Annotated in this window: 54 protein-coding genes and 6 tRNA genes (1 of these 60 running past the window's edge); 6 read left to right on the plus strand and 54 right to left on the minus strand. The window is 29.3% G+C overall.

The genetic code is table 11. The features are described 5' to 3' along the window. Positions 1–57 precede the first annotated feature (57 nt). From E5347_RS14570 to E5347_RS14595, 6 genes are all read right to left on the minus strand, one after another. Positions 58–133: transfer RNA gene (locus E5347_RS14570), tRNA-Val, on the minus strand. Positions 134–153: 20 nt separating this feature from the next. Beyond that, positions 154–238: transfer RNA gene (locus E5347_RS14575), tRNA-Tyr, on the minus strand. A 6-nt stretch (positions 239–244) separates the two neighbouring features. Then, positions 245–319 (minus strand) — tRNA-Thr (locus E5347_RS14580). A 20-nt stretch (positions 320–339) separates the two neighbouring features. Next, positions 340–424 (minus strand) — tRNA-Tyr (locus E5347_RS14585). A gap of 6 nt (positions 425–430) precedes the next feature. Beyond that, positions 431–505: transfer RNA gene (locus tag E5347_RS14590), tRNA-Thr, on the minus strand. 20 nt (positions 506–525) lie between these two features. Then, positions 526–610 (minus strand) — tRNA-Tyr (locus E5347_RS14595). Positions 611–908: 298 nt separating this feature from the next. Here E5347_RS14595 and yyaC point away from each other — a divergent pair. Further along, a complete protein-coding gene (gene yyaC, locus E5347_RS14600; protein WP_207670497.1) occupies positions 909–1,436 on the plus strand; it encodes a spore protease YyaC in 528 nt (175 codons plus the stop codon). Between the two features lie 139 nt (positions 1,437–1,575). Here the strand turns inward: yyaC and mreB are convergent, their stop codons facing one another. The 28 genes from mreB to E5347_RS14740 form a co-directional block, all read right to left on the minus strand. Then, entirely contained in the window at positions 1,576–2,610 is a 1,035-nt protein-coding gene (gene mreB, locus E5347_RS14605) for a rod shape-determining protein MreB (RefSeq protein ID WP_136007969.1), read from the minus strand. A gap of 151 nt (positions 2,611–2,761) precedes the next feature. Further along, complete coding sequence (gene spoIIID / locus E5347_RS14610) at positions 2,762–3,013, minus strand: sporulation transcriptional regulator SpoIIID (RefSeq protein WP_136007970.1); 252 nt, start codon at positions 3,011–3,013, stop codon at positions 2,762–2,764. A 76-nt stretch (positions 3,014–3,089) separates the two neighbouring features. Then, on the minus strand, positions 3,090–3,818 hold the full coding sequence (locus tag E5347_RS14615; protein ID WP_136007971.1) for a M23 family metallopeptidase: 729 nt from the start codon (positions 3,816–3,818) through the stop codon (positions 3,090–3,092). A 495-nt stretch (positions 3,819–4,313) separates the two neighbouring features. After that, positions 4,314–5,336 (minus strand): stage II sporulation protein D, encoded by a 1,023-nt coding sequence (spoIID, locus tag E5347_RS14620; RefSeq protein WP_243109793.1) that lies wholly within the window; start codon positions 5,334–5,336, stop codon positions 4,314–4,316. A gap of 170 nt (positions 5,337–5,506) precedes the next feature. Beyond that, a complete protein-coding gene (gene murA, locus E5347_RS14625) occupies positions 5,507–6,766 on the minus strand; it encodes a UDP-N-acetylglucosamine 1-carboxyvinyltransferase (RefSeq protein ID WP_136007972.1) in 1,260 nt (419 codons plus the stop codon). Positions 6,767–6,787: 21 nt separating this feature from the next. Further along, complete coding sequence (locus tag E5347_RS14630) at positions 6,788–7,282, minus strand: hypothetical protein (protein ID WP_243109794.1); 495 nt, start codon at positions 7,280–7,282, stop codon at positions 6,788–6,790. A gap of 541 nt (positions 7,283–7,823) precedes the next feature. Further along, entirely contained in the window at positions 7,824–9,806 is a 1,983-nt protein-coding gene (locus tag E5347_RS14635) for an ABC transporter permease (protein ID WP_136007974.1), read from the minus strand. Further along, complete coding sequence (locus E5347_RS14640) at positions 9,799–10,566, minus strand: ABC transporter ATP-binding protein (RefSeq protein WP_136007975.1); 768 nt, start codon at positions 10,564–10,566, stop codon at positions 9,799–9,801. Before E5347_RS14640 ends, E5347_RS14635 begins: the two co-directional genes overlap by 8 nt. Positions 10,567–10,675: 109 nt before the next feature. Next, positions 10,676–11,683, minus strand: a complete 1,008-nt coding sequence (locus E5347_RS14645) for a sensor histidine kinase (RefSeq protein ID WP_243109795.1) — start codon at positions 11,681–11,683, stop codon at positions 10,676–10,678. A gap of 21 nt (positions 11,684–11,704) precedes the next feature. Then, positions 11,705–12,376 (minus strand): response regulator transcription factor, encoded by a 672-nt coding sequence (locus tag E5347_RS14650; RefSeq protein WP_136007976.1) that lies wholly within the window; start codon positions 12,374–12,376, stop codon positions 11,705–11,707. Positions 12,377–12,543: 167 nt separating this feature from the next. Next, the gene (locus E5347_RS14655; protein WP_136007977.1) at positions 12,544–12,948 is read right to left on the minus strand and encodes an ATP synthase delta/epsilon chain alpha-helix domain-containing protein; all 405 of its coding nucleotides are present in this window, start codon (positions 12,946–12,948) and stop codon (positions 12,544–12,546) included. Between the two features lie 11 nt (positions 12,949–12,959). Continuing rightward, positions 12,960–14,351, minus strand: coding sequence for a F0F1 ATP synthase subunit beta (atpD, locus tag E5347_RS14660; RefSeq protein ID WP_136007978.1), 1,392 nt, complete (start codon positions 14,349–14,351; stop codon positions 12,960–12,962). Positions 14,352–14,366: 15 nt separating this feature from the next. After that, the gene (gene atpG, locus E5347_RS14665; protein ID WP_136007979.1) at positions 14,367–15,218 is read right to left on the minus strand and encodes an ATP synthase F1 subunit gamma; all 852 of its coding nucleotides are present in this window, start codon (positions 15,216–15,218) and stop codon (positions 14,367–14,369) included. Positions 15,219–15,401: 183 nt separating this feature from the next. Further along, a complete protein-coding gene (gene atpA / locus E5347_RS14670; RefSeq protein ID WP_136007980.1) occupies positions 15,402–16,925 on the minus strand; it encodes a F0F1 ATP synthase subunit alpha in 1,524 nt (507 codons plus the stop codon). Positions 16,926–16,935: 10 nt separating this feature from the next. Next, on the minus strand, positions 16,936–17,475 hold the full coding sequence (locus tag E5347_RS14675) for a F0F1 ATP synthase subunit delta (protein WP_136007981.1): 540 nt from the start codon (positions 17,473–17,475) through the stop codon (positions 16,936–16,938). Next, complete coding sequence (locus tag E5347_RS14680; RefSeq protein ID WP_136008033.1) at positions 17,475–17,957, minus strand: F0F1 ATP synthase subunit B; 483 nt, start codon at positions 17,955–17,957, stop codon at positions 17,475–17,477. The genes E5347_RS14675 and E5347_RS14680 overlap by 1 nt, the downstream gene beginning before the upstream one ends. A gap of 38 nt (positions 17,958–17,995) precedes the next feature. After that, the gene (gene atpE / locus E5347_RS14685; protein WP_136007982.1) at positions 17,996–18,226 is read right to left on the minus strand and encodes an ATP synthase F0 subunit C; all 231 of its coding nucleotides are present in this window, start codon (positions 18,224–18,226) and stop codon (positions 17,996–17,998) included. Positions 18,227–18,288: 62 nt separating this feature from the next. Further along, the gene (locus tag E5347_RS14690) at positions 18,289–18,987 is read right to left on the minus strand and encodes a F0F1 ATP synthase subunit A (protein WP_136007983.1); all 699 of its coding nucleotides are present in this window, start codon (positions 18,985–18,987) and stop codon (positions 18,289–18,291) included. Continuing rightward, positions 18,988–19,350 (minus strand): ATP synthase subunit I, encoded by a 363-nt coding sequence (locus E5347_RS14695; RefSeq protein ID WP_136007984.1) that lies wholly within the window; start codon positions 19,348–19,350, stop codon positions 18,988–18,990. Between the two features lie 774 nt (positions 19,351–20,124). Continuing rightward, entirely contained in the window at positions 20,125–21,306 is a 1,182-nt protein-coding gene (locus tag E5347_RS14700) for an acetyl-CoA C-acetyltransferase (RefSeq protein WP_136007985.1), read from the minus strand. Between the two features lie 117 nt (positions 21,307–21,423). Then, entirely contained in the window at positions 21,424–22,575 is a 1,152-nt protein-coding gene (gene wecB / locus E5347_RS14705) for a non-hydrolyzing UDP-N-acetylglucosamine 2-epimerase (protein ID WP_136007986.1), read from the minus strand. 242 nt (positions 22,576–22,817) lie between these two features. Then, positions 22,818–23,447 carry a uracil phosphoribosyltransferase gene (gene upp, locus E5347_RS14710; protein WP_136007987.1) on the minus strand — a complete coding sequence of 210 codons (630 nt, stop codon included), beginning with the start codon at positions 23,445–23,447 and terminating at the stop codon, positions 22,818–22,820. Positions 23,448–23,472: 25 nt separating this feature from the next. Continuing rightward, a complete protein-coding gene (gene rpiB, locus E5347_RS14715) occupies positions 23,473–23,922 on the minus strand; it encodes a ribose 5-phosphate isomerase B (protein ID WP_136008034.1) in 450 nt (149 codons plus the stop codon). Between the two features lie 75 nt (positions 23,923–23,997). Further along, a complete protein-coding gene (locus E5347_RS14720; RefSeq protein WP_136007988.1) occupies positions 23,998–25,047 on the minus strand; it encodes an L-threonylcarbamoyladenylate synthase in 1,050 nt (349 codons plus the stop codon). A gap of 111 nt (positions 25,048–25,158) precedes the next feature. Continuing rightward, positions 25,159–25,746: a hypothetical protein gene (locus E5347_RS14725; RefSeq protein ID WP_136007989.1), complete on the minus strand. Its 588-nt coding sequence runs from the start codon at positions 25,744–25,746 to the stop codon at positions 25,159–25,161. A 49-nt stretch (positions 25,747–25,795) separates the two neighbouring features. After that, positions 25,796–26,881 (minus strand): peptide chain release factor 1, encoded by a 1,086-nt coding sequence (gene prfA, locus E5347_RS14730; RefSeq protein ID WP_136007990.1) that lies wholly within the window; start codon positions 26,879–26,881, stop codon positions 25,796–25,798. A 63-nt stretch (positions 26,882–26,944) separates the two neighbouring features. Next, complete coding sequence (prmC, locus tag E5347_RS14735) at positions 26,945–28,705, minus strand: peptide chain release factor N(5)-glutamine methyltransferase (RefSeq protein ID WP_136007991.1); 1,761 nt, start codon at positions 28,703–28,705, stop codon at positions 26,945–26,947. A 17-nt stretch (positions 28,706–28,722) separates the two neighbouring features. Then, positions 28,723–29,310 (minus strand): thymidine kinase, encoded by a 588-nt coding sequence (locus E5347_RS14740; RefSeq protein ID WP_136007992.1) that lies wholly within the window; start codon positions 29,308–29,310, stop codon positions 28,723–28,725. A gap of 282 nt (positions 29,311–29,592) precedes the next feature. Here E5347_RS14740 and rpmE point away from each other — a divergent pair, with 282 nt between their 5' ends. Continuing rightward, positions 29,593–29,799: a 50S ribosomal protein L31 gene (rpmE, locus tag E5347_RS14745; RefSeq protein WP_066676590.1), complete on the plus strand. Its 207-nt coding sequence runs from the start codon at positions 29,593–29,595 to the stop codon at positions 29,797–29,799. 398 nt (positions 29,800–30,197) lie between these two features. Next, the gene (locus E5347_RS14750) at positions 30,198–31,301 is read left to right on the plus strand and encodes an MGDG synthase family glycosyltransferase (RefSeq protein WP_136007993.1); all 1,104 of its coding nucleotides are present in this window, start codon (positions 30,198–30,200) and stop codon (positions 31,299–31,301) included. Positions 31,302–31,525: 224 nt separating this feature from the next. On the opposite strand, the gene rho is transcribed toward E5347_RS14750, so the two are convergent. The 13 genes from rho to E5347_RS14815 all read right to left on the minus strand — a co-directional run bounded on the left by rho (position 31,526) and on the right by E5347_RS14815 (position 47,538). Next, positions 31,526–32,926 carry a transcription termination factor Rho gene (gene rho, locus E5347_RS14755; RefSeq protein ID WP_136007994.1) on the minus strand — a complete coding sequence of 467 codons (1,401 nt, stop codon included), beginning with the start codon at positions 32,924–32,926 and terminating at the stop codon, positions 31,526–31,528. A 328-nt stretch (positions 32,927–33,254) separates the two neighbouring features. After that, the gene (locus E5347_RS14760; protein ID WP_136007995.1) at positions 33,255–34,340 is read right to left on the minus strand and encodes a BMP family lipoprotein; all 1,086 of its coding nucleotides are present in this window, start codon (positions 34,338–34,340) and stop codon (positions 33,255–33,257) included. 354 nt (positions 34,341–34,694) lie between these two features. Next, positions 34,695–36,302, minus strand: a complete 1,608-nt coding sequence (locus E5347_RS14765) for a CTP synthase (protein WP_207670498.1) — start codon at positions 36,300–36,302, stop codon at positions 34,695–34,697. A gap of 173 nt (positions 36,303–36,475) precedes the next feature. Beyond that, positions 36,476–36,778 (minus strand): hypothetical protein, encoded by a 303-nt coding sequence (locus E5347_RS14770; protein ID WP_136007997.1) that lies wholly within the window; start codon positions 36,776–36,778, stop codon positions 36,476–36,478. A gap of 210 nt (positions 36,779–36,988) precedes the next feature. After that, a complete protein-coding gene (locus E5347_RS14775; RefSeq protein WP_136007998.1) occupies positions 36,989–37,405 on the minus strand; it encodes a DUF1934 domain-containing protein in 417 nt (138 codons plus the stop codon). A gap of 110 nt (positions 37,406–37,515) precedes the next feature. After that, the gene (gene spoIIR / locus E5347_RS14780; RefSeq protein ID WP_136007999.1) at positions 37,516–38,211 is read right to left on the minus strand and encodes a stage II sporulation protein R; all 696 of its coding nucleotides are present in this window, start codon (positions 38,209–38,211) and stop codon (positions 37,516–37,518) included. A 57-nt stretch (positions 38,212–38,268) separates the two neighbouring features. Then, complete coding sequence (gene ispE, locus E5347_RS14785) at positions 38,269–39,111, minus strand: 4-(cytidine 5'-diphospho)-2-C-methyl-D-erythritol kinase (RefSeq protein WP_136008000.1); 843 nt, start codon at positions 39,109–39,111, stop codon at positions 38,269–38,271. 109 nt (positions 39,112–39,220) lie between these two features. Beyond that, entirely contained in the window at positions 39,221–41,845 is a 2,625-nt protein-coding gene (gene cphA / locus E5347_RS14790; protein WP_136008001.1) for a cyanophycin synthetase, read from the minus strand. Further along, positions 41,826–42,662 (minus strand): cyanophycinase, encoded by an 837-nt coding sequence (locus E5347_RS14795; RefSeq protein ID WP_136008002.1) that lies wholly within the window; start codon positions 42,660–42,662, stop codon positions 41,826–41,828. Before E5347_RS14795 ends, cphA begins: the two co-directional genes overlap by 20 nt. Before the next feature lie 452 nt (positions 42,663–43,114). Further along, a complete protein-coding gene (locus E5347_RS14800) occupies positions 43,115–44,698 on the minus strand; it encodes a DUF3794 and LysM peptidoglycan-binding domain-containing protein (protein WP_136008003.1) in 1,584 nt (527 codons plus the stop codon). A gap of 394 nt (positions 44,699–45,092) precedes the next feature. Beyond that, a complete protein-coding gene (locus tag E5347_RS14805; RefSeq protein ID WP_136008004.1) occupies positions 45,093–45,329 on the minus strand; it encodes a Veg family protein in 237 nt (78 codons plus the stop codon). Positions 45,330–45,512: 183 nt separating this feature from the next. Further along, entirely contained in the window at positions 45,513–46,397 is an 885-nt protein-coding gene (yabG, locus tag E5347_RS14810) for a sporulation peptidase YabG (RefSeq protein ID WP_136008005.1), read from the minus strand. A gap of 139 nt (positions 46,398–46,536) precedes the next feature. Then, a complete protein-coding gene (locus E5347_RS14815) occupies positions 46,537–47,538 on the minus strand; it encodes a CotS family spore coat protein (RefSeq protein WP_136008006.1) in 1,002 nt (333 codons plus the stop codon). Between the two features lie 105 nt (positions 47,539–47,643). Between E5347_RS14815 and E5347_RS14820 the strand changes: the two genes are divergently transcribed. Then, complete coding sequence (locus E5347_RS14820) at positions 47,644–48,759, plus strand: glycosyltransferase family 4 protein (RefSeq protein ID WP_136008007.1); 1,116 nt, start codon at positions 47,644–47,646, stop codon at positions 48,757–48,759. Between the two features lie 552 nt (positions 48,760–49,311). On the opposite strand, the gene E5347_RS14825 is transcribed toward E5347_RS14820, so the two are convergent. Genes E5347_RS14825 through E5347_RS14835 form a run of 3 tightly spaced genes read right to left on the minus strand, consistent with a single transcriptional unit; the run spans position 49,312 to position 52,123 of the window. After that, a complete protein-coding gene (locus tag E5347_RS14825) occupies positions 49,312–50,358 on the minus strand; it encodes a CotS family spore coat protein (protein WP_136008008.1) in 1,047 nt (348 codons plus the stop codon). A 12-nt stretch (positions 50,359–50,370) separates the two neighbouring features. Next, positions 50,371–51,117, minus strand: a complete 747-nt coding sequence (locus E5347_RS14830) for a hypothetical protein (protein ID WP_136008009.1) — start codon at positions 51,115–51,117, stop codon at positions 50,371–50,373. 4 nt (positions 51,118–51,121) lie between these two features. Next, positions 51,122–52,123, minus strand: coding sequence for a CotS family spore coat protein (locus E5347_RS14835; protein ID WP_136008010.1), 1,002 nt, complete (start codon positions 52,121–52,123; stop codon positions 51,122–51,124). 232 nt (positions 52,124–52,355) lie between these two features. Here E5347_RS14835 and E5347_RS14840 point away from each other — a divergent pair, with 232 nt between their 5' ends. Further along, positions 52,356–53,477: a glycosyltransferase family 4 protein gene (locus tag E5347_RS14840; protein WP_136008011.1), complete on the plus strand. Its 1,122-nt coding sequence runs from the start codon at positions 52,356–52,358 to the stop codon at positions 53,475–53,477. Here E5347_RS14840 and E5347_RS14845 read toward each other — a convergent pair. Further along, positions 53,465–54,574 (minus strand): ABC transporter substrate-binding protein, encoded by a 1,110-nt coding sequence (locus tag E5347_RS14845; protein ID WP_136008012.1) that lies wholly within the window; start codon positions 54,572–54,574, stop codon positions 53,465–53,467. The two genes, E5347_RS14840 and E5347_RS14845, sit on opposite strands and share 13 nt — an antisense overlap. A 321-nt stretch (positions 54,575–54,895) precedes the next feature. On the opposite strand from E5347_RS14845, the gene E5347_RS14850 reads away from it, so the two are divergent. Further along, a complete protein-coding gene (locus E5347_RS14850) occupies positions 54,896–55,783 on the plus strand; it encodes a LysR family transcriptional regulator (protein WP_136008013.1) in 888 nt (295 codons plus the stop codon). A 9-nt stretch (positions 55,784–55,792) separates the two neighbouring features. Here the strand turns inward: E5347_RS14850 and E5347_RS14855 are convergent, their stop codons facing one another. The 3 genes from E5347_RS14855 to E5347_RS14865 all read right to left on the minus strand — a co-directional run. Then, on the minus strand, positions 55,793–56,758 hold the full coding sequence (locus E5347_RS14855) for a polyprenyl synthetase family protein (protein ID WP_136008014.1): 966 nt from the start codon (positions 56,756–56,758) through the stop codon (positions 55,793–55,795). Between the two features lie 64 nt (positions 56,759–56,822). Continuing rightward, positions 56,823–57,344 carry a Gx transporter family protein gene (locus E5347_RS14860; RefSeq protein ID WP_136008015.1) on the minus strand — a complete coding sequence of 174 codons (522 nt, stop codon included), beginning with the start codon at positions 57,342–57,344 and terminating at the stop codon, positions 56,823–56,825. A 9-nt stretch (positions 57,345–57,353) separates the two neighbouring features. After that, positions 57,354–57,671: the 3' portion of a NusG domain II-containing protein gene (locus E5347_RS14865; RefSeq protein WP_136008016.1), read on the minus strand. 63 nt of this gene lie beyond the right edge of the window; only the last 318 of its 381 coding nucleotides appear in the window; its start codon lies off the right edge, out of view; its stop codon occupies positions 57,354–57,356.

The raw sequence follows: 57,671 nt of genomic DNA on the forward strand, positions 1-57,671 counted from the left end.
TACAACCTGCTGATTACAAGTCAGCTGCTCTACCGTTGAGCCATGCCAGCATATTATTGGTGGAAACAACAGGGATCGAACCTGTGACCCTCTGCTTGTAAGGCAGATGCTCTCCCAGCTGAGCTATGCTTCCATATTGTTAAAAAATTAAAATGGTGGGGGAGGACGGATTCGAACCATCGAAACGAAACGTAACAGATTTACAGTCTGCCCCCTTTGGCCACTCGGGAACTCCCCCATTTTATGGAGCTGGCAATAGGAATCGAACCTACAACCTGCTGATTACAAGTCAGCTGCTCTACCGTTGAGCCATGCCAGCATATTGTTAAATAAATTTAATGGTGGGGGAGGACGGATTCGAACCATCGAAACGAAACGTAACAGATTTACAGTCTGCCCCCTTTGGCCACTCGGGAACTCCCCCATTTTATGGAGCTGGCAATAGGAATCGAACCTACAACCTGCTGATTACAAGTCAGCTGCTCTACCGTTGAGCCATGCCAGCATATTGTTAAATAAATTTAATGGTGGGGGAGGACGGATTCGAACCATCGAAACGAAACGTAACAGATTTACAGTCTGCCCCCTTTGGCCACTCGGGAACTCCCCCATGTCAATTTATTTAATTAAATTTCAGTTTTTAAGCTTACCGCCTCAACTGACAATGATTAGTATATATTTATTGTTTCCTAATTTCAAGTGCGTTTTTCAAGGGTTTAGCTTAATTATTCTAATTTTATTCTTAAATGCTCTCTCTTTCTTTCATTTAATACTAATATCTTATTTTATAAAAATATATAACCCTTTTTAACCTTTTCTTAACTTTTATCTAAAATATTCTTTTTTATACATTTAATTATATTTTTTATAAAAACCTCATATATTGATACAATGAGGGGGTGTTTACTATAAAAAATACAATTCACTATAATATTCCTGATGCTCATATTGAAATTTCTAATCATTTAAAAAAATATATTAATGAAAATACAATTATCGTTTGTATAGGAACTGATAAGTTTATAGGGGATTGTTTAGGTCCTTTAGTGGGAACCTATTTGAAAGACCAAAAATGTTCCCTACCTATATATGGCACAATTGAATCTCCTATTCATGCATTAAATATTCATAAAGAATTGGATAAAATTAAAGCTCTTCACCCTAACTCAAATAATAATATTTTAGGTGTAGATGCTTCACTTGGACATGGAGAGTCTATTGGTACAATATGTATTAGAAATGAACCCATATATCCAGGTAGAGGCGTAGGTAAAGTTCTTCCTAAAGTAGGTAAAGCTTCTATAGTAGGTATTATAGATGATAGTGAGGACACTACCTTTTTTTCAAATAGATCCATTAGACTACACTTTGTTATGGAAATGGCTAAGGTTATTGCTTCCTCCATAATATATTCCATTGACTTTGATAGTAAATAAAAGGGAGCCTTACGCTCCCAAGTAAGGCTGTCTAAAAGACAGCCTAATTAACATTATAATGTATACTAAACTATGTTCTATAAGAAATCACTAATAATTTAAAATTAAAATTCTAAATTTTTATATAAATCTATGAATTTTAATCTACTAATGCAATTTCATTATCTGATAAGTCTCCATCTAACTTATCTATATATCTTAAAACCTTTCCTGTTCCTTCTGCAACAGCTTCTATAGAATTATTAGCTACTTCAACACTAACTCCTGTTTCATGTTCAATTAGCTTATCTAATCCATTAAGTAATGAACCTCCGCCAGTCATTAATATACCTTTTTCTATTATATCTGAAGCAAGCTCAGGTGGTGTTTTTTCCAATACTGTTTTAACACTTTCAACTATTAGCGTTACAGATTCCTTTAAAGCTTCATTAATTTCTTTAGAGCTTATAACTACGTCATCTGGAAGCCCTGTAATTAGGTTTCTTCCTCTTACATTGCTAGTTGCATCTATTGAACCTTTAAAAGCTGATCCTATACTTATTTTTAATTCTTCTGCCGTCTTCTCACCAATTAATATTTTATACTTATTTCTCACAAACCTAATTATAGCATCATCAAAAGTATCTCCTGCTACTTTTATAGATGCCCTAACTACAACTCCACCTAAAGATATTACAGCAATATCAGTAGTTCCTCCACCAATATCAATTACCATTGAACCATTTGGTCTAGTTATATCTAAACCGGCTCCAATAGCAGCTGCTAAAGGTTCTTCTATTAGATGAACTTTCTTTGCTCCAGAGTTTCTAGCTGCATCTATAACAGCTCTTTTTTCAACTTCTGTTGCTTGTGATGGAACACATACCATTACCTTAGGAGCTTTTATTTTACTTTTGCCATATGCTTTTCTAATAAATGCCTTTAACATCTTCTCAGTAATATCATAGTCAGAAATAACACCATCTTTTAGTGGCCTAACAGCTACTATATTACCTGGTGTTCTTCCTATCATTTTTCTGGCATCTTCTCCAACAGCTAGTACCTTATTTGTATTTTTGTTTATCGCTACTACTGAAGGCTCTTTTAATATAACTCCCTTACCTTCTGAATAAACTAATACTGTTGCTGTACCTAAGTCTATTCCTAAATCGCCCCTATTTCTCAAAAACCACATTCCGTTCACTCCTAATCTTTAAAACGCTAATAATAAATATTTAAAATGATTACTTTACAATATTTGCCCTATTTCTTATTATATATGGAATATGGTTATCCTTCAATATATTTCACCTTTTTAATTACAAAATCTGCTATAATGCTAGCAATTAATCTGCTGCCTTATATTTCATCTTTGTGGCTTTTCCACCTCTAATATGTCTCTCTGCTTTATTTAGTTCTAATATTGAATGAGTTTCTTTAGCTATTGTTGGATTGATCTTAGGTAATCTTTCAGTCATATCTTTATGAATAGTACTTTTGCTTACTCCAAATACTTTTGCAGTTTTTCTAATTGTATCTTTTGATTCTATTATATACTTTGCTACTTCTAAGACTCTCTCTTCTATATAATCTTTCAAAAAAATTACCTCCCTTTTATACTCGATTTATTTTTGTACTCATCAGCTCAATAAAGAGCTGATGAATTAAAATTTATTATTCTTCATTAAAAGTAAAATATGCTGTTGGATCTAAGTCTTTTCCGTCTGAATCATATACTTGAAGGTTTAAATGCTCTCCAAAATCTTCATTAGTGAATATCTTAGAGCTTTCTCCTACAGTCCCAATAACAGTCTCTTCTGTTACCTTATCCCCAACATTTACTTTTATATCTTTAGATAAATTTGAGTACTTTGTATATAATCCATTAGCATGTGCTATTACTACATAATCTCCATCTTCAGTTTTACTAGAAACTTCTTTAACTTCTCCTATAGCCGCAGCCTTTACTTCTGTTCCAATTGCAGCTTGGATATTTACCCCTCTAATATTTCTACTAGTACCATCACTCATTGCTTGAGGCTTTGGATATGTATATCCTCTTGATACTAATCCTTCCACGGGATTTGTGAACAACACCTCAGTATTAGTGCCTGCTGATACATTAACGCCCTCTCCTAAGGAATCAGCATTTCCCTCAGCTAATTCATCGTCACTAGTACCTTCAACTCTGTCAGCATTTTGCTTTTTAACTTCAGAAGACTCATTTTTATCAACATTTAAAGTAAATTCACTTTGAGTATTGTTACCTTCTTCTAAAGCTTTATTCCTCTTAGTAGTTATAACTGCTACTGTTGCAATTACGCATAAACAAAGGAATAATATTAAATAAAAGCCCTCCTTCCTAAAAAAGTCTTTTACCTTATCTTTATTGTTAATCTGCATATTAACACCTCCTTTTTTTATTCTTGCCTGATATAATAAATTAATACAATTTAGTTAATATTTGTTTTCATCAAATTTCTACAACTTCTGCTAATTTAACTGCTTATATTTACACTCTATTTTCAAGCTATTTATGTTATAATTCTTGACTATTTCTTAGGTTTTAATACCTTATAAAAAGAAAAAAAGAAGCTGCCTCAAGCAACCTCCTTTAGTATTTAGTAATTTATAATTATGGATGTAATTCTTCCATAATTACTAGAAATAATTTAAATATAGAAAAACCCCCTATTTTTTTTAATAGAGGGTTTTCAACAATCTATAAACTCTTTAGGAGTTTTTTCATGATTTATGCATAATAAATTTTTCATTAATCATTGTTCCACCAAACTCTTTTGTAAAACTGTAAAACTCCGTAGGAGTTTTCTCCTTAATTATGCATTATCCATTATTTATTATTCATATTTACTATTCATATTTACTATTCATTGTTTACTATTCATTAAACTTAAGTTCTTTTAATTCAATACCTGTATAATAATGCTTTAATATTGAGCTATAATCAGAACCATCCTTAGCCATAACATTAGCTCCCCACTGACTCATTCCTACTCCATGTCCATAACCCTTAGTCTCAAATATAATGTTATCATTACTTATTGTATATTGAAAATTAGTTGAATTTAATCCTATAGCTAATCTAAAATCTAATCCCCTTACAGTAGACTCCCCTACCTTAATTTCTTTTACACCACCAGCATCACTTCTACTAATTATATTTATTTGTTCACTTAAATTATTAACTGTTACCTTTGCATCCTGAAACTTTGTATTAATCGTTTCTACAAACTTGTTAATATCTAATTTAACTTCACCATTAAATCTAGGAGCTACCTCTTCTTCCCCAGTACTTTCTGTAGAAACTAAATAAGGAAGATCACTTGAAAATACATCCTTTGCATTTTCTGTCATGCCAGAGCTAGTTGAAAAGAATTGAGGATATTGAACTAATTCCTTGTTATAAGCTAATACTTTTCCCTTAGTTTCATCCACAGCCTTAGAGATTTTATCCCAATACTCTTGTCCTTTATCTTCCCATTTTGTTATTCTTTCTTCTTTCCCTATATAGACTTGACAATGAGTTGTATCGCAAACATCTCCTCCTTTTGCTATATCACAATGTCTGCCTCTTTTTGCTGCTACATAAGTCCTAGCTGCAACTGATTGAGCTTTTAAAGCTTCAACTTCAAAACCAGCTGGCATTTCACCAGAAACTACACTTTTAACATACTCTTCTATAGGCACCTCAACAACTTTATCTTCTTTAGTAATATAAACCTTTATAGTATCTGCACCAGATAAGCTAATATAATTATTCTCCTGAACCTCTATCCCTTCATTCTCCTTTTCCTCTGTAGCCCTTACAGGTATTGCTTTTATAATAAAACTAGGAACTACAATCATAAATATAAGTATTATTACACTTAAGATAGCTGCTGATTGAAAATCTTTCCTCAAATAAATATCACTCCTTCCAAGTAGCTATAATTTAATATATGTTGCAATTTATAAAATATAATTCCTTTTTATTGAAAATTTAAATAAAAAGAACTATAAAATACTTTCCTAATTGAAAGTTTTATAGTTCTTTTTATAGGTTAATAAATTAATTACCACTTAAAATTCCTTTATTTATCTACTCTATAAATATTTGCTCCAAGACCTCTAAACTTTTCTTCTATATCAACATAACCTCTATCTATGTGATATAAATCACTTATTTCAGTTCTTCCATGAGCTACTAAACCTGCTAAAATCATAGCTGCACCTGCTCTTAAATCTGTTGCCTTTACATCACAGCCTGTTAAGGAATCAACACCTTCAATAATTGCAGTCCTACCATCTATTTTTATATTAGCTCCCATTCTAACTAGTTCAGCTACATGCATGAATCTATTTTCGAAAACTGTTTCTGTTATTATACTTGAGCCTTTACAAATTGATAGTAAGGCCATCATTTGCGCCTGCATATCAGTTGGAAATCCAGGATAAGGTAGTGTTTTAATATCTACTGGACTTTTTTCTCCTGTTCCATCTACTAAAATAGTATCTTCACCTAAGCTTTCAAATTTAACACCACACTCTTTTAACTTTTCAATAGTTGGTCTTAAATGATCCTCAATTGCTCCGTTAATAGTTATCTTACTCTTAGTAATTGCAGCAGCTACCATAAAAGTTCCTGCCTCTACTCTATCGTATATTGGCTTATACTCTATTCCTTTTAGTGAATCAACACCCTCTATAGTTATTTTACCTACTCCAGCTCCATGAATCTTAGCTCCCATTGAATTAAGGAAATTAGCTAAATCCCATATTTCTGGTTCTTCTGCAGCATTTTCTATAATAGTTGTTCCCTCTGCTAAAACTGATGCCATCAAAATATTTTCTGTTGCACCTACAGAAGGAAAATCTAGATATATTCTATTACCTTTTAGCTTTTTAGCTTTTGCTTCCACAAAACCATGTCCAATTTCAATATCTGCTCCTAATAATTTAAATCCTTTTAAATGTAGATCTATAGGTCTACTACCAATATTACATCCTCCTGGCATAGAAATTTTACATTTTCCAAACCTTGAAAGCATTGGACCCATTATTAAAAAAGAAGCTCTCATTTTTCTTATTAAATCACTATTCATACTTGTTTCTTTTAAATTCGAGGTGTTTATCTTTAAATCTCTATTATTAATAGTTTCAATGCTACAATCCATTTCTAATAATAAGTCATTTAATACAATAACATCTTCAAGCATAGGAGCATTTTTTATAACTACATCATTTGGACTTAATATGCTTGCAACTATTATAGGCAAAACAGAATTTTTAGCTAAACTAATATTCACTTCACCCTTTAGTTTATTACCACCTTCAACTATAATTTTTTCCATATTATCCTCCATTATAAATTGTTAGTATGTTACGAATATCACTGGTGTTCCAAGAATTAAATACTCATTGGAATTATGACGGGTGAATGCAAAATTAATTTTTTCTCCATCCTTTAATATAGCTTTTGCGCTAATTCCATTATTAATATCTAACTCCTCTAAGGTATCTTTATCCATCCTACTTCTTAGTACATCTAAAATATTCTGCTTCTGTTCTTCTACTATTTTTACCTTTACAAATTTAAAATATTTTATATTTTTAGCTGCAATGTTTTGTATTTGTTCTATTTCCTTCTTAAGCTGAATTGTATTAGCTTTTCTTCTATTATTTACATAGGTAATTTGAACCTTAGTATCAATTTTATCCTTCCATACTATCGCTGTTATTTCCTTATCTTTATCTTTATAACTTATAATGTTATCTTCAATTTTTATATTTTCACCTAAGTATCCCGTTAGATTATCTTTAATTATTAGTAATTCATCTTGAATTTCTTCTTTTGATATGTAATTCATTCTTATCCCATTACTTACAAATTGAGAATTATTTAATGTATTTTCCTCTAAATAATAAAAGTCGGTATTTTTTTCATTATTATTAATTCCATACGCACCTATGATTAATAAAAAAAATGCCATTACAGGCAGTATTTTTATATATTTTTTAAAATTTAAAATATTTATTTCGACCCCCTACCTTTCCTTTAAATTATTGTCCAAAAGAAAGGTTTTTATTCAAGATAAATATCCATAATATAATATATAAAATAAGTTGAAAATTGTGATTAATTGTCAATACTTAAAACTTTATAATTCAAATTTACTAAATAACTAATAAAATAAAAATCCACTTCATTAACATATGCTTCTCCTAACATTAATGTTATCCACAATTTATTCTAAATACGTTTGAATAAACAATCTAAATTTTTAATATTTATGTTATTTAAAATAGAAAATAGTTCTTAAAAAATAAAAAAAGCTGCCCAAAAGGCAGCTAAAAAAACTATTTTTTCATCAATTCTTCATTCTACATTATTCATTCTTAATTTTTCTTCTATTCTCTTCTAACTATCTTATAATAAGCCCTTGCTGTTAAAATATAAATAACGCTATATATTAAAGCAAATATAATAAATGATACGACAGTACATAATATAAATAACTTAGTATTAGTTAGATTTAACATAGAAAGTATCTTTACTATAAATGGGAAGGCAAAAGAAATATGAATTCCTGCTGTTATTAATGGTAAAAAGAATACAGTTAAGACTTGAGATCTTATAGAGCCTTGAACCTCTTCATTACTCATACCTACCTTTTGCATTATTTCAAATCTTTCTTTATCATCATATCCTTCAGATATTTGCTTATAGTAAATTATTAAAATTGTTGCCATAATAAATAATACTCCTAGGAAAATTCCAATAAAGAATAAACCACCATAAAGTGAAACAAAACTACTTCTAGATCCAACTTTAGTTTCACCTATAAAATCGAATCCCTTATTGTTTAAGGTATCTATAATGTTATTATATATAGCTTCCTTTTCATTATCATCTACCTTTAAATCAATACCATACATAAAATCTATTTCAGAAGCATTTTCTCCAAAGGTCTCCTTTTGAGCTCTATAAAGATCATCTAGCTCCCCCATATCTTTCACTACTATAAATTGACTACTAGCTACATTAGCTGAAATAATTCCATTTCCTAAAAAGTCATCTACCCTTTCAGCAATCTTATAACTTTTATCAAAAACATTTATTGTATCATACTCATATTTATCACGATTCGAATATAATAATACTTCTCCATCTTCTAAAGCTTTACTTTCTAAAGCCACCTTATTATAATCTTCAAGGGTTATAAATATTAAATTATTAATATCATTAACAACTACTGAATTAGAGTTTCTATTAGTAAGAAACTTATCTTTATCTTTTATACCTGCAAAATTTAAATATGCATAGGATACTTCTTTTTCAACATTTTCCCTTGAAATAATATTATCTATTTCTTCTACTAATAAGTTGTTTTTATTAGTATCACTTCCATCAGAATAAATAGAAATATCATATGGGTATCTTGTATTAATTATATCTTCCATTCCCATCATCATAGATGAAGTTGATGATATCATAACTAATACCATTGTAGAAAGGATACATATATTAGCAAGGCCAACTGCATTTTGCTTCATACGATAAATCATTCCAGCAACACTAGTAAAGTGTTTAAAATTATAGTAATATTTTTTATTTTTTCTAAGGACCTTTAGAAAAGCTATACTTCCAGCTGTAAATACTAAATATGTTCCTACTATAACTAATATAACTGCTACAAAAAATAAAGATATAGCTGCCACTGGATCTTTAGTAGTTAATGCTATATAGTATCCAAGTCCTAAACAAACAAAGCCTAAGATAGCCATAGCCCACTTAGTCTTAGGTTCCTTTTCTCCAAAATTACTACTTTTTAATAATTCAATAGGATTTGATAAGTGCACTTGACGAAGTGAATTGATGAATATTATAAAAAATATAATTGAGAATAGAATTATAGTTGATAAAATTGATGACCAGGAAATATAAAAACCTAGTGAAATTTCTATTCCCATTAACTTTAAAACACTAAGATACATTAGCTTATCAAATAAAATACCAATAGCTATTCCTAAGGTAAGACTTATTAATGCTATATATAAAGTTTCATATCCTATAACCCTTAATAAATGCTTTTTTTCCATTCCAAGAATATTAAATAATCCGAACTCTTTCTTCCTTCTCTTAATTAAAAAGCTATTAGTATAAAAGAGAAATATTATAGCAAAAATTGCTGTTATATTATTTCCTAAGCCTAAAGTTATAGAAATTGTGTCACTTCCAATCAAAGTACTAATTCCTTCATTATTTGAAAGTGAATGAATAATATAATACATTGCTGCAGTAAAGATACAAGTAAGTATATATGGAATATATGTTTTACTATTCTTCTTTATATTATTTGCTGCCAGCTTTGGATAAAACACATTATTCATTTTTCATTCCCCCTGTTGCTATTAACGTAAGGGTATCAGAAATTTTTTGGTACATTTCCTCATTAGAATTTTTGCCTCTATATAATTGATGGAATACCTCCCCGTCTTTAATAAACAAAACTCTACTAGCATGACTTGCAGCCTTAGTAGAATGAGTTACCATTAAAATAGTTTGACCTTCTTTATTAATTTCCTTAAAAAGCTTAAGTAGACCATCTGTTGCACGAGAATCTAAGGCCCCAGTTGGCTCATCTGCTAAAATAAGCTTAGGTTTAGTTATTAAAGCTCTAGCTACAGCTGCTCTTTGCTTTTGTCCCCCTGAAACTTCATATGGATATTTCTCAAGAATATCTGATATACCTAACTTCTTAGCTATAGGATGTAGACGTTCCTTCATTTCACCATATTCTTTTCTAGCTAAAACTAAAGGCAAAAATATATTATCCTTTATAGAAAAAGTATCTAATAAATTAAAATCCTGAAATACAAATCCTAAGTTATCTCTACGGAATGCAGAAATCTCCTTCTCCTTAATATTATTAATGCTCTTACCATCTAGCACTACTTCCCCATTAGTTGGCTTATCTAAGGCTGCTAAAATATTTAAAAGAGTTGTTTTTCCTGAACCCGATTCCCCCATTATTGCTACATATTCCCCTTCTTCAACAGAAAAAGAAACATTTGATAATGCTTGAACTTGATTTCCTCCAAAACGTGTAGTATATATTTTTTTCACACTATTAACTTCTAATATTGACATGTTATTTCCCCTTTCATCTTATAGCATAAGTATAATAAAATGACCAAAATGCCTCCATTCATTTCTGTGACATTTTAGCCTTATGTCCTTACATTTTTGTAAGGTCTTTTTATTCTACTTGGAGATCTATAGTCTTTAAATCTATAAAAAATGTACTTCCTTTTCCCACTTCTGATTCTACATAAATTTTATGAGAAATCTTATTGGCTGCTCTTTTACATAGGTATAATCCTAAACCCGTTGATTTTTTATCAGCCCTACCATTATATCCAGTAAAGCCTTTTTCAAATATCCTATGTATATCCTCTTCTGCAATTCCTATTCCAGTATCAGAAATAGATAGAATCTTATCCTTATCAACAGAAATAGTTATAACTCCCTTATCTGTATATTTAATAGCATTAGATAAAATTTGTTCTATAATGAAAGATAACCATTTTTCATCTGTTAATATTATTTTGTCAGTGCCCTTATAATTTAAAGAAATTTTCTTTCTTATAAATTGTGAAGCATATTTTCTTATAGATTTCTTAATAATGTCATCTAACTTATATTCCTTAAAAACAAAATCACTGGAACTACTATCTAATCTAAAATAGCATAAAACCATTTCTACATACTCTTCAACTTTAAAGAGCTCAGATAATAATTCCTTATTTTCATTAGTGTCTTCCCCCTGAAGGATTAATTTCATAACTGATATTGGGACTTTAATTTGATGAACCCAAGTTGTATAGTAATCAATGCTCTCCTTTCGTTGTTTAACTAATTCTGTTAAGTTCTTATTATTAATATCAATTAGAGAAAAAATCATCTTATGATAATCTTCCTCTATACCCTTCCTAGGAGGTGGCAATTCATTAGCTATTAAAGAAATATTTTTTTCAATCCTTATAAGCTCAGTGTGTTTTTTATAATAATTCAAAAATTTAAATATAAAGTAAATTAATGCTAAAACTATACAAAGTATTGAAGCGTATATCACAGCCTCAATCTCTAAATTATATAAAGAAAAAATCCCCATAAATATACCTACAAAAGCAACAAATAATATAATTATAGAAACATTTCCCAAAATATACTTATATAAACTTTTAAAAATATTATCTTCTTCCAAAGCAATCACCTCCCTATAAATCTATTCAATAATATATCCTGAACCTATTTTAGTCTTAATAAACTCAATTAACCCTATTCCTTCTAGCTTCTTTCTTAGTCTTGTTATGTTAACTGTAAGAGTATTCTCCTCTACATATGAGTCAATTTCCCAAAGTCTAATCATAAGAGTATCTCTACTTACAACCTTCTTTTTATTTTCCATTAAGGTCTGTAAAATCCTAAATTCATTTCTTGTTAATTCAGCCTTATTTCCTTCATAAATTATAGTATTATCATTTAAATTTAATATAGCTCCCCTATATTCTAAAAATGGAACCTTGCCACCTAAGTCATACGTTCTACGTAATATAGCTTGTATCTTAGCCATAAGTACGTTTAAATCAAAGGGCTTAGATATAAAGTCATCTCCTCCCATATTCATGGCCATTATAATATTCATATTATCTGATGCTGAAGAAATAAATATAATAGGTATATTAGATATTTTTCTTATTTCAGTACACCAGTAATAACCATTATAAAATGGAAGCATAATATCTAATAAAATAAGATGTGGATTAAAATCAGTAAACTCAGAAAGTATATCTTGAAAATCCCTTACATACCTTACCTCATTTCCCCATGCCTCAATTTGATTTTTCATTAATTCTGCCATAGTCATATCATCCTCGACTATTAATATCCTATGCAAATAATCTCCTCCCCTATATACTTATTAATCCTATATTTAAACTCTTTCTCTTTCTTTGTGCAATGATCAATAACTATATTATACAGAAATATTTGTATTCATAGAATATTTATTTAAATATGCAAAAAAGCCACAGGGTTATTCCTGTAGCTTTTAATCTTATAACGTTAATCGTTTATACTTATAGTGTTTATTCTAGCGTTTGCTCTAGCTAAAGCTCTCTTAGCTCTTTCTACATCAACATCTTTACCTTGTTCTAATCTCTTTTCCGCTCTTTCTTTTGCACTTACTGCTCTAGCTTCATCTATATCTAATGATTTCTCTGCTGCATCACAACAGAATTTTAACTCATTATTATTTATATAAACTATTCCTGAGGATGTAAATAAAATTTCATTTCCATTCTCAGTTGATATAGTAGTTGTTGCTGGAACTGTGCTTATAATTATAGGAGCATGGTTAGATTTAAACTCTATCCTACCATCTGTTGTAGATGTAATAAGTCCAGTGCCTTCAAATACTAAAGGCTGACTACCTGGAGTAACTATAGTTATTTTTAATTTATTATCCATAGCTTCATCCCCTAACTTAAGGTCTTAGCTTTTTCTACAGCTTCTTCTACACTTCCAACGAAAAGGAAAGCAGATTCTGGTAAATCATCATACTTACCTTCTAGTATTTCCTTAAATCCTCTAACTGTTTCCTTTACTGGAACATATCTACCTTGCATTCCTGTAAATTGTTCAGCTACAGTAAATGGTTGAGATAAGAATCTTTGAACTCTTCTTGCTCTAGCAACTACCTTCTTATCTTCATCAGATAATTCATCAACACCTAAGATAGCTATTATATCTTGTAATTCTTTATATCTTTCTAGTATATTCTTAACTTCAGTAGCTACATCATAATGATCTCTACCTACTATTCTTGGATCTAATATTCTTGAGCTTGATTCTAATGGATCAACTGCTGGATATATTCCAAGTTCTGTAATACTTCTTGATAAAACTGTTGTAGCATCAAGGTGAGTAAATGTTGTAGCTGGTGCTGGGTCAGTTAAGTCATCTGCAGGAACATAAACTGCTTGAACAGAAGTAATAGAACCATTCTTTGTTGAAGTGATTCTTTCTTGAAGGGCACCCATTTCAGTTGCAAGTGTTGGTTGGTAACCAACTGCTGATGGTATTCTTCCAAGTAATGCTGATACTTCAGAACCAGCTTGAGTAAATCTAAATATATTATCTATAAATAGCAATACATCTTGACCTTGATCTCTAAAATATTCTGCCATAGTAAGACCTGTTAATGAAACTCTCATTCTAGCCCCTGGTGATTCATTCATTTGACCGAATACTAATGCAGTCTTATCTATAACTCCAGATTCCTTCATTTCATAATATAGATCATTACCTTCTCTTGATCTTTCTCCAACTCCTGTAAATACAGAAAGACCACCATGTTCTTTTGCTATATTGTTAATAAGTTCTTGTATTAAAACTGTCTTACCAACTCCAGCTCCACCAAATAGTCCAATCTTACCACCTTTTTGATATGGTGCTAAAAGGTCTATTACCTTTATACCTGTTTCAAACATTTGTGGTTCTAATGATTGCTCTTTAAAGCTTGGTGCTGGTCTATGAATTGGATATACTTCTTTTATATCTACTTCTCCAGCATTATCTATAGGATGACCAAGTACATTAAATACTCTTCCTAATACTTCTCTACCAACAGGTACAGAAATACATCTTCCCATATCAACTGCCTTCATTCCTCTTTTTAGTCCATCTGTAGACTCCATAGCTATAGTTCTAACTATATCATCTCCCATATGTTGCTCTACTTCAACAACTAAAATCTTATCTCCCATATCTATTCTGATTTCATTATAGATATTTGGTAGATCATCTGATTTAAACTTTATATCTACTACAGGTCCAATAACTTGAACTACCTTTCCTACTTTTTCAGGCACAGTAATCCCTCCTCATTATTTTTGAGCTTCTGCCCCTCCTACAATTTCTGATATCTCTTGAGTTATCATTCCTTGTCTTATCCTATTATACTTAAGATTTAATGATTGTAGGATATCATTTGCATTTTGTGTAGCCCCATCCATAGCTGTCATTCTAGCATTTTGCTCACTTACTTTTGAATGAAGCATAGCTCTTCTTATTTTACATTTAAAATATATATCTAAACTTGAATTTAAAACCTCTTCTAAACTAGGTTCTACTAAGAATTGCTCTGAAACTTCGCTATTTATTTCTATTGGAAATAATCTTTCTACTTTAACTTCTTGTTTTATTGCAGACTTAAATTCTGTATATACTATATTTACTTCTCCTACTTCACCGCTCTTGAACATATATATAGCATCATCATAGATAGCTCTTACTTCCTTAACAGTAGGTATGTCATGTATATCTACATATTCTCTTATGGTATCAAATCCATGTTTCTTAATATAAGATATTCCCTTACTTCCTACTACTACAATTCTAGCAGTGCTTTTATTATCTATAACTTCATTTAATGAACTTGCAACATTTCCATTAAAGCCTCCACAAAGACCAGTATCAGAAGCCATAACAATGTATAGCTTATCTAAATCATTAGAATTAGTGTTAAAGAAAGGACTTTCAAAATCTTCTGGTAATGTAGCTACTAAATTATGAACTATCTCTTCGCATAAATTATAGTAGTCTTCATTGTCATTTAATTCCTTCCTTGCTTTTCTAAGCTTAGAAGTGGCTACAAGATTCATAGCTTTTGTTATCTTTCTTGTACTTTCAACTGACTTTATTCTTCTTTTTATATCTATAAGTCCTGCTGATCCCAAGTTTCCACCTCCTAAAGAATGGGAGCTGCCTTAAAGCAGCCCTTTTACAATTGACAATTAACAGTTGACAATTAACAATTATTGATGTAATTCCGTAGGAATTACTTATAATAAATATATTTCAAAAACTCCTTGGGAGTTTTATCCTTAATTGTTCATTATTAATTAATAATTATTAATTAACTAGTTGTTTCCATTGTCTTGTAAGAATATTTTCTTAAACTCAACTATTGAATTTTCTAATTCTGTCTTTATATCATCAGTTATTTTCTGAACTTCTACTATCTTCTTTAATAGATCTCTGTTATGAGTATCCATATACTCTAGTAATTCTCTTTCAAATCTTCTTACATCACTAACTTTTATATCAGATAAGAAATCATTTACTGTTGCAAATAATATTACAATTTGATTTTCAACTGGCATAGGTGAGTATTGGTCTTGCTTTAATACCTCAACTAATCTCTTCCCCTTATCAAGTCTCTTCTTAGAATCTTTATCTAAGTCTGATCCAAACTGTGCAAAGGATTCTAATTCTCTATATTGAGCTAGCTCTAATCTTAGTGTACCAGAAACTTGCTTCATTGCTTTAGTTTGTGCATTACCACCAACTCTTGATACAGATATACCTGCATTAACTGCTGGTCTTTGACCTGAGTGGAAAAGATCTGATTCTAAGAATATTTGACCATCTGTAATAGAAATTACGTTAGTTGGTATATAAGCAGTAACATCTCCTGCTAAAGTTTCTATTATTGGTAGAGCTGTTAATGATCCACCACCATTTTCTTTAGATAGCTTTGCAGCTCTTTCTAATAATCTTGAATGTATATAGAATACATCTCCTGGATATGCTTCTCTGCCTGGCGGTCTCCTAAGTAGTAATGACATTGTTCTATAAGCCACTGCATGCTTAGATAAATCATCATAAATTATAAGTACATCTTTTCCTTTATGCATGAAATATTCACCCATACTACATCCAGCATATGGAGCTAAATATTGTAATGGAGCTGATTCTGAAGCAGTACCACTTACAATTATTGAATAATCTAAGGCACCAAATTCTTCTAAAGTATTAACTATATTAGCAACTGTTGATTGTTTTTGACCAATTGCAACATATATACAAATTACATCTTTACCTTTTTGATTTAAGATAGTATCTACAGCAATAGCTGTTTTTCCTGTTTGTCTATCTCCGATAATAAGCTCTCTTTGTCCCTTACCTATTGGAATCATAGAATCTATTGCCTTAATACCTGTTTGTAAGGGTTCATTAACTGAACTTCTATCTATAATACTAGGTGCTGGAACTTCAATAGGTCTATATCCTGAATTATTGATAGGTCCTTTTCCATCTATAGGTTCTCCAAGAGAATCTACAACTCTACCTAATAAAGCTTCTCCAACTGGAACTTCAACTATTTTATTAGTTCTTTTAACTATATCCCCTTCTCTAATGCCTTCTTCCGGTCCTAATAGAACACAACCAACATTATCTTGTTCTAGGTTTAAAGCCATTCCGAAAACTTTATTTGGGAATTCAAGTAATTCACCTTGCATACAGTCATCTAAGCCATATACTCTAGCTATACCATCACCTATTTGAATAATAGTACCCGAATCTATAGTCTTTATCTCTTTTTCGTATCTTTCAATTTCCTTCTTAATTATGGAAGTTATTTCTTCAGGCTTAATATTCATACCTTCACCTCTATTCTGTTTTAAGCATTAAATCTTTTAGTTCACTTAACTTTGATCTAATGGTTCCATCAATAACATCGTTATTAATTCTTACATAAATTCCACCTAAGATGCTTTCATCTATTTCTTGCTTTAAAATTATATGCTTATTATACTTTTCTTCAAGAGTCTTAACTAAGTTATTAAACTCTTCTTCTTTTAAAGGAACAGTAGTCTTAACAACACCAGTAATAGTATTTTTTCTCTCTAAGTCTATTTTCTCCATTTCCTTTAATTTTTCTTCTAAATAAAGTATTCTGTCCTTCTCTATAAGAATTAATAAAAACGATAATAATTCTTCATCTATATGACCTTTAAAGATATTAATAAATGTTCTTTTTTTCTTTTTAGTACTAATTTGAGGGTGCTTAATGACTTCATAGAAATCATTATTATTCTTAATAAGATCACATATTTCATGTAGATCCTGTAAATATTGTTGAACTTTTCCTTTTTCTTCTGCTACTTCATATAAGGCTAATGCATACCTACGGTCTAAATATTCATACATTATGAATTACCTACCTTAGTTATAAATTCTCCAATTATTTCTCTATTCTTTTCTTCATCTATATTCTTTTCAATAACCTTTTTAGAAAGTTCAATAGCTAAATCTATAGCTTCCCTCTTTAATTGATCTTCTACTTTTTCTTTTTCTCTATTTATTTCAACCTTAGCTCTCTCTATGATTGTCTTAGCTTCTTGATTAGCATCATTAACTATTTCTTCATATACCTTTTCAGCTTTTTGCTTATGTCTCTCAGTTATTAGTTTTCCTTCTTCTCTTGCATTCTTTAACATTCTTTCATTTTCTATAGCTATCATTCTAGCCTTTTCAGCTTCTTCATCAGCAAAATCTAATTTTTCATTTATTAGATTTTCTCTTTCATTTATAATAGCTTCTACTTTTGCAAAGAAGAAATATTTAAGCACTGCAAAAAGTATTACGAAGTTAATTATAGTGGCAATAAGGGTGCTAGGGTTTATTTCCATTAACATATATAATCGCCTCCTCTTGGAGTACTAAGGTACTATTTTACTCCAACGAATATTAAAAGGATTGATACTAATAAACCATAAATAGCTGTTGCTTCTGCAAAAGCTGCACCTAACATTAATGCAGTAGTTATCTTACCACTTGCTTCTGGTTGTCTTGCTATTCCTTCAACAGCTTTTCCTGTTGCGTTTCCTATTGCAATTGCAGCTCCTATACCTACTAATACAGCTATAGCTGCTCCTAATGCTCTCATTGATAATTCCATAATAAAATCCTCCTTAAATTAAAAACATTTTATAATTATAAATAATATAAACTTTAATAAAATTAATGCTCAGTCTCTCCTGAGTGCTCTGCTATCATTTTTATATTTATCATAGTTAACATAATAAATATAACTGTTTGAATACCACCATCAAAGATATCAAAGTACGCATGTAATGGTATCGGTATTCCAAGCTGCGCTATAAATCCTACATGACCTAAGGCCTCATAACATAACTCAACTAAAAAAGTTGCAGCAAGTATATTACCAAATAATCTTAGCGCTAATGAAACTGGAAGCATTATTCTTTCTAATATATTTATTGGTGTTATTATTGCAAGAGGAACTGTATATCCTCTAAAATAACTTTTTAAACCATACTTTCTAATAGTGTAATATTGAACCATATAGAAAGTTATTAATGCTACACCTACTGTTACACTAAAACTCTTTGTTGGTACTGGGAGTCCAATTAAACCAATTAAATTCATAAATAATAAGAATACTGCTAAGCTTCCTATAAAGGGAATAATATCTAAAAATTCCTCCCCCATATTAGCTGTTACTACATTTTTAAATGTAGTATAAATAGACTCTACCACCACTTGCTTTTTATTAGGTCTAAGTTTCATATTCCTTGTTGCCCATATTGCAACAGCTGCAATAATAAGAATAGTTATCCATTGCATTACTACTTCTGGTACTATATCAATTTTCATGGGCCCTACATAAAAAGACCATATCGGTTCTAGAGGTTCCACCTAATCACTTCCTTTCCCATTCCTAACCCAATAGATTACTACAAGTAAAAAATGGGTTAAATATCCTGAAATATATGCTAAAAGTTGTATTAAATTATGTAAAAATGGCAATGCTATTAAAACAATAATAGTTATCCTTATAAAATAACTAAGAGGTAGTAGTAGTTTTTTGCTTTTTAGCAAAGAATATTCAATAAATATTCCACTTACTATGGTATTTACTAAAGATACCATTAATCCTAGAAAAAAAATAAGGGCCACTTTTATATTAAAGCTAAAGGATAATGCAAGTACAAAAATGAAGCCTGCAATTAAATCATATTTTATCATCTTAAGTATAACTACTTTCATTTCTCTACTCATTTTATCCCCGCCTTCAACTAACTCCTGTTATTATAGACCTATGTAAATATTAATGAAAACTTCAAATTCTGCCGTATTAAGTATTAATTACTAGTTTAATATGATTACATCAATTTAAAATTGAATTGCTTAAGTAAATTCATTATCTTTTCATTTTTCTTAAAATATAGTTATAAATATTAATTTCAATTCAGTTTTCTGAAAATTCATCTTACTTACTATATATCATTTGAAACACTGTTAACATTTACAATTTATTATTTTTGTAATAACAAGCAATTTTTTTAATATTGTTATAGTTAAATTAAATATATGTTGATAATTGTTTGTTTTTATAATAATAATTATGCATAATTGCTTTTCAAAAAATTCATTTAATTTATTTTATATTTTTCACATATTTATATATCCATAATTATTATTATCTTAATTTATCATAATAATTCAAGAATATCTCAATATTAAATCAAAACTCTTAGAATACCTCAATATTAAATCAAAACTCTTAGAATATCTCAATATTTAATTATAATTCTTAATATATCTCAATATTGGATCATAATCCTTAAAATAAAGCCTCCAAATAATGTAAGATAAATTTTAAAGACTTAAAATCGCTTTACATATATTATTAGAAGCTTTTGTTTTTTTTACTATTATATTAATATCGCAAAATAAAAAAACTAGACAAAGTCTAGCATTAAAAATACTATATCATATATATTAAAATGGATGTATCAAACATTTTCAATTTTGATACATCCTAAATATTAATTATTTTCTTTCAACTATAAGAGCTGTTCCCATTCCTCCGCCTATGCAAAGTGTTGCTAAACCTTTTTTAGCATCTCTTTTTTGCATTTCATGAAGTAATGTAACTAAAATTCTTGCACCTGATGCTCCAACTGGATGTCCTAATGCTATAGCCCCACCATTTACATTTACTTTGCTCATATCAAATTTTAAATCTTTAGCTACAGCTAAACTTTGAGCTGCAAAAGCTTCATTAGCTTCTATTAAATCTAAATCTTCAATCTTTAAATCAGCAACTTCTAAAGCTTTCTTTGTTGCATGGAAAGGTCCATATCCCATTATAGCTGGATCTAATCCCTTTTGTCCGTAAGATACTATTTTAGCCAAAGGTGTTAATCCTAGTTCCTCTGCTTTTTCAGCACTCATAACTACAAATGCTGCTGCTCCATCATTTATTCCTGATGCATTAGCTGCGGTTACTGTACCATCTTTTATAAATGCAGGCTTTAACTTAGCCATTCCTTCTATTGTAGCTCCGAATCTTGGGAATTCGTCTGTGTCAAATACCTTTGGCTCTCCCTTTCTTTGAGGAATAACTACTGGTACTATTTCATCTTTAAATCTTCCAGACTTAATTGCTGCTTCAGCTTTTAATTGAGAATTAACTGCGAATTCATCTTGTTCTTCTCTAGTTAAGTTCCACTCTTTAGCTATGTTCTCAGCTGTAACTCCCATATGATAATCATTAAAGGCATCCCATAATGCATCATTTATCATTGAGTCAACCATTTTTCCATCGCCCATTCTTTGTCCCCATCTAGATGACTTTAATAGGTATGGAGCTTGTGACATATTTTCCATTCCTCCAGCAACGATAATATCAGCATCTCCTGCTTTTATTATTTGTGCTGCTAAAGAAACTGTTCTAAGGCCTGATCCACAAACTTTATTAATTGTCATTGCTGGTACTTCTACTGGTAATCCTGCTTTAATAACTGCTTGTCTAGCAACATTTTGACCTAGACCTGCTTGTATAACATTTCCCATTAATACTTCTTCAACTAACTCGCCTTTTACTCCGGCTCTATTTAAAGCTTCTTTGATTACTAATGCACCTAAATCAGCTGCTGATACATCCTTTAATGCTCCTCCAAAAGAACCTATAGCTGTTCTTACTGCACTCGCAATTACGACTTCTCTCATATTTATCTCTCCTTTTTATAAACTATTATAAATTGTCAAACTTGTTAAACAATTAACACAACTTAATTATACCACTTTATTCCTTATTATCAACCCAATTATTCTAAATTTTCTATATTATCTTAAAAATTCCTCAATTTCTATTTTTCTTAAATCGAAATAATTTTCTATAATATCAGCTATTCTCTTAGATGCAAAGCCGTCTCCATATGGATTAGCAGCCTTACTCATCTTTAAATATTCTTCTTCATTATTAATTAATGTGTTTGCACTATTCACTATCTTATCAATATCAGTTCCAACTAACTTAACAGTTCCATACTCAACAGCTTCAGGTCTTTCAGTAACATCTCTTAATACTAAAACTGGCTTACCTAAATGAGGTGCTTCCTCTTGTAATCCACCTGAATCAGTCATTACCATAAAGCACTTATTCATTAAATTATGTGTTTCCTTTGTATCTAATGGTGGAAGTAAATGTATTCTTTCTTTTCCTCCAAGTTTTGCATTAACTACATCTTTAACAACAGGATTTAAATGAACAAGATATACTAACTCTACATCTTCATTTTCTTCCACAACTTTATTTAAGGCATCACAAATATTTTCAATTCCTTGACCCCAGTTTTCTCTTCTATGAGCTGTTATCATAATAACCTTTTTATTTTTAAAATCTATCTTATTTAAAAGTTCATTTTCAAAAACATAATCTTCTTTAACTGTATGAAGCATTGCATCTATAACAGTATTTCCTGTAATAAATACTTCCTTTTCATTTATGCCTTCTCTTAAAAGATTTGATTTTGAACCTTTAGTAGGTGCAAAATGTAAATCAGCTAAAGAACCTGTTAATTTTCTATTCATTTCTTCTGGAAACGGAAAATACTTATCAAAAGTTCTAAGTCCAGCTTCAACGTGACCAACTTTAATTTGTTGATAAAAAGCAGCTAAAGCTCCTGAGAAAGTTGTTGTTGTATCACCATGAACTAATATCATATCTGGTTTTTCATTTGCAAATACTTCTTCTAGTCCTTCTAAAACCTTATTAGTTATGCCTGTTAAAGTTTGCTTACTCTTCATTATATTTAAATCAAAATCGGGCTTTATATCAAATAAACCTAAAACTTGATCTAACATCTCTCTATGTTGAGCTGTAACACAAACTTTAGAGTCAATACCTTCTCTTTTTTCTAATTCTTTAACTAAAGGAGCCATTTTTATTGCTTCTGGCCTAGTCCCAAATATAGTTATTATTTTCTTCTTTTCCATTAAAGTGTCCTCCTGATAAGGCTGTTTAACAAGCAGCCAAATTCTTAATTTATCTTTTTACATTATACGATAGCACATTTATATATTTATTATCTGTATTCTATTAAGTTAATTATACACATAAGCTAATAAATAAACAAATATTTATATTCCTAATATTTACAATAACCCATTAGAATAAAAAGAGCTATGGAAACATTACAATTTCCAATAGCTCTTCTTTATAAATATACTATTTTATACTATTTAGTTCCAAATAGTCTATCTCCAGCATCTCCAAGTCCAGGAACTATATATCCATTTTCATTTAACTTTTCATCTATTCCAGCTACATATATATCAACATCTGGATGTGCATTTTGAACAAATTCAATACCTTCTGGAGAGCTTATTAAGCACATAAGTCTTAAATTCTTAGCTCCTCTTTTCTTAAGCATTGTTATTGCATCTGCAGCTGAACCACCTGTAGCTAACATAGGATCTACTACTATTACATCTCTTTCAGCTATATCTTGAGGTAATTTACAGAAGTATTCTACTGGTTGAAGTGTTTCTTCATCTCTGTATAATCCAATATGTCCTACCTTTGCAGCTGGAATTAACTTAAGCATTCCATCTACCATTCCAAGACCTGCTCTTAGTATTGGAACTATAGCTACTTTCTTTCCTGAAAGCATTTTGCACTTAGTTTTACATATTGGTGTTTCTATTTCTACTTCTTCTGTGCTTAAGTCTCTAGTTACTTCATATGCCATTAGCATTGATACTTCTTCAACTAATTCTCTAAAGTCCTTTGAACCTGTTTCCTTATTTCTTATAAATGCAAGTTTATGTAGTATTAGTGGGTGATTGATTTGAGTTACTTTGCTCATTTTACTCCTCCTATGGAATCATATATTATTTATTATATTTTTTTTCAATTTCAGCTATTTTATCAATTCTCTTTTGGTGTCTTTCACCTTCAAATTCTGTGTTTAAGAAAGTTTTAACTATATCTATAGCTAATCCAGGTCCAACTACTCTTTGACCTAGTGTTAATATATTTGCATTATTATGTTCTCTTGTAGCATGAGCGCTAAAAGTATCTGAACATAAAGCTGCTCTTATTCCTGGAACCTTATTGGCAGCTATGCCTATTCCTATACCAGTACCACAAATTAATATTCCAAGGTCATATTCCTTAGCTGCTACTGCTTCTGCTACTGGAAGAGCATAATCTGGATAATCACAAGATTCTGTAGAATTAGTTCCAAAATCTTTAAATTCATACCCTTCCCTATTTAAGAATTTCTTAATTTCTTCTTTTAGTTCAACTCCACCATGGTCAGAGCCAACTGCTATTTTCATCATTAACAATCCTCCTAACTGTAATATGATAATCTATATAATAAAAAAAAGGAAAGGTTCCCCCTCCCTCCCTAATTATACTTCTATAATATTAAAACCTGCTGCTTTATTTAATCTATTCATTATTGCTAGGCCAACACCCTTTTCTTCAAATGCTTGACATAAAATTAAATCAACTTTTATATCATCACATTTTCTAAGAGATTCAAATAAATTCCTAGCAACTTCATTAAGGTTATTTTCACTTCCAAGAGAAATAGTTTCTCCTAAAGGAAACTTACTTTTAAACTCTTCTGTTGATAATATAGCTACTCTTTTTTTATTATCTATATAATTTTGTACTATTTCATTGATTTTTTCAATAGTTTTTTCTCTATTTCCCTTTATTATCTTTAATTTTGCCTTTGGAGCATAATGTCTATACTTCATTCCAGGAGCCTTAGGCTTTAGATTTTCATCAGGTTTTCCTTGAATAGCCTTATCTATTGTTATTTCATTGCATATCTCTTTTAACATTTCTAAAGTTATTCCACCTGGTCTTAAAACAACTGGTGGCATAACAGTACAATCAACTATAGTTGATTCCACTCCAACATCACTTTGCATTCCACCTAAAATATAATCAACTTTACCATTTAAATCTTCAATACATCTTTCTACATCAGTAGGACTTGGTCTCCCTGAAATATTAGCAGATGGGGCTGCTATTGGACATCCTGATAATTCAATTAGCTTTAATGCTATTTCACTATTTGGCATTCTTATCCCTACTGAAGATAAATTAGCGCTAGTTCTATTAGGTATTATATCTTTTTTATTTAAAATTATTGTTAAAGGTCCTGGCCAGAACTTATCCATAAGCTCTTTTGCAACTTCAGGCACATATTCAACTAACTCATCGATTTCTTTAGAAGCTACATGAACTATTAGTGGATTATCTTGAGGTCTTCCCTTTGCTTGAAATATTTTTAAAACTGCAGCCTCATTTAAGGCATTAGCCCCAAGGCCATATACAGTTTCTGTTGGAAAGGCTACTAGTCCTCCATCATATATAATACTTGCCGCTTCTTTTAAGTATTCTATATCATTATTAATATTATTAATAATAGCCACCTTTGTTTCCAAAAGTAATTCCTTCTTTCATATATATTTATTCCATCGCTACCATTGCTAATACTCTCATCTTCTAAAAGTGGGAGCTAAGCACCGCTACGCGCCTGGATTACTTCTTATAAATTATAATTCTATTTGTTCTCTAGCTATTTTTATATTTTCAATGGCTGAGGAAGTATATGAAGCTTTTACGCAATTACTAAATATAGTATTAAGTAATGTATATTTTTTTAAAGCTCCTCTTCTTATAACCTGAAAATAATAATTTTCTTCAGGATTAATTTTTTTTACTTTTATGTACTCTTCTGCAGCCTCAGGGTATCTTCTTAAAAAGCTCTTATTTATAGGCTTTAAATATTTATTCCTAAATTTCATAGTAGCTATTAGTATTATATCCATATCTTCTTTTTCTTTATCTGTATGCACTACCATTACTTTATCACAAATAATAACTGATTCCCTAAAAAATAGGCCACTTTTAAATTTTAATTTATTATTACTACATTCAAATTTTAATCTATGATAATTCAACTTATTTATGCAAGCTAGTATTATAAGTACCTCTAATAAGCCTAAATATCCCCATAAGAATATAGAATCTATTTGCGCTAAAAAGGCTATTAAAGGAAGAAGTATAAAAAGTGAAATCATCAAAGCATAAAATTGTTTTATTCTTCTACTTTCCTTTTTTAAAGCTTTTAATATCTTCATTCCCACACCTACTTTAAAAGCCTCACATTAAAAATGTAAGGCTTTTTTATTAAATAGCATCAGTATTACCCATTTGCTTCATCTTTTCAGCTTGATCTGCTGTAATTAATGCATTAATTACCTCTTCAATATCTCCATTTAAGAAAGATTCTAATCTATAAAGAGTTAAGCCTATTCTATGCTCAGTTACTCTTCCTTGAGGGTAATTGTAAGTTCTAATTCTTTCACTTCTGTCTCCAGAACCAACTTGGCTCTTTCTATCTTCAGCTATACCAGCACTTCTTTCTGCTTCTGCTGCTTCATATAATCTAGATCTTAAAACTTTCATAGCTTTTTCTTTATTTTTAAGCTGTGACTTTTCATCTTGACATTGAACAACAACTCCAGTTGGTAAATGCGTTATTCTTACTGCAGAGTCAGTAGTATTAACACATTGTCCTCCATTACCAGAAGCTCTATAAACATCTATTCTTAAGTCTTTTTCATGAATTTCAATTTCTACATCATCTACTTCTGGAAGTACAGCAACTGTTGCTGTTGATGTATGAATTCTACCACTTGATTCAGTGTCTGGAACTCTTTGTACTCTATGAACTCCACTTTCATACTTTAGCTTAGAATAAGCTCCATGACCTTTGATCATAAATACAACTTCTTTAAATCCACCGATGTCTGTTTCATTAGCACTCATAAGCTCTACAGACCATCTTTGAGTTTCAGCATATCTAGTGTACATTCTAAATAAATTTGCTGCAAACAATGCTGCTTCATCACCACCAGCACCACCTCTGATTTCAACAAAAACGTTCTTTTCATCATTAGGGTCCTTAGGTAATAATAAAATTTGTATATGATTTTCTAATTCTTGTTCTCTAGCTGTTAACATTGATATTTCTTCAGAAAGCATTTCTCTCATTTCTTTATCGCTTTCTTCTGATAACATCTCCTTATTTGCTTCTAAATCATCTATAACACTTCTATATTCTTTATAGGCAGTAACTATAATCTCTAAATCAGCATGTTCCTTACATAGCTTTCTCCATTCAGCTTGATTAGCCATAATTGAAGGATCTGATATTTTCACTGATAGCTCATCATATTTATTTTCTATAAAAGCCAGTTTATCTAATAACATAAATATCACTCCGTACTTTATTTTTTTACATCTCCATATTATATCATAAGAAGTAGAAATTTATCAACAATTAAAGTAACCTAGTAAAACTCTGTCTAAACCTGCTAAGTCTTTAACTAATCTTATATTGGAAAAACCTTCTTCCTCCATAAGTTTTTTCACTGACTCACCTTGATCATGACCTATCTCAAAGGCCAATAATCCATTATCCTTTAATGCAAGTTTACTTTCTTTAATTATTTTTCTATAAAATACAAGTCCATCTTCACCACCATCTAATGCTATATGAGGCTCATACACCTTAACATCATCCATTAAATTATCAATTTCTGAAGCCTTAATATATGGAGGATTTGATACAATTATATCGTATTTCTTCTCTTGCTTTATTACTTCCCTTAAAAGATTACTTTTGATAAATTTAACTCTATTTTCCAAAGCATGTTTAAGTATATTACTTTTAGTTACTTTCTCTGGTATATCATAATTATCTATTTCATCTACCTTTATATTTTTTCTTAAAATAGCTAATGATATTCCAATAGCTCCACTTCCCGAACAAAGATCACATACATCTAAAGAATCTTCTTCATTAATTATAGACAATACTTCTTCAACTAATACTTCTGTATCACCTCTAGGAATAAGTACGCCTTCTTCTACATCTAAATCTATGCCCATAAACTCAGTTTCCCCTAATATATATTTAATAGGCATTTTCTTGCTTCTTTTTTCAATTAAATTTAAATATTCTTTTTCGTCCTTAACTGAAACTTCTTTATCTCTATTAGTTATTAAATATATCTTATCTTTAGCTAATACCATTCCTAATAAAAGTTGAGCATCTAATATATAGGTATCTACATCATTATCTTTAAGAACCTTCGAACCATTTTCTAAAAGCTCTCCAATATTCTTATTTTTATCTTTTATACCTTCAGCCTTTTTAAGAGCTTCAATTGCTACTTCAAGCTGAGAATCGTCTGGTTCCTTAGTTGTTAACTCTTGTAATTTAAGCCCTGGATAAGCAATAATCCTAGACATAAAATTTTCGCTCCTTCCAAGCCATCTAATTAATTCATAAGTTATTCCTGATACTATAGGTATAAGCACAATCCTTAAAACTAATCTTTCGAAAAATCCACCCCACCCAGTAAAACTGAAGATTAAAATACTAACAGACATTATTAAGAATAAGAAGTTAGTTCCACATCTTGGATGAAATCTTTCAAATTTTCTTACATTTTCCACTGTCAATTCTTCTTCTGCTTCATAACAAAAAATAGTTTTATGCTCTGCTCCATGATATTGGAAAACTCTATAGATATCCTCCATCTTGCTTATAACATACATATATCCAAGTAAAATCATAATTCTAATAACAGCTTCAATTAAATTTAAAGCTATTGGATTTAAATTTAAAATACTAAATATTGATGCAATCCCTGTTGGAACAGCAATAAATAAGCCTATGGCTATTATAAATGACATTACCATAGTCCCAGCCATTATTAAGTTATTTGCTTTATCACCAAACTTATCTTTAAGCCATTTTTCAAATTTACTTTCTTCTTCCTCTTCTTCAAAGAATGAAGCTGAATAGTTTAATGTATCAACTCCAGTAATTAAAGAATCAATAAGCACAAATATCCCCCTAATAAAAGGAATATTTAAAATTTTATATTTTTTAGTTATAGGAACTATTTTCTTTATATCAACTTCTATTTTTCCATTTGACTTCCTTATAGCAGTAGCTTGCCCCTTGCTGCCTCTCATCATTACTCCCTCGATGACAGCCTGACCTCCCACATCACACCTTTTCATTCTATCACTCTTTCTATTTACAAATTATTTTTATATGTAAAATAACAATGTCCACATAAAGATTCATATTCAACATCATCTACATTATCAATTGCTACCTGTTCACCTTCAAAGACAAATTTGTTATTTATTTTTCTTCCATTTAATATAGCTTTTCTTCCACATTTACATATTGTTTTCATTTCTTCAATACTATGAGCTAATAATAGAAGTCTATTACTACCTTCAAAACCTTGCATCTTAAAGTCTGTTCTTAGTCCATAACATATAACTGGCACATTTTGAACTACTGCAAGTTCAAAAAGTTCGTCAATTTGATTACCTTTTAAAAATTGAACTTCATCAACAAGAATACAGTCTACATGTCCATTTTCAGATTTATATAAATTAAATTCTTCTAATACACTATCATTTTCTTTAATAACTAAATCCACTTTTCTTTCAACACCTAATCTAGAAACTAATTTATCTCCACCTTTAGTATCTGTATAAGGCTTAAGTAATATTACATTCATTCCACGTTCTTCATAATTATATGCTACCTGCATTAAATGCGTTGATTTTCCTGAATTCATTGCACCATATCTAAAATATAATTTGCTCATGTTCATGTCTCCTTTTTCATTAGATATATTAAGATTATAGCATTATTATTTTCAAAATGCGAAGCATTTTAAAATGAAAAAATGAAGGAAATGAAAGGATGAAAAAATGAAGGAAGAGGTTTTGCAATGCAAAACCTCTTTTGTTTTAAAAATTCCATTATAAAAAACTTCTGTGCAATTTAATACAACAGTTCTATATTTTTATTATGTATCACCTTGACTACAAATATGGCCTATGATATACTTTAGTGGTTATTTTAGTATTCGAAAGAGGTGAAAAATATGAGAGAAGGCATACATCCAAAATACAACAATGAAGCTGTAGTTAAGTGTGCATGTGGAAATACTTTTACAACTGGTTCAGTTAAAGATGAACTAAAAGTGGAAATATGCTCTAAATGCCACCCATTCTTCACTGGTAAACAAAAAATCGTTGATGTTGGCGGTAGAGTTGACAAGTTCAATAAGAGATTCAACCTTAATAAGTAAGAAATTCTGGGAAAGACAATGTCTTTCCCATTTTTTCTTTATGAATAAAATTCTTTTAAAAGTTAATATATAAATATAACATTTTATTTAAATCTTAATTTTATCTAAGTTTTTTCAAATTTTACTTCTATTTAACCTATTTGTATTATAATATAAGTATGGATTTTTAATAATATAGGTTGTAATAAAATTCCTTTATTTAATTAAGCTATATTTCCTATGTCTAATTCGTTAATTAAGGAATTACATACTCAACTTATATAAGAATTAAAATATAGATGCTTTCAATTAATGTAATTTATTATAAGATTATTTTTTACTTATAATTTTATAATACTTAAAATATAGATTACTAATTGAAACATAGATTAAGTTATTTAGAAAAGCGAGTGTATTTTATGAAGAAGATTTTAATATTAACAACATCAACTGGAGAAGGTCATAATCAAGCTGCAAAATCAATCTCTACTTCTTTTGTAAAATCAGGATATGAAGTAGTAACCCATGATTTTTTAAAAAATAATAGTAAAATATTAACTAAGCTATTTATTAATGGATATGAGATTTCTGCTTCCTTTTTTCCAAAAACTTATGGATTAGGTTACAAGTTGACTGATACAAGCTTTACAAATAAGTTGTTATCAATGGTTTTTCTTTTTACAAGAAAAAAGCTTTCAAAGTTAATACAATCTGAAAATCCAGATATAATATTATTAACCCATCCTTTTGCTGTTAATATTATGGGGTCTTTAAAAAAGCAAGGATTAAACATTCCTGTTATATCTATAGTAACTGATTTTAAAGCACATGCTACTTATCTAGATAATAATATTGATGCTTTTATTACTGCAAGTGAAAATACATGTAATGATATGGCTTTAAGAGGTATAGACAAAAACAAGCTATTTGCTTTTGGTATTCCTGTAAAAGATGAATTCTTAGAAGATAAAAAAGATATAAAAGTTATAAAATCAGATGATTATTTTAATATATTACTAATGAGTGGTAGTATGGGGTTAAAAAATATCTCTTATGTTTTAAAAGAACTGCTTACAAACCCAAACAAATTAAGAATAACAGTAGTTTGTGGAAAAAACGAACGACTTAAAGCAGATTTATTACAAGAATATAATCATCCAATTAAAAATAAAAAACTTCATATTTTAGGTTTCTCAAAAGATGTGGATTCTCTAATGGAGTATTCTGACTTAATAATCAGTAAACCTGGTGGACTTACTGTTACTGAAGCTATATCAAAACATCTTCCAATTTTAATTCCATTTGCCATTCCTGGACAAGAAACTCAAAATGTCGAATTTTTAACTTCTAATGGATATGGGATATATGTAGATAACCTTTTAGAAATAAATTTAATTATTAATGATTTGATTTCAAATAGAGATAAACTTAAAACCATGGAAAAAAATTTATATAACTTATCATCAAAGTATTCAAAAGATAAAATTGTAGATATAGCTAATAAATTAATTTCTAACAGGTAGGAATTGATTGAAATGCATAGATAATAAAAAAGTATGAAATTTTATATTTCTTAAACTCAATCTTAGAGTTGTAAATATAATATTCCATACTTTTATTTTTTATTGAGACTGTTGCACAAACGCCCCATTTAAACTTTAAAACGAATACTAATTGATATAATTCTTTAGGAATTTCCAAAATTATTATCTTTTCATTTTACATTGTGCGATAGCACTTTATTGTTCTATCTTTTTTCTATTTCACTTTTACTAAATGCACTAACGAATTCTTTATTGTTTTTAGTTCTAGATAACATGTTAATTAACTTTTCAGTTACATTTTCAACATTTCCATCCCTATACATAACTCTTCTTATTGAATAAGCTACTTCTTTTTCTTCCTCAGATAAAATTAAATCTTCTTTTCTTGTTCCAGACTTATAAATATCTATAGCTGGGAAGATTCTTCTCTCTTGAAGCTTTCTATCTAAGTGAACTTCCATATTTCCAGTTCCCTTAAATTCTTCAAATATCATATCATCCATTCTAGAACCTGTATCTACTAAAGCTGTAGCTAATATAGTTAAACTACCACCTTCTTCAACATTTCTTGCTGCTCCAAAGAATTTTTTAGGCATTATTAGTGCACCTGGATCTAACCCCCCTGATAATGTTCTACCTGTAGGAGTTATAGTAAGATTGTAAGCTCTAGAAAGTCTTGTTAAGCTATCTAATAAAATCACTACATCCTTACCTTGCTCTACCATTCTCTTAGCTCTTTCAAGTACCATTTGAGAAACTTTAGCATGGTTTTGAGGTTCTTCATCAAAGGTTGAGTAAATTACATCTCCATTAATAGACCTCTTCATATCTGTAACTTCCTCTGGTCTTTCATCTATTAATAAAACTATTAACTTAACGTCAGGATAGTTTCTAGAAATATTTTGAGCTACTTTTTTAAGTAAAGTAGTTTTTCCAGCTTTAGGAGGTGCTACAATTATCCCTCTTTGTCCTTTCCCTATAGGACAAATTATATCCATTAATCTTGAAGATAAATCCTTCTCATTGCTGGTTTCTAAATGTAATCTTTCTTCTGGGTAAATAGGAGTTAAACTTTCAAAAGATTTTCTTCCTACAGCCTTTTCAGGATGTTCTCCATTTACCTTTTCTACATAAAGTAAAGCTTTAAACTTTTCACCTTCTTTAGACTCTCTAACCTTCCCCTGTACTTCATCCCCTGTTTTCAGATTAAATCTCCTAATTTGAGATGGAGAAACATATATATCATTCTCACCAGTCTGATAGTTATTACATCTTAAAAATCCAAAACTATTATTTTCTAATATTTCTAATACACCTTTTGCAGAATCAGATTCATTTATCATTACTTTTAATTTTTCTTTTTTTTCTTCTTTTTCTTCTTCACTAACTTCCTTTTCTGTAGTTACAGATTCTGAAGTTCTAGCCTTAGGAGTTATCTTCTCTTTTAAAATCACTCCATTTTTTTCAATACTCTTTGGGGAGTTATTAATAATTTCATCTATAAGCTCACCTTTTTTTAGCTTGCTAATATTTTTTATATTTAGATCTTTAGCAATTTCTTTAAGCTCTACTAAAGTCTTTTTCTCGTAATTTTCTTTGTTCAAAATTACACCTCCATATTTTATTCATAAGTTATATTCTGGGATAATTTAAGATAAGTTAAAGATATGGATATAACATTCTTATATGTACCTATATTATGAATTAATTTTATCTATTTATCAAGATAATTTATTTATATTATCTCCATGTTTATGTACTTTAATCAAAATCTAGAGGTCTCTCCCTTTAAAATAATGCTTATTATCATAAAAAACTCTTACAAAGTTTTCTCGCCCCTCAATAGTTTAAATAAATTACTTCCGTAAATTTAAATAGTTACTTTTTTGCAGTAAAAAAAGGCTCCCAACGGGTAGCCTCTTTCTTTATATACTATTTAATTAAATCACCTTGTACATCAGAAACAACGATCTTACCATCTTTAATTTGAGATAATATATCATCTACTTTATCAGTAGTTTCTTTAGAAAGGTTAGGGTTTTCAGCTGGAATTCCAATACCACCTGTCTTAGCATCAAATGTTAATGTTTGTCCACCTGGGAATTTACCATCTAATTCATCTTTTATGATATCAAATGTAGCTTCATCAATCTTCTTAACAGCTGAAGTTAAGATTATTGATTTACCATTTTCCATCATTCCGTCTTCATATTGGTCAACGTCAACACCAATTATCCAAACATCTTCACCTTTAGTACCTCTAGTCTTAGCTTCATTTATAGCTCCAACACCAACTCCACCAGCTGCAGTAAATATAGCTTTAACTCCATTGTCATACATAGTTGCTGCTAATTGTTGTCCAGCTGCAACATTATCAAAAGTACCTTGATACTGTACATTTTCAGCTTTTAAACTCATGTTAGTTCCTAAATTTTCATTAGCATACTTAACACCTTGTTGGAATCCCCAGTTAAACTTTTGAACTGCTGGAATTTCCATACCACCTATAAAACCTAATTCACCTGTTTTTAATTCAAGAGATGTAGCAACTCCTGCTAGGAATCCAGCTTCATGCTCAGCAAAGAATACAGCAACAGTATTATCTCCAACTTTAGCTACTCTTTCATCACCCTCTTTACCATTATTAGGTGATCCATCTATAATTACAAATTTAGCATCTGTATATTTATCTTGCGCTTGGAAAAGAGCTGTTTCAAACTTAAATCCTGGAGTAACTATAAACTTATAATCAGTATCGTAAAGGTTTCCTATTTCCTTCATATAGTCAGCTTCTGTAGTACCAGTTGGCTTTATATAGTTATTCTCAATTTTTAGCTCTTCCTTAGCCTTTTCAATTCCTTCCCAAGTTCCTTGGTTAAAGGACTTATCATCTATAGTACCTGCATCAGTTACCATACCTACCTTTAATTGTTCAGCAGTTCCGCCTTTATCTCCACAGCCTACTAATCCAGTAACCATAAGAGCTGAAAGTGTTAGTGCTATTAACTTTTTTTTCATATTATCCCTCCATTAATTGTGTATGTAATATACATTTTATCTAAACTCTTGTTATCAAGAATTTCGAACAATATTAAATCTTAATCTTCCTCTTATGTGCATTAAAAAGTAGTAACTGTTGTAAAACTGCTCAATTAAAAATTTACAATGTGCAACAGCACTTCTTAACATCCTATGTTAAAATAACCATAATTTTATAATATAGCCTTAATTTAATTATATACCCTTAGCCTTACATTAGACTAGGCTTTAATTATATTTTCTGCAAATTTAAAATTTTGTAAAATTTATCCGTAAATCTTTGAACAAATATTAATTTTTTACCATTTTATTTGAATTTTACTTAACGAATCCTTAACATAGCTTTAACGATGCTTTAATAAACCCTATAAATAGTGGATGAGGATTATTCGGTCTAGACTTTAATTCCGGATGGAATTGAACAGCCACATACCATGGATGATCCTTTATCTCAACTATTTCAACTAATTTACCATCTGGGCTTGTACCAGTTATACTCATTCCAGCTTCAATTAAAGCCTCTTTATATTCATTATTAAACTCATATCTATGTCTATGTCTTTCACTTATAACCTCTTCTTTATAACAACTATAAGACATACTTTCCTTTTCTAATACACAAGGATATGCCCCCAGTCTCATAGTTCCACCTAAATCATCTAACCCTACTTGCTCATTCATTAAGTCAATTACAGGATACTTAGTTTCACTGTTAATCTCTGAACTATTTGCTCCTTGTAAATTTAAAACATTTCTAGAAAATTCAATTACTGAACATTGCATTCCTAAGCATATTCCTAAGAAAGGTATTTTGTTAATTCTCGCATATCTTATAGCCTCAAGCTTACCTTCTATACCTCTATCACCGAAACCACCTGGAACTAATATACCATGGCAATTTTCAAATATCTTATCTCCATTTTCTCTAGTAACATCCTCTGCATTTATCCACTTAACATTTACTTTAGAATCATTAGCTAAACCACCATGCTTTAAAGCTTCTACTACTGATATATATGCATCATGTAACTCAACATATTTCCCAACTAGAGCAATATTAACTTCTTTTTTTAAAGATTTAAGATTGTCCACCATTTGTATCCACTGAACATTATCTATACTTCTTTCTTTAATTCCTAACTTATCACAAACTAAAGAATCTAATCCTTCTTTATTAAGCATAAGTGGAACTTCATAAAGTTCACTTGCATCTAAATTTTGAATTACACAGTTGCTTTCTATATTACAGAACAATCCTATTTTAGTCTTTATAGAATCTGATAATTCTTTTTCAGATCTACATACTATTATATCTGGTTGAATACCTATACTTCTTAGTTCCTTTACTGAATGTTGAGTAGGCTTAGTCTTTAACTCTCCTGCCTTCCCTAAGAACGGAACTAAAGTTACATGTATAAAACATGTAGAGTCTTCTCCTGCTTCATACTTTATTTGTCTTATAGCTTCTAAGAATGGTTGAGATTCAATATCCCCAACTGTTCCCCCTATTTCAGTTATAACTACATCTACCTCTTGCTCTTCTGCTACACTATACACCTTTTCTTTTATAGCATTAGTAATATGAGGTATTACTTGTACAGTTCCACCTAAGTACTCTCCTCTTCTTTCCTTAGATATTACAGACCAATATATCTTACCAGTTGTAATATTATTATCCCTACTTAAACTTTCATCAATGAATCTTTCATAATGTCCTAAATCAAGATCCGTTTCAGCTCCATCTTCAGTAACAAAAACTTCTCCATGTTGGTATGGACTCATAGTCCCAGGATCTACATTTAAATAAGGATCAAATTTCTGTATAGAAACCTTTAATCCCCTATTCTTCAATAATCTTCCTAAAGATGCTGCAGTTATTCCCTTTCCTAAAGATGATACTACCCCACCTGTTACAAAAACATATTTAGTTTTCAAAATAATCCCTCCAAAAAAATAAAATTTATTTATTTTCTTGACATTAAAATTACCTTTTGATACAATATTAATTACCTCACTAATTATACTGCCCTTATAATGTCTAAAAATAATATCAATAATCGTATCATATTCAAAACAAAAAATCCAGAGTTTTTTTGTTTTATTTTCGTTTATTTTTATATTATCTTATTTAACCCTTCTTGTATTTCTAAATACATTTCCCTAAACCTCTTATTTACTAAAAACTTTTCCTGCGCCTTACCTATATTATATTTCATACTTTTATCACTTATTATCTCTAATAGATCTTTTACATTTTCTCCATTAAGGCAATTATATCTTTCAAGAAGTAATAATAGTAAATACTTATTTTCTTTTTTCTTTAGTTTGTTATTTATTTCCTTCACTTCTACACCTAGATAGACAGCTAAAATATTTATTATTATTGATACTTTATCCAAACCCTCTACATTTTTCACATTTATCACTCCTTTAAACTTTCTATATTCTTCCCATAACAAATCTATAATATTCAAATTATAAAATTTTATATTTGTTACTAAACATAATATATGCATAATTAGAAACTTATAAAATTTTTATATAATTTTATAACATAATCCTCTAGTAATATCCTTACTAATTTAAATAAAAAAATCTTAGTAACTTCATTACTAAGATTTCAAAATTTAATTTGTTCTTACATTAACTGATAATTTAGTTGTTATTGGTGGCTGTCCAGCTAACTCCATTAAATACTTAGCAGTAACAACTCCTCCATTTTCATTTATATCTACATTTAAATCCTCTGTATGTATCTGTAAGTCAAGCGCTCCATATGGAGTATTATATAGAGATATTGATGTCTCACCTTTTTTAAAATCCATCTTAGCGCTAACATTTCCTTCTCTTTCAAGAAGTAAAGAATCATCTATAACCGTCAGAGTTGTTGTCGTTCCACCCATACCTGAAAGCTCAGTTTCTTCATAAATCGCTTTAAATCCATCATCAGTTACAATGAATTCTCCAGGAGTTACTACTTCTATTACATCATCAGCATCTAAATCGTTATAGCTTTTCAAAGATATAATTGCACTCTTCTTCATATTACTCTCTTGGGACTATCGCACAAAATTGATAATTATGCGAAAGCACCATCTCCCTTCATCATTTTATATATCATATAGTTTAATTATAATATAGAAATTAATCAAGGTTATTTTTTAAATAAAAAGTCAAATATTTTAAATTTAAAAATTATTTTTTTATTTTCATTTTCCCCTTTAATTTCCTTATCTTTTTCTTCCTTAATATTTTTCTCTTTAATATTTTCATTTGGAGAATCCTCTTCCCCATCTTCTATTTGCTTCTTTATCTCACTAGAGTCAACGACTTCTTTAGTACCATCCACAAAACATAAAGGAGGAAACATAACACACCACCAATTTGCACCTTTACCATCACCTATTATAATTCTATAGGCTTCATATTCACCTTGGGGGAAAATAACATCTCCATATACTTTATCCGGGAAGTTCTCTCTAGATAAGTCACTAACCACACCATATGAGTAGTTATTCTCTTCTATAACTTCTCTAGCTATACCTTCCATTTTTTCTTTATTACTTAAAATCATTTCTCTAGACTCTTCTAAAGATGCACTTTTATCCAGCTTTCCTGATATAAATTCTACAACTCTATCTCTTACTTTTAACTTTAGATCTTGATCCTCATCACTATCACTATTTGCTATTACGTGAAATCTTATTATCTTATCTACAATATCTTCATATATCAATTCTTCATTTTCATTATTATTAAAACTTACATCTTGTCCATCTTTTAAGTTGGTACAACCATTGAAAAAAATCATTAAAATTATACTTAAAATTATTAATATCTTATTCTTCATAATAAAACCTCCTTACAACTTAATTGTTGCCAAAATATGGAGGTTTATTCATATTAATTAAATTGTTCTTGTAATAAATACATCATTATATTTATTTTTCATTTTTTCAAAACATTTTTGTGCTTTAAGCATATCATCAAAGAAGGCAAATACAGTAGGACCACTTCCACTCATCATGGACCCAACAGCTCCAAAACCTTTCATTTCTTCTTTAATATTAATAAGTACCTTATGTTTCTTTAAAGTTACATTTTCTAATAAGTTTTTCATATTATTACATACTAGCTTTAAATCATCATCTTTAATAGCATTTATTAAAAGCTCCGTATTTGGATGGCTTCTTACCTTACTTAAGTTAAACTCTTGATAAACGCCTTTAGTAGAAACCCCAAAAGGTGGCTTAACTAAAACTAAAATTTTGTCTTTAAAACTAGGTAACTCAGTAACATCTTCACCTATTCCCTTACATAAGGCTGTACCACCTTTTATGCAATAAGGAACATCTGCACCTAATCTCAAACCTAATTTCATAAGCTCTTCTTCAGAAGCATCAACATTAAATATTTTATTTAATAACTTTAAAACAGCAGCTCCATCTGTACTTCCTCCAGCTAGCCCAGCACAAACAGGTATATTTTTCTTTATATTTATTTCAATACCAGAATTAATATTGTATTCTTCCATAAATAATTTTGCAGCTTTATAAGCTAAATTTCTTTCATCAGTAGGAACATATTGCTTATTGCATTTAATAGTAATATTTGATTTTGTCTTTTCTATTTTAATTTCATCATATAAATCTATTGATTGCATTATCATTTCTAACAAATGATATCCATCTTCTCTCTTTCCAACTACATCTAAAGATATGTTAACCTTAGCATATGCTTTAATCTTCATAATTAAATTCCTTTCAAAAAACTTTCAAAATAAACTTCAGAGTATTCTCCGAAGTTTATTTTAATTATATATTTTTTTATTATTATAGTAAACTAAAACAGATTGTAGTTTAGTTAATAGCACCAAATTTATATTTCTCTACTAATTCTCTTTCCTTAACGTAGTCATTAATAACATTTTTTAACATTTCAATCTTTTCAAAGAATATAATTATACTATCCCCAGACTTAGCCATTGTTAAGGCTTTTATTAAAGCATCCTCTTCCTTTAATATTATCTCATATTTTTTATTCTTATTATAATTTAATATCCCACTTTCAATAAGCTTTGCTACTTCCCCTGTGTTCCTACCTCTTAAATCTTGATCTTCCTTTATTATTATATAATCAAGATACTTAGCTGAAATCTCACCTATTTCTTCAACTGCATTATCCGCTCTATCTCCAGGTATTCCAACAACTCCATATACTTTACCATTATTAATTTTTTTCAAAGAGGATAATACAGCATTATACCCATCAGAATTATGACCATAATCTAATATTACATTAACTCCATTGACATCATAACAATTAAATCGTCCTGAGTTTTTGTCTGAGTTTAATAGATATGATGTAATACCATTCTTAATCATGCAATAATCTATTTTCATCCCAACTAAAGCTGCAGTTGCAGCCAATACATTTTGTACATTAAATTCAAGATTCCCATTTAAAGTAATTGGAATATCATCAATTTTACATAGTAAATATTTCTTCTCTTCATTTTCTATAATGATATTTTTATTTTTTATATAAACATATATATTATTTGGATCTTTTTCTTCCATAAACTCTTCTAAGTTTTTAGTAGTAAAGAATATTTTTTTAGCTTTTATCCTATTTAAGATACTCTTACTCCAATAATCATCAGCATTTATCACTACATAACCATCATCTTTCACGGCTTCACCTACTAAAGATTTAACATGACAAAGATCCTCCATAGATTTAACTCCATCAATCCCTAAATGATCTTCTCTAATATTAGTTATAACAGCTACATCTGCTAAGTCATAAGCTAATCCATTTCTTATTAATCCACCTCTAGCAGTTTCCAAAACAGCAATATCAACATCAGGATTTAATAGAACTGTTCTTGCACTCTTAAATCCTGTATCATCACCCTTATCTATGCATTTATCATTTACAAAAACTCCACTACTACTTGTCATCCCTACACAATAACCCATTTTTGATAGAGTATGACTAATAAGCCTTGTTGTCGTTGTTTTTCCATTAGTGCCTGTTATTGAAATTACAGGTATATTGGATGGCTCATCCTTATATATCATACTTACTATTTCTTTACCTAAGTCTATTGATTTCCCCTTACTTGGCCTTAAGTGCATCCTAAGCCCAGGCGCTGCATTAACCTCCATTACTATTCCGTTATCTATTAGAGGTTTTGATATATCATTAGTGCAAATATCTATACCACAAATATCTAACTCAAGAATCTTAGCAACTCTTATGCATATATCAATATTTTCATCACATATCTTATCTGTATAATCTACCGCTTCTCCTCCTGTAGATAAATTAGCATTCTTTCTTAAATATATCTTTTCTCCCTTTTCAAGAACATCCATTAAGGCTTTTCCTTGATCTTTTAAGGAACCTAATACTTCTTCATCTAATTTCACCTTAGTTAATGGCTTTTCATGATCATCTCCTCTTAAAGGATTATCATTTAATTTTTCCATTAATTCTAATATATTATCTTTTCCATCCCCTTCAATACAAGGAGGTTTTCTAAGAGCAACTGCTACTACTTTATTGTTAATCACACAAACTCTAAAATCCTTGCCATTGTGATACTTTTCTATTATTAAATCCTTAAATTTTACTTTAAGCTTTCTATAAGCTGTTAATAATTCCATCTCAGTTTTTATATTAAGGACTACTCCTTTACCCTTGTTACCATATTGAGGTTTTATAACAACTGGATATCCAATATCTTCAGCTTCTTTTAGTAAATTTATAATATTTCTTATTTTACTGCCTTCTGCCACAGGAATATTTTGAGATTTCAATAGTTCCTTTGTAAGTAATTTGTCAGAGGCTATATCTACTGAAATACATTTTGTATTCGGACTAATTGATGCTTCAATTTTTTTAGCCCTTTTCCCATATCCTATTTGATGAAATTCTCCTCTTCCAAATTTAATTACTGGCAAACCTATGGATTTAGCATAATCACATATAGCCTTTGTACTAGGACCAAGCATCTCTTCTTTTAATATTTCTTTAATTAATTCAAATCTGTCCTCATAATTAATAGGATTTTTATTTATTAATGAATTTATTATATCTATTGCAAGCTTAGAAGATTCAATAGCAGTATTTTCATATTGATATTGAAAAATTATATAATAATGGTCATCTTTAATTTCCCTAGCTTTTCCAAAATGCACATCTATTCCAAGATTATTTTGTATTGCTATTATTATATGTTCACATATATGAGCTAAATAAGTACCTTCCTTTAGCCTTTTAATAAACCCTTCCTCTTCATCTATCCCGCACCTATGCGTTCTAAGCTCAGGAAGCATATTAACTAAGTTAAAATTAAAATCTTCAATATCTTTACTTGGTATTTCACAGTACCCTTCCAAATCAACATCTAACCTGATGCAAGTCTTATGTGAATATATGCTTTTTCCTTCAAAGACTTTAGTCTTCACTATTTTCATCTTTACTTTTTTCCTCCTCAAAAGGTAACTTACTTAGAAGGTTAAATTTATCTCCTTCTTTTAATACATGTAAATTAACATTAAACATACTTAATACCTCATCAGAGTTTTGCTCTGACACATTGCTATAAGTTATATTTCTACCGTCTAAAATATAAACAGCACCATTTCCTACTACTTGAGCATCTCCATTATCTCTAACTACTAAGGCAGTATCTTCATCTATACCAACCCCAACCACTTCCGGATTCTGAGCAATACCTGTAAGAAGCCTTCCAACTCTCCCTCTTTGAGCAAAATGTTGGTCAATCATAATACCTTCAACTAATCCAAGTCCAGGAGCCATTCTTAATGTACACTTTCTAGGAGACTCATCATCCTCCCCCTTAACAATCATAGTGTCACTCATAACAGAAGCACCTGCTGAAGTTCCAACAATAGTACAACCATTTAAACTTGCTTCTTTTATTGCATCATAAATATTGGTACCACCTAACAAACTAGTTATTCTTAGTTGATCCCCTCCAGTAAAGAATATTAATCCAGCATCTTTAATAAGGTCTATATTTTTTTCTTCTTCAGAATCAGATCTTTCCTTAATATTTAATCCTTTTATATTTTTAACTCCTAAGCCTTCAAAAATCTTAGTATATTTTTTAAAAGCCTCTTCTGGATACTCTGTAGCTATAGTTGCTATTAATATTAAATCCCTATCTTTATTAATTGAATTACATACTTTTTTTAATATCTCTTTGTCTCCTTCTTTATCTTCAGCTCCTCCGATTATTATTAAATCTCCCTTGATTTTTTCCGACATATTTTCACCTCTTATCATGCATTTCTTATTTTATCCATACCAAGTAAATCTTATTCAAAGTTTATATAATACAAAGAAGCGTCAGTTAACAATTAGCAATTGATAATTAGCAATTATTGATGTAATTATTGCAGAATTGCTAAAATTAATTTCTTTTTCAAACTCCTTCGGAGCTTTTTTATTATTTTTTCATTATTCGCTCTTAATTTTTCATTGTGCGACAGCACCTTACTTCTTATAGAATTACTTTTTTACGCAAGAAAAGAGGCCATCATATTGATGACCCCCTTTTTTTAGTTAACAATTAACAGTTAACAATTAATAATTAAGGATGTAATTCCTTCGGAATTACTAAAATGAAATATTTTTTCAAAACGACCTAGGAGTTTTTTCCTCAATTATGCATTATCCATTATTCATTAATTACCCATTATCCACTATTCATTATTCATTTAAAATGTTGCTCTTCCAGGTATTATTAACCTATCTCCTGCTTTAATATTATTCACATCTTCTATTTCATTTAATCTCTCTAATTCACTAACAGTAGTATTATATCTCTTAGCTAACTTCCAAAGGGTATCTCCATCAGCTACAATGTAAATAATAATGGAAGCTTGTTTTTCTTTAACTTCATTATTACCCTTTATAACTTCTTTTATATAATCCTTATTTACTCTATAATATGCCTTTAAAGATATATTAACATTGGCTCTAATAGATATTGCGTTACCTTCAATACTAGCATCAATATTTTCTAAGCTAGCCTTTGCAACAACCTTCATATTCTTTCTTAAGCCTTTTACATCTACTACTGTAGAGAATGGAACATTATCAACTAATATCCCATAATCCAACTCTTCACTTGCTAGCTTATAAAGTACATAAGTCTTTACTACTCCTTCTAACCTAACTCGTTCATCTTCTACAACCTTTTCTTTTATCATAGGTCTACCTGTAACAAAAATAACCTCTTCAACTCTATCTTCTCTATTTTTAAGTTCTAAAGTTTCCTTTGCAGTTACCTCGGAGTTAGCCATATCATGAATTAATGCAAATTCTGTTTTTCCACTTTCTAAATCAATATTCATCGTAGGCGAATAGGCATCCTTTAATATTTCCACCCTTTCCTTTGAATAAATCTTTACTTTTCCTTTAACAATAAATTCAATTTCTACAACTCTATTTTCTCCAACATCATCTAAATTAACACTGTATTGTTGATCATAAACTTTTAAATCCATGTCTGTGAGCATCTCACCACTAATTCCAGGAATCTCTTCTTCCTTTGAAAGGTAAACATCATCTACTAAAGATTCTAGCTCTCTATTATTCCTACCCTTATAAAGTAACATAATCCTGCAATAGCATCCTACATATACCTTACCATCGACAACTTTAATTTCCTTTTTATGAAGATTCATATCACATTTTAGAACTTCGTCTATCTCGCTTTTGTCTATTGAGGCCTTCAATCTTGATTTACCCATTAAATCTAAGTCTTTTTCACCCTTAAGTTTATTAATAGGCTCCTCTTCTCTTTGAACTTGTATATCTTCAGTTCCATCAATGTCCTTTACGTATTCGAATTCTCCATTTTTATAAATTCCCCATCTTAAAATTAAAATGCCGCTTATTCCAACTTTTCTTTCATTTAGCAAATCTGCTTCAATATGTTCTATGTCACATTCAACATTGCATACTATATTATGTTCATCATTGTTAAGCTCAATATAATTTGCAAATTTATCATTGAATATTACAGCATGCACCTTGTTGTATGGAGAATCTTCAACTGGCTCTTCTTTAGATACATAGAATACTATATATTCAATTTTCCCTTCCACCATAATTTTATCGCCAAGTACTTCCTTACTAGTAATAGTAGCTTTTACATCTGCACCTAATACATCTTTAATATCAGGATATTGTGAATCCCTTATTAAATGTTCTCCTTTTAAGACGTGATTTGTTTCCCCTTCTCTAAGTAATTCTTCGTAATTAATGGTTTCTCTTATTACATCTATATCTGACATATAACCCCTCCCATAGGATACCTATTAATAAATATATTTCCAACTATATATATTTATTCATAAATTAGATTATTGTTTCAAAAATATAACAAATATTTTTCTTCATTTTATTTGCTATAATTAAAAAATGTAAATGATTTTATCTATAAATGTCGAATTTAAACACTTTTTTCATCTTTTTTATTTAAAATTTCAAAATAAATTGTTGACACTCATTAAAATATGTCGTATTATAAATATGGTTATTGACCATATAACCTCTCATAAATTCTCAATACCCTTTTATACCATAGTTGAAAGATGGAAACCCACCATCTTTCTTTTTTTTTCGTAAAAATAAAATTTAATATTTTACACAAAATAAAAATAGAGCTCTACTTTTTGAGCTCTATTCTTACATAGCAAAATATAGTTGCACCGTATTAGTTAACACATCAGAATAGCTGTACGTTACTGTTCTAGGAATATCGTTATCTAATCTTACCACAAAAATGCTTGGATGTGCACTTTCAATTATTCCGTTGTTTACTAGGATCTTCTTTCTTCCACCGTTTGCCTTTAAAGTCACCTTTTCTCCTATATGGTTTTCAATATGTCTCTTTATAGACGCGATAGTCTTTACATTTTCCACATAAACACCTTCTTTCTTAATTATGATTATACACCCAAACCCACTTATTGTCAAGCAAAAATTATTATTTTACCACCTTTAAAAGAACTTGTCAATGTAAACTTTTGCCTATTTTTATTCTTTTTTCTTCATTATTATTATCCCTTATTTAGAAATTTTTATTCACTTATTTTATTTCAATATTTATATATAAGGAGACCTTGGATATCCTTCTCTATACTTACCCCTAGTTTGTAATCCTCCGATCCCCTTTATACCTGTAATAGTATTATCTATAACTTCAGTTATAGATACTACCTTATCAATTCTAGTATAAGCAATTTTTTCACATACTAATACTGGATCTAAGCAATGTATCAACACCCTATTTGGAGAACTTGCAAAGTTAGCTCCAGCATCTAACATACATTCGTAGCAGCTTTGACAAGCCCCAGCAAATATAACTAACTCATCATAACTTGAATTATAATTCCTTAAAGCTTTCACAGCCTCTATATAATATTTTGAATTCCTATAGTTTTCTAAGTTTAAAAAATCATTCGTAGTTCTAACAACACTATCATGCCCTGTAAGAACTACTATATCTGGTTTTACTTCTTTTACTAAATCTACTATGACCTCTTGTTGTTTCTTCTCTGGTACAGCCTTCCCTACAGCATCTAACGAAAGCTGTTTATATACCTTAAGGCAAGTCTCCAAATAATCACTATCACCATCAATATGAAGTATTTTACCTGGTCTTCCAAATATCAATTCTTTATTGCTTTGGCTTTTGCTCTGCTTACCCCTATATAAATTATTTAAGGGCTTTACAGCACCACCTTCACCTCTCATAGATACAGCTTTCTTAATTGCAGCTTCTACTCTTCTATTTAATATTTTTTCCTTATCGCCTTCATATTCTTCATCCACTAACTCTAAGTCTTCATCCCTAGAGTCTGCTATTATCCTTATGCTTATACCTTTCAACATATATATTTCTTTTCCATCCTCTTCTTTAACATCAATTATTTTAAAAGTGATATCCTTATTGTAAGATTTTCTAACTACCAAATCTCCTATCTTCATGTTTACTCCACAAATAATTATTATGTACTATAATATGTCGAAATTTCTTTATTTGTACACTAAATTTATGTTTTTTAATTATCCTTAATTAATTGAAAAAAGACTGTTAAAAAACAGTCTTAAATTCATTAACAACTCTTTATTCCACCTGATACTCATTTTTGAATCCCTCTAAAAATTTTAACATATCCTCTTGTTCATTTATTATTGATTCAATCTTACTACCAAAGGTATTTTGACCCCAGTTCACTTCATTGTAATAATATCTATTAGCAAGTCTCCAATATCTTTGAGGAAATTGTAAATAAGCATATAATACCTTATATTCAATATCTAACAATGGTGAAACTTCATTATAAGAAGAAATAATAGCATTGGCAAAGTTAATATCCCAATTTACCCTCTTTAAAACCTTGATCATAAAGTTTGATATATCAAATGTTCTAACTTCTCTTTTACAATAGTCAAAATCAATAACATGACACTTGTTTTCTTCATCTAAAATTATATTGTGATAAGTAAAATCATGATGACAAAAGCTCTTATCATTTTGAGCTATATCACACAACCTAATATACTCAGAGGATTCTAATGTCTTTAAAGCTTTTCTTCCTATATCCTTATAAAATTCCATTGATTTTAAATATAGTAGGTCAAATTCATTTTTATTACTCCTTTTCCTTACCATATCTCTCATCTTATCAAAAGACTTAATCCTTTTACTCATAAGATGGGTCCATCTACCTAAGTCACTTTTCAATTTAGAATTTTCAGGAGGATCGTATCCCTTAGACGCTTCATGTAACATTGCTAAAGTCCTTGCTGCTATTTTCACCTCATCTATGTTATGAAAATCACACTCTCTACCTTCTATCCATTCAGATAGTGTATAGAGATCCTCGTTAACTAGGGCATATGGCTCCCCCTCTATATTTAAAAAGTACTTATCAACAGCATTAAATCCATTGTTAATTAAGTGCTCTTTTGCTCCATAAACAAATAATAGCTTTTGAGGTCCATAATTAATCTTTTTTAAACATTTTTCACCCTTGTTCGTCTTTAAATAATAAACTCCCTTATTGGCTTTTAGAGTTTCAATTTTAATATCAAATTGTCTTTCTATTTCAAATTCTCTCATCATAACCATCACCCCCTTTATATTTATATGACTATATTTATTCTTTTATTAACATTTTATTCCTATCTTTAATATAATAAATTAAAAACAATGAGAAAGGATTAAATCATGAAGATAAGCATAGATGGCAGGGCTGCCAAATGGTATAGAGGAACTGGTATCGGCACTTATACTTACCAACTTATTAATAGTATAAGCAAAGTAGATAAGAATAATGACTACCTAGTTTTTTTACCTGAAAATTCAGCTCTAGATTTAAGTGATAATTTTAGTGTTGAGTTAGTTGAAGCCACAGCTGAAATAAATTTTTGGGATGAGGTTAAAGTTCCTAATATTTTAAATGATAAAAATATAGATATTTACCATGTCCCACAAAACGGGGTTGGTCTTAATACTAATATAAATTGTCACAAAGCTATTACTTTGCATGATATAATCCCACTGAGAATGCCAGAAACTGTTAGTGATAGGTATTTAAATATCTTTAACAAAGAGCTTCCTAACATTATTAATAATTCAGATGGAATATTAACAGTATCTGAGTTTTCAAAGCAAGATATAGCCAAAGAATTTAACTTCCCAAAAGATAAGATTTTCGTTACTCATCTTGCTGCAGAGGATATATATAAGCCACTAAATAAGTATCAGTGCAAAAAAATAATAGAAGAAAACTATAAAATTAAAGATGATTTTATACTTTACGTTGGTGGATTTAGTCCAAGAAAAAATATTTTAGGCTTAATTGAAGCCTTTTCTCTTTTATTAAGCAACTTAAAAAAAAGCCTTAAGTTAGTTATTACAGGTAAGAAGGGAATATCTTATGAAGCCTATAAAAAAAGAGCTGTTGAATTGCATATAGAAGATGATGTTATTTTTACAGACTTTATTCCTTTAGAGAAATTACCTATTTTTTATAATGCTGCTAAATTATTAGCATATCCATCATTTTATGAAGGCTTTGGCTTACCACCTTTAGAAGCAATGGCTTGTGGTACACCAGTTATAGCCTCTAACATCACTTCTCTTCCTGAGATATGCAATGATTCTGCCCTATTAATAAATCCATACGATATAGAAGAGTTATCTAAATCCATTGAAACAGTTCTAAGTGATAATGAACTTAGAAAAAGTATGATTGTTAAAGGCCTTATTCAAAGCGCCCATTATTCATGGAATAATACAGCCTTTTCTACTTTAAAAGCTTATAATGAAATTATTAAATAATAAGAGCATCCCTTTTCTGGAGTTAGTATCAAAATAGTATTTATACAAATACAGTGATATTAACTCCAACAATTTCAGGGCATGCTCTTTTTTGCTAAGCAAAAAAATTAACAATTATCAATTAAGAAAAAAACTCCTTACGGAGTTTTAAATAAAAAGTGCTTCGCAGCAATTTAGTTTTAAGTTTTCGGGAGACAAACATCCTTAATTATCAATTATGTACTATCAATTATCTATTAAATATATTGCTTCGTAATCTAATATGCTATCAAGTATTTTAAATACTAATATACTGGCAAATATAAAAATTATATGCTAATAGATATCTTTCTTTAATATACATACACAATAAGTTTATAATTAGCTTATACTTTGACTTAATGCACTCACAAAGCAATAACCCTTGAAATTCAGCTCGCCTGAATTTCTTCATTCAGTAGGCTTACATATACAAGATTAAATTATTCAAGTAGTCTTTAACATATTGTGCGTAAGCCGACTTGGAGCGTGCAAGGTCGGACGAGCATAATATGTTAAAGACTCCTTAGCAATCTAATAGAAATATTCATTCATGTCTATTATAAATTCTTCTATAAACCTTCTTCTATATTCTTCATTATTTATCTTATCATTTAATCTACTTAGGAATACTTCGTAATCCCATTTCTTTTGTTTATAATAATAATCCCTTGATATAGTTATAAAATCTCTTGGATAACTTAAAATAGAGTAAATTAATTTTATTTCATCCTTATTTAATTTCTGAACTTCATTATAGGAATTAATTATTAATTTAAAGGTGTCTACATCATAATAACTATTTTTTATAACCTTTAATGCAAAGTTAGCTATATCAACAGATCTAGTATCGATTTTGCAGTAGTCAAAATCAATTATTCTTACTCCAACACCATCAATAATAAAATTGTGATGAGCTAAATCATTATGGCATAATACTCTTTTATTAAAATCTTCAAGAAGGCTATTATAATTACACATAGCTAGTAGTTCTATAGCTCTTTTTATTTCTTCAATAAACTTATCTACATTATCTAAAAATATATTATCAAATTCATTCTTGTATCTAAATCTCATTATATAATCCTTAATACTAATTAAATCTTCTTTAGCATTATTAAAATAATTAGGTAGGTAGTCACCTACATTCCCTTGAACTATATCAGAAGTCAATATATTAAAGATTCCCTTAGAAGAGTTATGCATATTAGCTAAGGCTTTTGTACAAAGCTCTATTTCAACTGGATTGCTAAAGGCTGCTTCCCTCCCCTCTATCATATTTAAAACTACATACCTATTATCTAGTGATTCAAATACAATATCTCCTTTATCATTTTTATAGTAACTTAATATATCCTCATATCCTAAAGATAAGTATTCTAGGGCAGTATTAATGAAATTAATCCTATTTGAAGATGTATCTATTAGTTTTAATATTTTTTTACCCTTATTAGTTAATAAAATAAAAACCTTCCTTAGGGGTATTATATCTTCTATTTCAAAATCTAATGTTTTTAAGAATTCCTCACTAAAATCATATTTGCATAATATATCTCTATCTATATATTTATACTTACTCAAATTGTAACCCTCCTACATTGTTATCCCATTACTATCATACTTTCTCGCCTTCTCAAGACTATTAATAATCTTATCATCCCTATCCTTCAATTTACCTAAAATATACTTTTCTAATATCCTAAGCTCCTCACAAGGGTAAGAAGACAACGCTCTCAAGTATTCCTTATTATCTTTATCTAATTTTAATTTTTCAACATAATAGCTAATAATCTCCTCACAATTAATATCCTTATCTCTTCTCTTTAACTTTTTTATATAAGAATAAATATCATGCTCCTTTAGGTTATATGACAAATACCTTATGGTTTTAACTAGTATCTTTTCATCTTCACTTACATATAAATTCTTTTCATCTACCCTAGTTAAACATACCTCATAATTCTTCATACTTTCCTCTATAAGCTTTTTATAATTACAAGCATATAAATGATCTAAAGCTTTTCTCCCCTTATCTATTAGAGCTTCAGCCCTTCTTATAAAGTAAAAATCAATAGTATTAAGCTCTTCTCTTTTTTCTACCTTCTTATAATAACTAGACATTAATCTTAACTGTGAATTAAAGCTATTTATCTCTTTACCTATTACTGAGCCTATTCTAGGATATAAATTCTCCTTATACTCCCCAATACATTTTTGAAATGCAATAATATTATCAATTTGATTTAGAATATTATCATCCTCCTTAGGTGCTATAAATTCTTCATTTAAAACATATATCCCCCTCTTTTCTAAGAAGGATACTAACCTAGAGTTATCCATAACCTCACCCCTCATTAAAAAAGTCTTCCAGGAAATCTTTCCTTTCTTCTCTATCCCTTAGATACTTATTGAGTTTATTTATCAGAAATTCTTCTCCCCAAGGCTGCTGCTCCCAGTAATATTGAAGACCAATTTGCCAAAATCCCTGTGGGAACATAATAAATCCCTTCATAAGCTTAAATTCTTCTTTACTTATATAGTTACATTCAGAATAGTTATCTATAATATAATCTGCATTCTTTCTATTCCACTTTCCATCCTTCATAGTCCTAATTAATAATGATGCTACATCGTGTATATTAGAATCTAAAATACAATAATCAAAGTCTATAATATTTGCCTCTCCCTTACTATTTATTAAAACATTATGATGAGCAAAGTCATGATGGCAAAATCCTCTTTTAAAAACCTTCTTCTCCATAACTTCAAAATATTTATTGGATAATAAACTTTCTATAGCTTTTTTCCCTCTATCTATCTCTTTATCTATCTCATCTAAATACATTTTATCGAAGTCTGATTTATATGACTTTTGATATATCCTTTTCCTAAAATCTAATATTTCTTCACACCTAGTATCAAAAACTTTAATCCAAGAAAACCAAGCTATTCTAGGCTTCATATCTTTATCTAAAGTAAATCCTTCACTACAATTATGTAGCTCCGCTAAGGTTCTAGATACAATCCTTAAATCATCTATGTTGTCATAATTGCTATTTCTTGCCTCTATCCACTTATTTAAATAGGCATAATTATTACCAAGCCTAATATACCCTTCATTATCCTTTGTCTTTATTATCTCTGGAATCTTATTGAAACCTCTATTTATTAAATGATTTATTGCAGAAAAAATAAAATAAAAATGAGGCTTTTGATATTTAATAACTTTAATACCATAATCCTCACCTTTAGTTGAAATCTTATAACTATTTTTAACTTTTTCCATACTTTCAATTTCTAAAAGATACTTATCTTGAATTTCATTTTTTATATATGAAATCTCCATTAAATTCTCCTTAAGATTTATTCTATTGCATTATATGATTTTTAATATTTTATTGTGTTCTAATATATTAAATAATTGATAGCAAACTGTTATATATAAAAATATTTCTTAATAAGTATAGTATATATGCTTTCAATTTAGATAATTTACTAAGTAAGGTTTAAACTTATAATATTAAAGACTATAGATCATTAATTGAATCATATATATATCATGATTTTGGAGGATAGCTATGAATCTCTCAATAGATGCTAGGGGTATTAACCTTTATAATGGTACAGGAATAGGCACATATACTGAAAATTTGCTAAGGGAACTTCTAAATATAGACCAAGAAAATAATTATTCTATTTTCTGGAGCGGAAAAAACTATGAAGATTTCAAAAAAAACAATAGTAAAATTATTTTGACATCCAAAAAACATGGTGGATTTTATGAAAATTACTATTTCCCAAGCTATATAAGAAATAATGAAATAGATATCCACCATATACCACAAAACGGAATTGGGCTCTGTGAAAATTATAGCTCTAAATGCGTTGTAACAATTCATGATTTAATTCCATACGTATTACCTGAGACAACAGGAAGGGGCTATTTAGAAAGATTTTTGAAGAATATGCCAAGCATTATAGATAATGCTAAAGGAATACTTACTGTATCTGAGTATTCTAAAAAGGATATTTTAAAATTCTTTAATCATATTTCAGAAGATAAAGTTTTTGTTACTCCTCTAGCTGCTAACTCAAACTTTAAACCTTTGGATAAAGAAGCCTGCAGAAAATTAATTAATAGCAGATATAACTTTACTACTCCTTATATCCTATACATAGGAGGATTTAGTTCAAGAAAGAACGCTAAAAATCTGATATTAGCCTTTGATAAAATAAAAAAAGATTTAAAAGTAGATCACTCCCTTCTTTTGGCAGGTTCTCTTAAAGATGAAGGAAAAAAACTACTTGAACTTTCTAAAGGTTTATCCTCTAGAGATAATATTATTTTTACTGATTTCATTTCAGAAGAGTTACTTCCAAGCTTATATAGTGGATCTGAAGCCTTTATATACCCTTCTACTTATGAGGGGTTTGGACTACCTCCTCTTGAGGCAATGAGTTGTAAGACTCCTGTTATTACTTCAAATATTACTTCCATCCCTGAAGTAACTGGTGATTCAGCTTTATTAATAAATCCATTTAATATAAATGAATTGGAAGAAGCCCTTGTTAAATTATTAAATGATGATAATCTTAAAAATAATTTAGCTGAAGAAGGTTATAAAAAAAGCCTCCAGTTCTCATGGAAAAACACTGCCATAAAAACTTTGGAAGCTTATAAAAAAATTTATACTTCTTGATTTATAAATTGTAAAATAATATCTTTAAACTCATCAATATTAGTGATGGCTGGAGCCCTTTCTATTGTATTCATTAATACTAATAAAGGGCTACTCCCTTTAATATTACTTCCATCTGCTAACTGTACATTTAAAGCATATAAAGAACTAGGAAGAAAGTCTTTTTTTATAATTTCCTTTGATAGTAGTTCTTTATTAGTTGATGCAAAAGCCATAAATACTTTTATTGCCTCACTATTTTTTCCTTCATTTAAGGCAACTAAGTTCTCTCCACCTAAATCAAACAATCTATTTTCTCCTATATTAATAGAGGGAGGATTCTTACACTCCCATACACCTTCAATTTCTCCTTCAGATAATACTTTATAAAAATCAAGACCTGAAATACTACATATATAGTTGTCTGAAGTAGTATTTTCTTCATTATATATCCCCGATATCTTACTTAATATCTCTTCTTTACTAATCTCCTTATTTCCCTCTATAAGTTGTGCTACTAATAATAACTCTATGTTAAGCTTATCCTTATAAGAAAAAAGATTATACTCACCATTACTTTTAATATTTATATCTTTACCAATTTGTATTAGCTGATTCCATGTATTAATATCTTCTGTTTTATAACCAAAGCTATTTAATACATCTTCTCTTAAATACATAGAAATAGGGCTAGATGTAAATGGTATTCCATAGTATCCACCATTAGTTTCTATTTCTTTTAACCTATTTATATTGAAATTATTTTTATACGTTTCAATAGTACTCATATTTTCATTAATTAAATTGATTTTATCCTTAACTAAATTAATCTCTGCAAAATTTAGGTGTGCTATATTAGGTAATTCTGTATCACTAGAATTTATAATCTTATTTATATATTCATCTTCATTTACTAGAACAACTTTTATATCTACTTTTTTATTGCTCTCTTCAAAATCACTAGCTATATTTAAAAAGTAGTCATAATAATATTCATTAGTCCAGACTACTATATCGCCTTTTAAACTACTCTTATTAGAACTACTAAAAAATGTACTTAAAAAAATAACTATAAAAAAACTTAATAAAAGTATTATTGACTTTTTTCTATTTCTCATTTAACCACATCCTAACTATATAAATTATACACTATATTCATAGTATTTTTAATTCTAACAAATTTTGCTTTTTATAAATTAGTATAATATAATAATTTAATATATAAGTTGGTTAAAGATTTTCCATTTAATAATCTATATTTTCTTTTAAAAATATTTTAGATATTGAATTTTATTGACAACTTATATATAAATTAAAAACTATATGATTTCAATTAATGTGATTTAATATAAAAACGAATTTTCACTTTAAATTCTATGGGGCTATAGATGAATTTGTTTATTGAAACATATATATAAATTATTTGATAGGAGTTTATTATGCATATAGATAGTTTAAATTATTTTTATCAAGTTGCAAACTCTAAGAGTATCTCTACTGTTGCAAAAAACTCTCACATTTCTCAATCTGCCTTAAGTCAGCAAATTGCCAAGCTAGAAAATAAGCTTAATGTGAAATTATTTAATAGGACTAATAGAGGTGTATCCTTAACACCTGAAGGTGAAATACTATTTAAATATTCCGAAACTATATTAAACGCTTACAATAAAATGCAAGAAGAATTATATCATTCTATAAATCAAAAAAAGTTTATATCTATTGAAGCTGTTGAATCAATAGGCCAAACTATTTTACCAATAGCAATTTCTAAACTAAAAAAAGTTTATGATTCTCATACAATAAATATAAATAATATCGACTGTTGCTCTCATACTAACTTACTTAATAATGTTAGGGACATTTTCATTTGTTATCATAAACCAGAGAGTAATAATGGAATAATAAGTAAAGCATTAGGTAATGATGAAATTTTCTTAGTTGCAGATAAGAGTTTTCCCATTAATACCATCCATAAAAATGAAATTTTAAATTTACCACTTATTTTGGCTTCAGATAAAAAATGCTTAAAAGAATCTTTAATTAAAGAGCTTGAATGTAGTGAAGAAGACTTAAATAAAGCAAATATATTATATAAAACTAATTCTTATTTTGCTGCTTTAAATGGGGTTTTATCTGCAAAGGCTGTAGCCTTTATCCCAGCAAGTATTTATCATAATTACGCCCCTTCCACTAGAATTAAAAGAATTAACATAGAGGACTTTTCTATAGAATTGACTTTATATATCTGCTACTTAGATTCCTTTTATAAAACTAATAGCAATTTTGTAAAAAGTTTAAAAAACATACTAAAGGGTTACTTAAATTAAAGTAGCCCTTTAGTATGTTCTAAGTAATAACCAGTTTGAAATTTCTCTAAGTACGTCTTTATATGGATTTTCAGGAAGTCTTTCAATTCCCTTAAAACATTTCTTCATATACTTTTCAGCTAATTCCTTAGCCATTTCTATACCTTTATTTTCTTTAACTAATCCTATTATTTCTCTTATTTCTTCTTCAGTATAATTATCTTTTGATAGTATATTATCAAAAGCATCTTTATTATTCCTATAAGCATATATTAATGGAATAGTATAAATTCCTTGCTTTAAGTCATTTGCTGCTGATTTCTTTATGCTTTCATCATTTCCTTCATAATCTAGTATGTCATCTATTATCTGAAACGCCATTCCTAAATTATGACCAATATTACTTAGTTCTCTAGAAACCTTCTTATCAGCATTACATTCAGCTGCACCTAAATATAAAGAAATTGAAAATAATTCAGCAGTCTTTCCAGATATCCTACTTAAATAATCTTTAACAGATAATTCCATAGAAAATCTAGCATTAAGCTGATTCACTTCTCCCATACATATTTTAGACATAGCTCTTGAATCTACTTTTATAGCTTGAAGAGAAGATTGAGTTGCAAGTATTTTAAAGCATACGCAGAATAAATAATCTCCTATATAAACTGCATAATCTTTTCCATATTTAGATTGAACTGTTTCTCTTCCTCTTCTAAGTTTTGAATCATCAATAACATCATCATGTACTAATGTTGCCATATGAAGTAATTCGATAACGGCTGCTGTAGGAACAGATTTAGCCTTGTCATTATCACCAAATTTTGATCCTATTAGTACAAAAGCTGGTCTTAATAATTTTCCGTTTCCTTCTAATAATTCTAAAATAGAGTTTTCTATTTTTTTATCCTTACATTTAACATTCTTTCTCATAAGACTTAATACTTCATTAAGCTCTTTATTAAGTTCAGGATACTTACTCCAAATATTCTTCATTTAAATCCACCTTCTTGAAGAAGCCGTCGCATTATCATCTTAATTTTTCAATGTGCGGCAGCACCTAAATATAACCTTTAAACATTGGAAGTCTTTTTAAATGATTTACAGCATAATTAGCTGTAATTCCAATAAAAATACCAGTTCCTATTCCTATTGTCGATAACACAGGTAAGTAAAGCATCACACCAATATTCTTTACAATTGAAGATGCAATTATTAATTGCCCTACATTATGGAATATTGCTCCAGCTGAACTCACACCTATTATACTTACCTTATCTTTAAATAATTCCTTTACTATTACCATAGCCATAAAGCTTAGTATTCCACCTGCTGCACTATACATAAATGAAGATAAATTCCCTCCAAACATAGTGGATAATAGTAATCTAAGGAATAGTACTAAAAAGGCATCTCTCTTACTGTCTAATGTATATAATGCAATAACTATTATTAAGTTAGCTAAACCTAATTTAGCTCCTGGAGTAATAAAAGGTACAGGAATCATTCTTTCGAATATATGTAGTACTAAGGCTTGAGCTACCAACAATCCGATATATACCATTTTACTAGTTTTTTTCATAGCTTCTCCTTAATGTGATAATATAATATCATCGTCTGCCTTACCTTTTATCTCAATCATTACCTTATTAGGAAGACAAACTAAGCTTTGCCCAGGCTTCTCAATGTATTCTGGATTCATACATACCTTATCAGGACAATCAGCTTCTATTATACCTATCTTATTATCTTTAACTTTTACTATATTAATACCATTTTTACTTTTTACTTCGATTATTTCCTCCCCTTTATGTACAGATAGAGGAATATTCTTATATAACTTTCCTGAAACAGTTATTTCTGCATATGTTGTACTAAAGTTCTTACCTACAGATGCTCCAAGTATTAT

Source organism: Clostridium sartagoforme, assembly GCF_004794105.1.
GTDB lineage: Bacteria > Bacillota > Clostridia > Clostridiales > Clostridiaceae > Clostridium > Clostridium sartagoforme_B.

Coding starts and splice junctions, on each gene's coding strand:
- E5347_RS14840 (WP_136008011.1), top strand. CDS start 52,356: ATGAATCTCTCAATAGATGCTAGGGGTATTAACCTTTATAATGGTACA.
- E5347_RS14820 (WP_136008007.1), top strand. CDS start 47,644: ATGAAGATAAGCATAGATGGCAGGGCTGCCAAATGGTATAGAGGAACT.
- rpiB (WP_136008034.1), bottom strand. CDS start 23,922: ATGAAAATAGCAGTTGGCTCTGACCATGGTGGAGTTGAACTAAAAGAA.
- prfA (WP_136007990.1), bottom strand. CDS start 26,881: ATGTTATTAGATAAACTGGCTTTTATAGAAAATAAATATGATGAGCTA.
- E5347_RS14655 (WP_136007977.1), bottom strand. CDS start 12,948: ATGGATAATAAATTAAAAATAACTATAGTTACTCCAGGTAGTCAGCCT.
- E5347_RS14680 (WP_136008033.1), bottom strand. CDS start 17,957: ATGGAAATAAACCCTAGCACCCTTATTGCCACTATAATTAACTTCGTA.
- E5347_RS14860 (WP_136008015.1), bottom strand. CDS start 57,344: ATGAAAAAAACTAGTAAAATGGTATATATCGGATTGTTGGTAGCTCAA.
- E5347_RS14675 (WP_136007981.1), bottom strand. CDS start 17,475: ATGTATGAATATTTAGACCGTAGGTATGCATTAGCCTTATATGAAGTA.
- atpA (WP_136007980.1), bottom strand. CDS start 16,925: ATGAATATTAAGCCTGAAGAAATAACTTCCATAATTAAGAAGGAAATT.
- yabG (WP_136008005.1), bottom strand. CDS start 46,397: ATGAAGATAGGAGATTTGGTAGTTAGAAAATCTTACAATAAGGATATC.
- E5347_RS14700 (WP_136007985.1), bottom strand. CDS start 21,306: ATGAGAGAAGTCGTAATTGCGAGTGCAGTAAGAACAGCTATAGGTTCT.
- E5347_RS14760 (WP_136007995.1), bottom strand. CDS start 34,340: ATGAAAAAAAAGTTAATAGCACTAACACTTTCAGCTCTTATGGTTACT.
- E5347_RS14775 (WP_136007998.1), bottom strand. CDS start 37,405: ATGAAGAAGAGTGCAATTATATCTTTGAAAAGCTATAACGATTTAGAT.
- E5347_RS14750 (WP_136007993.1), top strand. CDS start 30,198: ATGAAGAAGATTTTAATATTAACAACATCAACTGGAGAAGGTCATAAT.
- E5347_RS14615 (WP_136007971.1), bottom strand. CDS start 3,818: ATGCAGATTAACAATAAAGATAAGGTAAAAGACTTTTTTAGGAAGGAG.
- ispE (WP_136008000.1), bottom strand. CDS start 39,111: ATGAAGATTAAAGCATATGCTAAGGTTAACATATCTTTAGATGTAGTT.
- E5347_RS14800 (WP_136008003.1), bottom strand. CDS start 44,698: ATGTCAGATATAGATGTAATAAGAGAAACCATTAATTACGAAGAATTA.
- spoIIR (WP_136007999.1), bottom strand. CDS start 38,211: ATGAAGAATAAGATATTAATAATTTTAAGTATAATTTTAATGATTTTT.
- E5347_RS14850 (WP_136008013.1), top strand. CDS start 54,896: ATGCATATAGATAGTTTAAATTATTTTTATCAAGTTGCAAACTCTAAG.
- upp (WP_136007987.1), bottom strand. CDS start 23,447: ATGAGCAAAGTAACTCAAATCAATCACCCACTAATACTACATAAACTT.
- E5347_RS14640 (WP_136007975.1), bottom strand. CDS start 10,566: ATGTCAATATTAGAAGTTAATAGTGTGAAAAAAATATATACTACACGT.
- E5347_RS14795 (WP_136008002.1), bottom strand. CDS start 42,662: ATGTCGGAAAAAATCAAGGGAGATTTAATAATAATCGGAGGAGCTGAA.
- E5347_RS14630 (WP_243109794.1), bottom strand. CDS start 7,282: ATGAATTACATATCAAAAGAAGAAATTCAAGATGAATTACTAATAATT.
- E5347_RS14740 (WP_136007992.1), bottom strand. CDS start 29,310: ATGAGCAAATTATATTTTAGATATGGTGCAATGAATTCAGGAAAATCA.
- E5347_RS14835 (WP_136008010.1), bottom strand. CDS start 52,123: ATGGAGATTTCATATATAAAAAATGAAATTCAAGATAAGTATCTTTTA.
- E5347_RS14725 (WP_136007989.1), bottom strand. CDS start 25,746: ATGAAGATATTAAAAGCTTTAAAAAAGGAAAGTAGAAGAATAAAACAA.
- atpE (WP_136007982.1), bottom strand. CDS start 18,226: ATGGAATTATCAATGAGAGCATTAGGAGCAGCTATAGCTGTATTAGTA.
- E5347_RS14830 (WP_136008009.1), bottom strand. CDS start 51,117: ATGGATAACTCTAGGTTAGTATCCTTCTTAGAAAAGAGGGGGATATAT.
- murA (WP_136007972.1), bottom strand. CDS start 6,766: ATGGAAAAAATTATAGTTGAAGGTGGTAATAAACTAAAGGGTGAAGTG.
- E5347_RS14695 (WP_136007984.1), bottom strand. CDS start 19,350: ATGAGTAGAGAAATGAAAGTAGTTATACTTAAGATGATAAAATATGAT.
- mreB (WP_136007969.1), bottom strand. CDS start 2,610: ATGTGGTTTTTGAGAAATAGGGGCGATTTAGGAATAGACTTAGGTACA.
- prmC (WP_136007991.1), bottom strand. CDS start 28,705: ATGAAAAGGTGTGATGTGGGAGGTCAGGCTGTCATCGAGGGAGTAATG.
- E5347_RS14845 (WP_136008012.1), bottom strand. CDS start 54,574: ATGAGAAATAGAAAAAAGTCAATAATACTTTTATTAAGTTTTTTTATA.
- rpmE (WP_066676590.1), top strand. CDS start 29,593: ATGAGAGAAGGCATACATCCAAAATACAACAATGAAGCTGTAGTTAAG.
- E5347_RS14635 (WP_136007974.1), bottom strand. CDS start 9,806: ATGAATAATGTGTTTTATCCAAAGCTGGCAGCAAATAATATAAAGAAG.
- wecB (WP_136007986.1), bottom strand. CDS start 22,575: ATGGAAAAGAAGAAAATAATAACTATATTTGGGACTAGGCCAGAAGCA.
- cphA (WP_136008001.1), bottom strand. CDS start 41,845: ATGAAAATAGTGAAGACTAAAGTCTTTGAAGGAAAAAGCATATATTCA.
- E5347_RS14855 (WP_136008014.1), bottom strand. CDS start 56,758: ATGAAGAATATTTGGAGTAAGTATCCTGAACTTAATAAAGAGCTTAAT.
- E5347_RS14815 (WP_136008006.1), bottom strand. CDS start 47,538: ATGATGAGAGAATTTGAAATAGAAAGACAATTTGATATTAAAATTGAA.